This window comes from Streptococcus sp. SV2, assembly GCF_030440175.1.
GTDB lineage: Bacteria > Bacillota > Bacilli > Lactobacillales > Streptococcaceae > Streptococcus > Streptococcus raffinosi.
On record NZ_JAQFJQ010000003.1, the window covers coordinates 115,210 to 172,880 of the forward strand.

Consider the following 57,671-nt stretch of genomic DNA (forward strand, 5'->3'; position numbering starts at 1 on the left):
GCTTATATCGCAACAAACGTTATCTCAATCACAGATGGACAAATCTTCTTGCAAGAAAACTTGTTTAACTCAGGTATTCGTCCAGCCATTGATGCGGGTTCTTCCGTATCACGTGTAGGTGGATCAGCGCAAATTAAAGCGATGAAGAAGGTTGCTGGTACACTTCGTCTTGACTTGGCTTCATATCGTGAACTTGAAGCCTTTACGCAATTTGGTTCAGATTTGGATGCTGCGACTCAAGCGAAATTGAACCGTGGTCGTCGTACAATCGAAGTTTTGAAACAACCGCTTCATAAACCACTTCCAGTTGAGAAACAAGTTGTTATCCTTTACGCTTTGACACACGGTTTCTTGGATAGTGTTCCGGTTGATCAAATCTTGGATTTTGAAGAAGCACTCTATGACTACTTTGATAGTCACCATGAGGATATCTTTGAAACTATTCGTACAACTAAGGATCTTCCTGAGGAATCTGTACTTAATGAAGCTATCCAAGCTTTCAAAGATCAGTCAGAATATAAATAGAAATAGGGAGGACAGCATATGGCAGGCTCTCTAAGAGAAATCCAAGCAAAAATTGCTTCAACAAAGAAAACGAGTCAAATTACAGGGGCCATGCAAATGGTTTCTGCTTCAAAATTGACACGTTCTGAGCAAGCTGCTAAAGATTTCCAAATCTATGCCTCAAAAATTAGACAGATCACAACAGATCTTCTACATTCAGAATTGATTAATGGTTCGTCAAATCCAATGTTGGATGCACGCCCAGTCCGTAAGACAGGTTACATTGTCATTACTTCAGATAAAGGACTTGTTGGAGGTTATAACTCAACAATTCTTAAAGCTGTGTTGGACATGATTAAACGTGACCATGATTCTGAAGATGAATATGCTATCATTTCTATTGGTGGAACAGGTTCAGATTTCTTCAAGGCTCGTAATATGAATGTTGCTTTTGAACTTCGTGGCCTTGAAGATCAACCTAGTTTTGAACAAGTCGGAAAAATCATTTCTAAAGCAGTAGGAATGTATCAAAATGAACTTTTTGATGAACTTTATGTGTGCTACAACCACCATGTCAACAGTTTGTCTAGCGAAGTTCGTGTGGAACAAATGCTTCCTATCGCTGATTTGGATCCCAATGAATCAGAAGGTCATGTGTTGACCAAATTTGAGTTGGAACCAGATCGTGATACTATTTTGGATCAACTCTTACCACAGTATGCTGAGAGTCTTATCTACGGTGCTATCGTAGATGCCAAAACAGCTGAGCATGCAGCTGGTATGACTGCAATGCAGACTGCCACTGATAATGCTAAGAATGTGATTAACGATTTGACAATCCAATACAACCGTGCGCGTCAAGCTGCCATCACTCAGGAAATCACTGAAATTGTTGGTGGTGCTAGTGCACTTGAATAGCTAAAGATTTGTCTTATTTGACATACAAGAAAAAGGGATGATTGTCATCCAGAAAACTATCATAAGGAGAAAACAATGAGCTCAGGCAAAATTGCTCAGGTTGTTGGTCCTGTTGTAGACGTAGCGTTTGCAGCTGGTGAAAAGCTTCCTGAGATTAACAATGCATTGGTCGTTTACACTGATGAAGAAAAGTCTAAACGTATCGTGCTCGAAGTAGCTCTTGAACTTGGAGAAGGTGTGGTTCGTACCATTGCCATGGAATCTACTGATGGATTGACTCGTGGACTAGAAGTTCTGGACACAGGTCGTCCAATCAGTGTTCCAGTTGGTAAGGATACTCTTGGACGTGTCTTTAACGTCCTTGGTGATACGATTGACTTGGATGCACCTTTTGCAGATGATGCAGAGCGTGAACCAATTCATAAGAAAGCACCAACCTTTGATGAATTGTCAACATCTACTGAAATCCTTGAAACAGGGATTAAAGTTATCGACTTACTTGCCCCTTACCTTAAAGGTGGTAAAGTCGGACTTTTCGGTGGTGCCGGTGTTGGTAAAACCGTTCTTATTCAAGAGTTGATTCACAACATCGCACAAGAGCACGGTGGTATTTCCGTGTTTACAGGTGTTGGTGAACGTACACGTGAAGGTAATGACCTTTACTGGGAAATGAAAGAATCAGGCGTTATTGAGAAAACAGCCATGGTCTTTGGACAAATGAATGAACCACCTGGAGCACGTATGCGTGTTGCCCTTACTGGTTTAACAATTGCGGAATACTTCCGTGATGTCGAAGGTCAAGACGTGCTTCTCTTCATCGATAACATCTTCCGTTTCACTCAAGCAGGTTCTGAGGTTTCTGCCCTTCTTGGTCGTATGCCATCAGCCGTTGGTTATCAACCAACACTTGCTACTGAAATGGGTCAATTGCAAGAACGTATCACATCAACTAAAAAAGGTTCTGTTACATCAATCCAAGCCATTTATGTTCCAGCCGATGACTATACTGACCCAGCGCCAGCTACAGCATTTGCTCACTTGGATTCAACAACTAACCTTGAACGTAAGTTGACTCAAATGGGTATCTACCCAGCCGTTGACCCATTGGCATCAAGTTCACGTGCTCTTTCACCTGAAATTGTTGGTGAAGAACACTATGCTGTTGCGACTGAAGTTCAACGTGTGCTTCAACGTTACCGTGAATTGCAAGATATTATCGCTATCCTTGGTATGGATGAATTGTCAGACGAAGAAAAGACATTGGTTGGACGTGCACGTCGTATCCAATTCTTCTTGTCACAAAACTTCAACGTTGCTGAACAGTTCACAGGTCAACCAGGTTCTTATGTACCAGTTGCTGAAACTGTTCGTAGCTTTAAAGAAATTCTTGAAGGTAAGTATGACAATCTTCCTGAAGATGCCTTCCGTAGCGTAGGCCCAATTGAGGATGTAGTAGCCAAAGCTAAAGAAATGGGCTACTAATGAGGTGAAGATATGGCACAAATGACCGTACAAGTGGTAACTCCAGATGGTCTTAAATACGACCACCACGCCAACTTTATCCATGCGGTTACTAAAGATGGTCAAATTGGTATTTTGCCAGGCCATATTAACTTGATTGCACCACTTGAAGTGGATGAACTCAAGGTTCGTCGTGTGGATGATGAGAACCACGTTGACTGGATTGCCGTAAATGGTGGTATTATTGAAGTCAAAGATGACCTCATTACTATCGTTGCCGATTCAGCTGAACGTGAACGCGACATTGACGTTTCTCGTGCCGAACGTGCCAAGCAACGTGCCGAACGTGACTTGGAAGAAGCAACTAAATCTGATCGTGTTGACGAAGTTCAACGTGCTCAAGTTGCTCTTCGTAGAGCACTTAACCGTATCAGTGTCGGTACTAAATAAGAGTAAAGAAAACGAGACTTTGTTCTCGTTTTTTTATATGAGTTAAAAGAGTGCGGTGTTGATTGAAGACTATAGAGCTGTATTAGTAAGAGTTGCATCAAAAAGGATTTATTATAAGGTGATTTGAAAAAATTTAATGTTTGAAAACGGTTAATTAAGCTTTTGCTTTAGTTTAAGGTATCAAAGTGTTATAATATAAGCTGTTAGCTTTGTGTTTTTTGTAAACTATAGAGTGACGTAATAGAAAGTATGAGTTTTTTAAGATATGAAAATTGAAAAGAAGCATCTTTTGGACTATACCATCTTAATACCTTATTTAATCTTGTCCGTAGTCGGTTTGATTGTGGTATATTCAACGACGAGTGCTCGTTTAGTAAGTTTTGGTGCTAACCCATTTGCATCCGTCATCAACCAAGGATTATTTTGGCTAGTGTCCTTATTTTTTATCTTTTTCATCTATCGGTTGAAATTGAATTTCCTCAGAAAAGATAAAGTTTTAGGAACCGTTATTTTATTTGAAGTTTTTCTCCTGGTTGTTGCTAAGTTTTTTACCAAAGAAATTAACGGTGCTAATGGATGGATTGTACTTGGTCCCTTGTCATTCCAGCCAGCAGAGTACCTTAAGATTATTGTAGTTTGGTTTTTAGCACACACATTTTCAAAGAAACAGTCTGCGATAGAACGCTATGATTATCAGGCCTTAACTAAGAATAGATGGATTCCTAGAAAACGTAGTCAACTTAATGACTGGCGGTATTATTTATTGGTTATGATTGGCTTAGTTGCTATCCAACCTGACTTGGGGAATGCGGCCATTATTGTATTAACAACGGTCATTATGTTCTCAATTTCAGGGGTTGGGTATCGCTGGTTTACAGCTCTTTTTGCTAGTATTGTTGGTCTGTCATCTGCATTTCTGGGACTAATCGCTTTGGTTGGGGTAAAAACCATGTCCAAAGTACCAATCTTTGGTTATGTTGCCAAGCGTTTTGCAGCCTATTTCAATCCTTTTAAGGATTTAACAGGTTCAGGTCTTCAGTTATCCCATTCTTATTATGCTATGAGTAATGGGGGTTGGTTCGGTCTTGGCCTCGGAAATTCAATTGAGAAAACAGGTTATCTACCGGAAGCTACAACTGACTTTGTCTTTTCAATTGTTATCGAAGAATTAGGTCTTATTGGTGCAGGTTTAATCCTTGCTCTGCTTTTCTTCCTCATTCTTCGGATTATGATTGTAGGGGTTAAGGCTAGAAATCCATTTAACTCTATGATGGCTCTTGGCGTCGGATCCCTTTTGCTTATGCAGGTTTTTGTCAATATCGGAGGAATCTCAGGTTTGATTCCATCCACAGGGGTTACCTTCCCTTTCCTTTCACAAGGTGGTAACTCGCTTTTAGTGACATCAGTCGGGATTGCTTTTGTCTTGAATATTGCTGCTAACGAAAAGCGTGACAATATTGTTCAAGCCATTGAAGAAGAGTTGAGCCAGACACAGGAATTAGAAAAACAAGACGAAAAAATAGTACCTCTAAGAAGAAGCCGTTGAAGTTCGGCTTCTTTTTGCATGTAGGTAAAGAAGATAGATGATATATGGGTGTCAGTAATGTAATGGTACGAGAGTATCATCTCTTAATGAAAAATTCATGATGGCTTCTAAATAAAAAGAAAATCTGAAAACCATATAAAATACTTGCAATTCTATGACATTTTGATAGAATAGTAGAGTAAAGTTAGACTGTATTGCCTACTGTCTATCTATAAAATATATTTTATTGGAGGCTTTTCCTAAATGGCAAAAGAAAAATACGATCGTAGTAAACCACATGTTAACATTGGTACAATTGGACACGTTGACCACGGTAAAACTACTTTGACAGCTGCTATCACAACTGTTTTGGCACGTCGTCTTCCAAGCTCAGTCAACACACCAAAAGACTACGCTTCAATCGACGCTGCTCCAGAAGAACGCGAACGCGGTATCACAATCAACACTGCACACGTTGAGTACGAAACTGCTAAACGTCACTACGCTCACATCGATGCGCCAGGACACGCGGACTACGTTAAAAACATGATCACTGGTGCCGCTCAAATGGACGGTGCGATCCTTGTAGTAGCTTCTACTGATGGACCAATGCCACAAACACGTGAACACATCCTTCTTTCACGTCAGGTTGGTGTTAAACACTTGATCGTCTTCATGAACAAAGTTGACTTGGTTGACGATGAAGAATTGCTTGAATTGGTTGAAATGGAAATCCGTGACCTTCTTTCAGAATACGATTTCCCAGGTGATGAAATCCCAGTTATCCAAGGTTCAGCACTTAAAGCTCTTGAAGGTGATACTAAATACGAAGATATCATCATGGAATTGATGGATACTGTTGACGATTACATTCCAGAACCAGAACGTGACACTGATAAACCATTGTTGCTTCCAGTCGAAGATGTATTCTCAATCACTGGTCGTGGTACTGTTGCTTCAGGACGTATTGACCGTGGTGTTGTTCGTGTCAATGACGAAGTTGAAATCGTTGGTATCAAGGAAAAAATCCAAAAAGCAGTTGTTACTGGTGTTGAAATGTTCCGTAAACAACTTGACGAAGGTATTGCCGGTGATAACGTCGGTGTCCTTCTTCGTGGTATCCAACGTGATGAAATTGAACGTGGTCAAGTATTGGCTGCTCCTGGTTCAATCCACCCACACACTAAATTCAAAGGTGAAGTTTACATCCTTTCTAAAGAAGAAGGTGGACGTCACACTCCATTCTTCAACAACTACCGTCCACAGTTCTACTTCCGTACAACTGACGTAACAGGTTCTATCGAACTTCCTGCAGGTACTGAAATGGTTATGCCTGGTGATAACGTGACTATCGATGTTGAATTGATTCACCCAATCGCCGTTGAACAAGGTACAACATTCTCTATCCGTGAAGGTGGACGTACTGTTGGTTCAGGTATCGTATCTGAAATCGAAGCTTAATTAATATTAAGTTCCCAATACAATTATTCGTCAGACAATAATTGAGAGAGTCGAGTTTACTCGGCTCTTTTTGGTTTTTAATTACCTATTTGATCTTCTTTTTATGAAAGTATCTTAGAAGAGAAGCAGTTTTGTAGGTCATTAGTCGGTATGAAGTGGCTATAGTTTTCGGAATTTTCCTAAAATCCTAGTAATAGTAGGGGATTTGTGATAGAATAAACTTGTAAATAAATAGAAGAAGAGGTATGTGAAATGTCACGTAAACCATTTATCGCTGGTAACTGGAAAATGAACAAAAATCCAGAAGAAGCAAAAGCATTTGTTGAAGCTGTAGCATCAAAACTTCCTTCATCTGATCTTGTTGAAGCTGGTATTGCGGCTCCTGCCGTTGACTTGACAGCTGTTCTTGCTGCTGCTAAAGGTTCAAACCTTAAAGTTGCTGCGCAAAACACTTACTTTGAAAATGCTGGTGCCTTCACTGGTGAAACTAGCCCACAAGTTTTGAAAGAAATCGGTACTGACTATGTTGTTATCGGTCACTCAGAACGTCGTGACTACTTCCACGAAACTGATGAAGACATCAACAAAAAAGCAAAAGCAATCTTTGCTAATGGCATGCTTCCAATCATTTGTTGTGGTGAAACACTTGAAACTTATGAAGCTGGTAAAGCTGCAGAATTCGTAGGTGCTCAAGTTTCAGCTGCTTTGGCTGGTTTGACTGCTGAACAAGTAGCTTCAACAGTTATCGCTTACGAACCAATCTGGGCTATCGGTACTGGTAAATCAGCTTCACAAGACGATGCACAAAAAATGTGTAAAGTTGTTCGTGATGTTGTTGCTGCTGACTTCGGTCAAGAAGTTGCTGACAAAGTACGTGTTCAATACGGTGGTTCAGTTAAACCTGAAAACGTTGCAGAATACATGGCTTGTCCAGATGTAGACGGAGCTCTTGTAGGTGGTGCATCACTTCAAGCTGATAGCTTCTTGGCATTGCTTGACTTCGTTAAATAATCTTTTATAAAGTCGAGGTTTCCTCGGCTTTTTCTTATGTCTTGGAAAGTCACGCTGTTGCTATGGATTTCGTATCGGGTGGAGTATGATTGATAGCATTATGCTTTTAACTTGAAAATCAATTTATCTACTGATTTATCACTTAAAGGATCTTTGATTTTTTATAATCAGTTCAATCGTGTTTCCAAAACGTCATTCTATCCATATACAAAAACTGCCACTTTGTAAATCGGATAAATAAGGTCTAGTCATAAATGAACTTAAGCCTTTTCAAATAGAATTGAATTGCCCAAATAGTCAGATAATGTGCTATAATAAAGGCAGTATAACTAGAGCACAGACCCTAAGTGTTTATTTGCTCTGCATTGTCCAAGAAGAGGAGAATTAGAAATCATGACTTTTGATGCTATTGACCAAATGGCGGTCAGCACTATTCGTTCGCTTTCAATTGAGGCTATTCAAGCCGCAAATTCAGGACACCCTGGTCTTCCTATGGGTGCAGCGCCAATGGCCTACGTACTTTGGAACCATGTAATGAATGTTAATCCAAAGACTAGCCGTAATTGGACAAACCGTGACCGTTTTGTCCTTTCTGCAGGTCATGGTTCTGCTTTGCTTTATAGTTTATTGCACCTTTCTGGTTATAAGGTGACAATGGATGATTTGAAAAACTTCCGTCAATGGGAATCTAAGACTCCAGGACACCCTGAAGTTAATCATACTGATGGTGTTGAAGCTACTTCAGGACCTCTTGGTCAAGGGATTGCTAATGCTGTTGGTATGGCCATGGCTGAAGCGCATTTGGCTGCTAAATTCAACAAACCTGATTTTGATATTGTTGACCATTATACTTATGCCCTACATGGCGATGGCTGTTTGATGGAAGGTGTTTCTCAAGAAGCTGCCAGTCTTGCTGGTCACCTTAAACTTGGTAAATTGGTTCTTCTTTACGATTCAAACGATATTTCACTGGATGGTCCAACATCAATGGCTTTCACTGAAGACGTTAAGGCTAAATTTGAAGCTTATGGTTGGCAACACATTCTCGTTAAAGATGGAAATGATTTGGAAGCCATTGCCAAAGCTATTGAAGAAGCTAAAGCAGAAACAGATAAACCGTCTATCATCGAAGTAAAAACTATTATTGGTTATGGAGCTGAAGGACAAGGAACGTCAGCTGTTCACGGAGCACCGATTGGTCAAGAAGGTATTGATCATGCCAAAAGCGTGTACGGCTATGATGCACCTGCCTTCACTGTTCCTGACGAAGTAGCTCGTCGTTTTCAAGCTGGTATTAAGTTCCGTGGTGAAGCTGCTGAAAATGCTTGGCAAACTAAATTTGCTGAATATGAAGTTGCCTACCCAGAGTTAGCTGCTGAATACAAGGCTGCTTTTGCAAATGAGTCAGCAACTGTTGAATTGAACGCTCATGAACTTGGCACAGCTGTAGCTAGTCGTGTGTCAAGCCAACAAGCTATCCAACAAATTTCTGAACAAGTTCCTTCATTCTGGGGTGGTTCTGCAGACCTTTCAGCTTCAAACAATACCATGGTTAAGGCTGAGTCTGATTTCCAAGCAGACAACTATGCTGGACGTAATATCTGGTTTGGTGTGCGTGAATTTGCTATGGCTGCAGCGATGAATGGTATTGCTCTTCATGGTGGTACTCGTGTTTATGGTGGTACTTTCTTCGTCTTCTCAAACTACTTGCTTCCAGCGGTACGTATGGCAGCTCTTCAAAACCTGCCAGTAACTTATGTAATGACACACGACTCAGTAGCAGTTGGTGAAGATGGACCTACTCATGAACCAATCGAACAATTGGCAAGTGTGCGTTCAATGCCTAACCTTAACGTTATCCGTCCTGCAGATGGTAATGAAACTAATGCTGCATGGAAACGTGCTTTGGCTGAGACTGAACGTCCAACAATGCTTGTCTTGACACGTCAAAACTTGCCAGTCCTTGATGGTACAGCTGAAAATGCTGAAGCTGGTGTCAATAAAGGGGCTTATATCATATCAGAAGCTAAAGGTAATCTTGATGGTATCATCATTGCCACTGGTTCTGAGGTGAAATTGGCTCTTGATACACAAGCTGCTCTTGAAGCTGAAGGTATTCATGTTCGTGTCGTATCTATGCCATCACAAAATCTCTTTGATGAACAAGATGCTGCTTATAAAGAAGATGTCCTTCCAGCGGCTGTGACAAAACGTTTGGCTATTGAAGCTGGAACTAGCTTTGGTTGGGGAAAATACGTTGGTCTTGCAGGCAAAACACTTACTATCGATACTTGGGGTGCCTCAGCACCTGGTGACCGTATCTTTAAGGAGTATGGTTTCACTGTTGAAAATGCAAGTCAACTATATAAATCATTGTAAGAAACGAAAGAACTTGGCTAGTCCGAGTTCTTTTTCATGTCAATGTGATGTGATATTACATGGCGCTTGACATTTTGGGAGAGAGTGCTAAAATGACTGTGTTAGCCGATTTAGCTCAGTTGGTAGAGCAACGCACTCGTAACGCGTAGGTCACAGGTTCGATTCCTGCAATCGGCATGGTTTGAAGCATTCGAGATGTGTAATGGGAGTCTTTATAGACTTCTTTTTTAATATAGTTTTCAAAGCTCTATAATAATTTTGGGAATGTTCATTTAAGCTAAAATTTGATAAAATAGAAGATAATAAAAAATAAAGGAAGTATCATGTCAAAAGGGTTATTAATCTCAATAGAAGGGCCAGATGGGGCTGGGAAGAGCTCCGTTTTAGAGGCACTCTTACCTCGTTTAAAAGAAGTTTACCCTGGTCAGGTTATAACGACACGTGAGCCGGGTGGAGTGGCTATTGCAGAGCAAATCCGTGAGGTTATTTTGGATGTAGATAATACGGCTATGGATGCTAAGACAGAGCTCTTGCTCTATATAGCTGCCCGTCGTCAACATCTGGTCGAAAAGGTTCTTCCAGAGCTAGAAAAAGGTAATATGGTTATCATGGATCGTTTTATTGATTCATCGGTTGCCTATCAAGGTGCTGGTCGTGGCTTGGATCAGACTGAGATTGCTTGGTTAAATGCCTATGCGACGGATGGTCATAAGCCTGATGTCACTTTGTTGTTTGATGTGGATTCCGAAACTGGCTTGAAACGTATTGCAGCAAATGGTGAGCGTGAAGTTAATCGTTTGGATTTGGAAAAGCTTGATATGCATCAACGTGTTCGTAAAGGTTATTTAGACTTGGCTATGGTCGAACCAGAACGGATCAAGTTGATTGATTCTTCGCAACCCTTTGATAAAGTGATAGAGGATGCTTGGCAAATTATCAAGAGCTATTTGTAAGGAGCAAAATGAAATTAGCTGAAAGTCAGAGCAAGCTGTTCGAAGAATTTTCACAAATTATCAGAGAAAATCGTTTGAGTCATGCCTATCTATTCTCGGGTGATTTCGGAAGTTTCGATATGGCTATTTGGCTGGCACAGAGTCGTTTTTGTCTGACGCCTGAAGATGGTTTACCTTGTGGTAACTGTCGTCCCTGTCGCTTGATTGCACAAGGGGAGTTTTCGGATGTTAAATTGGTGGAACCTCAAGGGCAACTTATTAAGACAGATACGATTCGGCAGTTGACCAGAGAGTTTAGTCAATCAAGTTTTGAAGGACAGGCTCAGGTTTTTATCATTCGTGATGCAGATAAGATGCATGTCAATGCGGCCAATAGTCTTTTGAAGTTTATTGAGGAGCCCCAGAGTCAGATTTACATTTTTCTCTTGACGGCTGATGATAGTCGTATCTTACCGACGATTAAAAGTCGAGCGCAACTCTTTTATTTTCCTAAGAATCGGGCCTATTTGGAGGACTTGTTACAGAGGGAAGGCCTGTTACTTAGTCAAGCTAAGGTCTTGGCAGACTTTGCCAAGGATGAAGCTCAAGCTTTGCACTTGGCTAAGGATAATAAGGCTCTTGATTTGATTAATGCAGTGGAGCGTTTGACACAGTCCTTGCTGGCTAATCAAGATTTGCTTTATTTGGACCTTGCAAAATTGGCTGTTCAGTGTGGTGAAAAATCAGAGCAAGAAATGGTTTGGGATTTCTTAACTTATCAATTGGGGAAGGATATACAAAATCCAAAAGCAAGACGATGGCTTGAATTGGTTTATGAGGCCCGTAACATGTGGCTAGCCAATGTCAGCTTTCAAAATGCATTGGAGTATATGGTATTATCATGACAGAGGTCATTGGAATCAAATTTGAAGAAAATGGAATGGTAGAATACGTCATTCCAGATAGACACTACGCCAAAGATGACTTTGTGGTCGTTTTGGAAAAAAAGGATAAGCGTTTGGCTCAGGTGGTCGTGGAGAATACTGATTTTCCTGAGGTTAGTCTACCTAATGATCTGAATCGGGTTGAAAGACTAGCTGAGGAGGGGGACTTAGCTAGATATAATGACAACCTTTTGAAGGCTGAAAAGAGTATGGCTGTTGTGGCTGACTTAATTCTTCAAAATCAGCTGGAGATGAAGGTGGTTGATATCGTCTTTCCTTTAAATGGTTCTTATGTGCTGATTAATTTTGTGGCTGAAAAGCGAGTGGATTTCCGTCAGTTACTTAAGGATTTGGCAGCTTATTTTAAAACACGTATTGAGCTCCACCAAATTTCGAGTCGTGAGGAGTCGAAAATTTATGGTGGCTTAGGACCTTGTGGGCGTGCCCTGTGTTGCTCTAGTTTTTTGGGCGAATTCCCACCAGTATCTATTAAAATGGCTAAAAATCAGAGTTTGTCCTTAAATTCTGGTAAGTTGAACGGCCTTTGTGGGCGTCTCATGTGTTGTCTCAGTTATGAAGATGACTTTTACAGAGATAGTAAGGCGAGTTATCCTGATTTAGGTGATGAAATTGAAACCAAGGATGGCAAGGGGCATGTTGTTGCTATTGACGTGATTGCAAGGACTATTAAGGTTGCATTTGATAAGGGGCGTGCTCCCCTAACCTATGGAGTGGAGGAAGTTCAGCTAAATGGAAAAGCGTGAATTGTATGATAAATTTGAAGAATTATCACAAAATTTGATGTCTATGTTGGCAGAAGTTGAGGCAATTAAGGCGAACTTCTCAGGCATTCTTGATGAAAATACAGCTCTTAAGTTGGAAAACGACAAGTTGCGTGAGCACTTGAGTCAAGTGGTTCAAGAAGAAACGGGCACGAAAATGTCTCATGGTAAGGTTAATCTCGAGGCGATTTATGATGATGGCTTCCATATTTGCCCAGATTTTTATGGTCAACGTCGTGATAATAATGAAGCCTGTGGCTTCTGTGCGGAATTGTTGTACGGAGATTAAAGATGCAGGTTCAAAAGAGTTTTAAGGGGCAGTCTCATTATGGTACCCTCTATCTTGTCCCAACTCCTATTGGAAATTTACAGGATATGACCTTTCGCAGTGTTCAAACTCTCAAAGATGTCGATCTTATTTGTGCGGAGGACACGCGCAATACGGGGCTATTACTCAAACATTTTGAGATTGAGACCAAGCAGTATTCTTTTCACGAGCATAATGCTTATGAGAAAATTCCGGATTTATTGGAGCGCTTGAAGTCAGGGCTTTCCCTGGCTCAGGTCTCAGATGCTGGTATGCCTTCCATTTCTGATCCTGGACATGATTTGGTTAAAGCTGCTATTGCTGAGGATATTCCTGTGGTGGCCTTACCTGGTGCATCAGCTGGGATTACAGCCTTGATTGCCAGTGGTTTGGCACCTCAGCCTCATATTTTTTATGGCTTTCTTCCTCGTAAAAAGGGTCAGCAGCTTGATTTCTTCAAGGGAAAACGGTCTTATCCTGAGACGCAGATTTTCTATGAGTCACCTTATCGTGTAGCTGATACTCTTGAAAATATGCGTGAGGTTTATGGCAATCGTCAGCTGACTCTAGTTCGAGAACTGACCAAGCTTTACGAAGAATACCAGCGAGGTAGCATCTCCGAAATTTTGGATTATATTGCAACAAATCCTCTCAAGGGGGAATGTTTGCTGATTGTAGCTGGTGCATCGGATGAAGAAAGGGAAGAAAACCTGACATCAGATGTTACTCCAATTGAGGCTGTTGAAGCTTTAATTGCTTCCGGTATGAAGCCTAATCAAGCTATAAAAACGGTTGCCAAAGAGCGAAAACTAAATAGACAAGAGCTTTATAATCTCTTTCATGGGGTCTAAGAAGCTCTTTTTTTGTGGCGACATAAGATGTCAGAAAAGAAAGAATTATCAAAAAATTCCATAAATAAACTTGTAGACTCTTTATTTTTGTGTTATATTATCTAACATAAAAAATAATTCCTTTGGATTGGAGTGGTTTCATGGATACAGGTAGTAGTGCCTTTATATTGATATGTTCAGCCATGGTGTGCCTGATGACACCAGCTTTGGCCTTCTTCTATGGTGGCCTTGGGCGTCGAAAAAATGTCATTAATACCATGATGATGTCTGTTCTTCCCTTAGCAATTGCTTCCCTCTTGTGGGTTGTTGCTGGTTATTCACTTTCTTTTGGGGGGCATGGCTATTTCTTTGGGAATATTAGTCATCTCTTTTTACACGGTGTCTCTGAAACGGCTTCAAGTCGTGGTCTAGCCATTCCTGATCTCTTATTTGCAGCCTTTCAGATGATGTTTTCCATTATCTGTGTGGCGATTTTGACAGGTTCAGTAGTAGGGCGTATGCGCTTTACCCCTTTAGCTATTTTTGTAGTCTTTTGGCTACTTTTGGTCTATTATCCTTTTGCACATATGGTATGGGGAGACGGAATTCTTGCCAAGTGGGGGACAATTGACTTTGCGGGTGGTGATGTGGTCCACATTACTTCTGGTGTTTCAGCCTTGGTTTTGGCAATTGTTGTTGGGAAACGTCGTGACTATGGCATTCTAGAGCACCGTCCTCATAATGTTCCTTTTGTTCTGTTGGGAGCGGGTCTCCTGTGGTTTGGCTGGTTTGGTTTCAATGCAGGCTCAGCCCTAGCAGCCAATGGCTTAGCAGTTCATGCTCTTGTGACCACACATGTTTCTGCAGCAGCTGCCATGTTTTCATGGCTAGCTCTTGAAAAATATGTGACAGGTCATCCATCCTTGGTCGGTGGTTCGACTGGTTTAGTAGCCGGACTTGTTGCCATCACACCTGGAGCTGGTTTCGTTTCCATTTGGAGTGCCATTCTAATTGGAGCTATGGTTAGTCCGGTTTGTTTCTATGCCATTTCTGTCTTGAAAAAACGCTTTGCCTATGATGATGCTTTGGATGCTTTTGGTTGCCACGGTGTCGGAGGAATCTTTGGTGGTTTGGTTACAGCTATTTTTACAACACCAAATCTAGCCCTAGATAAGGCTAATGTTGGACTCATCTATGGGAATGCACGTTTGTTTTTGGTGACAGTTTTGGCCATTATTTTCACAGCTACTTGGTCGGGGCTGGTAACCTATGGTATCATAAAAGTAATTGCCCGTTATATGCCTTTACGTGTCAGTGACCGTGATGAAGCTATTGGTCTTGATGACTGTGAACACAAGGAAACAGCTTATCCAACCTTTATGGGTATGGATTCGTAGGAGGATACTGATGAAAAAAATAGAAGCGATTATTCGTTCGGACAAATTGGAAGATTTGAAAAATGCCTTGACTGGTAGTGGTTTAGCCAAGGGAATGACTGTAAGTCAGGTCTTGGGGTATGGAACCCAACGTGGCTTTGCGGAGTTCGTTCGTGGACAACGGATTGTTCCAACCTTATTGGCCAAGGTTAAGGTGGAAATAGTAGTCAAAGACCTGGCAGTTGATGAAGTTGTTGATGCTATCCGTGGTGCTGTGGCGACTGGTGAAGTCGGTGATGGGAAGATTTTTATTGTTCCTATTGATGATGTCATTCGTATTCGTACTGGCGAACGGGGTGGAGACGCTATTTAATGTCATATTGGATTAGGGCTTAAACCAGTTGGTTTGGGCCTTTTTTGTTGATTTTTGGTATACTAAAAGAGATTATTAAGGATGGAGGGGGTGACTGATTGGCAAAAGGAAAAAAGAAAAGCAGGTCGAAATCTAAATTTAAGAAGACTAAGAAGAAAAAGAAGTCTTTTCTGCTTTTTCCTAGAGTTTTACAGAAATGGAGCCTGATCATTATTGGCTTACTTGCTTTGCTGGGGCTTCTAGCTAGTTTGAATTTTCCAAAGTTGACAATGGAAAAGAATATGACGTCTACAGATGAGACGACAGTTGCTTTTATTGCTGAGATTGGAGAGACTTCACGCTATTTAGCAGCGAAAAACGATCTTTATGCCTCAGTCATGATTGCCCAGGCCATCCTAGAATCGGACTCGGGACAGTCACAATTAAGTCAAAAGCCTTCCTACAATTTCTTTGGAATTAAAGGAGAATACAATGGTCAAAGTGTAACGCTACCGACCTGGGAGGATGATGGTAAGGGAAATCCCTACCATATCGATGCTGCCTTTCGTTCCTATGGCTCCGTTGAGAATTCGCTACAGGACTATGTGGACTTTCTCGAGGGAAGCTACTATGTGGGAGTGCACCGCTCCAAAACGAGAAGCTATAAAGATGCAACAGCGGCCCTAACAGGCGTTTATGCCACTGACACGACTTATGGTGATAAGCTGAACAGCATCATTGAACAATATCAGTTAACTATTTATGACACTTATTAGAGTCAAAGGAGAATAAGAAAAATATGAATCAGAACCAAGTGAAACTCATTGCCATTGATATGGATGGTACACTCTTAGACAGTCAAAAAGAGATACCTGCAGAAAACATTCAGGCTATTCAGGAAGCCGCTGCGGCAGGTATTAAGATTGTCCTTTGTACGGGTCGTCCACGTTCAGGCATTGTTCCCCATTTTGAAAAATTGGGTCTTAGTGAAGAAGAGTACATTATCATGAACAACGGTTGTTCGACCTATGAAACTAAAAATTGGACCTTGATTCAACATGAAAGCTTATCTCATACGGAGTTGGAAGACCTTTTTCAAGTGAGTAAGGATTTCCCAGACGTAGCTCTGACCTTGACAGGTGAAAAAAGCTTCTATGTTGTCGGTAATGAAGTGCCTGATTTAGTTGCCTATGATGCTGGGACGGTCTTTATGGTGGCTGAGGCAAAATCATTGGAAGAAATTTTTGCGGAAGGTCAGGTTATTTTTGAAGCCATGTATATGGCGGATCCTGAACCGCTTGATGACTTTCAAAATGCCATGGAAGAAAGTCTTAGTCAGCGCTATAGTACGGTTCGAAGCCAGAACTATATCTTTGAAATTATGCCACAAGGAACAACCAAGGCCAGTGGACTGAAGCATTTAGCTGAAAAGTTGGAGATCAATCCCGAACAGATTATGGCTTTGGGAGATGCGGCCAATGATATTGAAATGCTTGAATTTGTTGGTCAGAGCGTTGCCATGGGAAATGCTAGTGATGACATCAAGTCTTTGAGTAAATATGTAACCTTGACGAATGACCAAGCAGGCGTAGCCCACGCTATTCGTACTTGGGCTTTATAAGAAAAAGACCTTTAGCTTTTATCTGCTAAAGGTTTTTCGATTTCGGATAATGGCAATGAGAGTGGTTAGCGTGATGGTGATGTCTGTGATGGCAGCGGGATAAGCCTTAATGGTCAAATCGTATATTAGCCAGAGTAACATATTCTCAATAATGACCCAGCGAAGCCACTGAAGGTTTCGTGTGATGGCAATGGCTAGACTATAAGAGACTGAAGAGATAATCGGCAAATAGCCAATAAGTCCAAGATGATTGAGATAGGATCCTACGATGATTTGAATAATGATGAGGATGGTCAAGATAGTCTTGGTCATCTTCTTTTTGACCATCAGGCTATTTCGAATGATGGAAATACTGATGGTTAAAGCTCCAGTATAGCCACCCAATAAGAGGTTGGCAGTGGCAGTGAAAATATAGTCGGTAATTTGCCAGACGAGCATCTTATTTTTTGATTTTGCAAAAGAGGATATGGCGACACAGAGAGCTCCGATGGCTGAGAATACTTGTGCTAGAAGGTAGATTGTCATGATGTCACTTCCAATTTTTGCCTTTATTATATCACAAGAAAGAAGGATTTATTTCAAGAATATTTATCGGTTATTTATAAGTTCCGAAAGATGTAGTGGTAACTGAAAAAACATCGCCAACGGATGATGGTACTGCTATGGTAGTTTTCGTTTATGGAATTCTCAAAACACTGCTAGTAATGTTTTTCGATTGCCTTTGCTTGAAACCTGATGACAAGTATCAAAGAAAAAACAGTATATTCGAGACGGGCGTTGATGGATTTCTGATATGAGTAATAGTGGTGTTAAACATCATGAACATGAGAGTTAAATGAGATATCTAAAAAGGTCAGATTTTCCTGGTTTCTTTCTATTATTTTTAGGAAAAGCCTTGTTTATTCCCTAATAAATAGATACAATAGAAAGGTCGGTTTTACCGAAAATTTTTGAATAATGAGGACAAAAATGTGTCAGTAAATTGGCAAGATATTGTGTTTTCTTTCCTCGGTGGTTTGGGACTCTTCCTTTTCAGTATTAAGTACATGGGGGATGGTCTTCAACAGGCAGCCGGTGATAAGTTACGCTATTACATTGATAAGTATACCAGTAATCCTTTTTTAGGGGTCTTGATTGGTATTGTCATGACGGCCTTGATTCAGTCAAGTTCAGGGGTAACCGTTATCGTCGTAGGTCTGGTTTCGGCAGGACTTTTGAGTCTTCGTCAGGCTATTGGAATTGTCATGGGGGCAAATATCGGGACAACCGTAACTTCCTTCATGATTGGTTTCAAGCTAGGTGATTATGCCCTTCCGGTGCTTTTCATTGGTGCGGCGCTTCTCTTCTTTACAAGTAATAAGAAGCTCAACAACCTAGGTCGTATCTTGTTTGGTGTGGGTGGAATCTTCTTTGCCCTTAACCTGATGGGAGATGCGGTAGAGCCTTTGAAGTCCGTCACAGCCTTTAAAGACTACTTGGCAACTTTAGGTGACCGCCCAATCATGGGAGTCATCATTGGTGCTGGTTTGACCATGTTGATTCAGTCTTCGGCAGCTACCATTGGTATTCTTCAGAGCCTTTATTCAGGTGGCTTGCTTGATTTGCAAGGTGCCCTTCCAATCCTCTTCGGGGACAATATCGGAACAACTATAACAGCGGTTCTTGCGGCTCTTGGTTCTAACATTGCGGCTAAACGTGTAGCAGGAGCTCACGTACTCTTTAATGTCATTGGAACGGTCTTGTGTTTGATTCTTTTGGTACCATTCACAGCTTTAATTCAATGGTTCAAGTCTATTCTTGGTTTGACACCAGAGATGACAATTGCCTTTGCCCACGGTACTTTCAACATTGCTAATACAATTGTTCAGTTCCCATTCATCGGAGTTTTAGCTTACTTGGTAACTAAGATCATCCCTGGTGAGGACGAAGTTAATAAGTACAAAGCACTTTATTTGGACCGTTTGCTTATCACGCAAGCACCAGCCATTGCCCTTGGTAATGCCAAGAAAGAATTGGTGCATTTGGCGTCATATGCTATCCAGTCTTTGGAAGCTTCATATGCTTTCTTTGATAAGGGAGATGAAAAATACTTTGACAAGGTTGAAAAATATGAAACAGCTGTTAATAGTATTGACGAAGAGTTGACAACTTACTTGATTGATATTTCTAACGAGTCACTTAGTGTTTCTGAAAATGAAATCTTGGCAAGTGTCCTGGATTCTGTTCGTGACTTGGAACGTATTGGTGACCTTGCAGTCGCTAGTGCTAGTCTTTCACAACACATTCATAGCAAGGGAATTGAATTCTCTGAAACAGCCAAGGCGGAACTTGCGGATGTCTATAACCGTACTCATCGTATTATACTTGACAGTATTCGTGTCGTTGTGGACGATGATAAGGTGCTTGCTGGTCAAGTTATCCTCCGTCATGAAGAGTTGGAAAAACTTGCAAAACAATTGCGTAAGATTCATACCAAACGCCTTAATAATGGTGAATGTACTGCGCAGGCAGGTATCAACTATGTTGATTACTTATCGCATTACACACGTATCGCAGACCATGCCATTAACCTTGTTGAAAAGGTTACAGAAGGTGTGATTTAATATGGAAAGTCGAGAACATTTCTCGGCTTTTTTTGATATAATGAAGGCGTATTGAGAACATAGAAAATTGATGAGAGGTAGTCCTATGACTTATTATATTGCAGCCAAACGATTTTATTTTGATCATAAGGTCAAAGAAGGTGGCTACTTAGCAGTCACAGATGGTCGTTTTGCTGAGTGGACAAAAAAGGCACCAGAAGGTGCAGAGGTGCTAGATTACAGTGACTATCAAATTGCTCCTGGTCTTGTGGACACCCACATTCACGGATTTGCGGGTTATGATGTTATGGACAATTCGGCGGAAAGTCTCTTAGGTATGAGTCAGGCCTTGCCTTCAGCAGGTGTGACCTCTTTCTTGCCGACAGCCTTGACCGCACCATTTGAGGAGTTGAAGGCTATTTGTCAAACGACAGCTGAGACGGCTGGTAAGGAAAGAGGCGCAAAAATTCAAGGACTCTTCTTTGAAGGGCCTTATTTCACTGAAACCTACAAGGGTGCTCAAAATCCAAAATACATGGGCAATCCAAGCCTTGAACAGTTGCAAGCCTGGCAAGAAGCGGCTCAAGGAAAGTTAATCAAATTGGCCTTGGCTCCTGAGCGTGAAGGAGTGGCTGATTTTATTAAAGAAGCGACTAAACAAGGTGTGACAATTGCCTTGGGACATTCCAATGCGACTTATGAAGAAGCCGTGGCAGCAGTGGAAGCTGGTGCTTCGGTCTGGGTTCACGTTTATAATGGGATGCGTGGCTTTAGTCACCGTGAGCCTGGTATGGTTGGTGCAGCCTTTGATAGTCCAGATACCATTGGTGAATTGATTGCGGATGGGCACCATGTTTTACCAGCTGCCTGTAGCGTCCTTATCAAGCAGAAGACGCCTCAAAATGTTGCCCTGATTACAGACTGTATGTCTGCAGGAGGACGTCCCGATGGCGACTATATGCTGGGTGAGCTTCCTGTTATTGTGGAAAATGGCACGGCTCGCCTTAAGGAAGGTGGTAACCTGGCTGGTTCTATCCTGCAACTTAAAGATGGTGTCAAGCACGTCGTTGATTGGGGTCTGGTGACGGTTGCTCAATCTTTACAAATGGCGAGTCATGTTCCAGCTAAATCTGTTGGTCTTGAAAATGTTTGTGGTAGTCTTAAAGCTGGTCTAGCAGCCGATTTCATCGTTTTAGATGACTCTTTGGAGTTACAAGCAACTTTTATCGATGGTCGTAAAGCTTGGGAAAAGTAATGGTCTAAGCAGTGCTTTTATATAAAGGTGCTGTTTTTTCTTATTTTTTACAGAATTGTAACAGTAAAGGTGTAAAATAGAAATACTTTTTTATTTTTACAGGAGGTAATATGTCAAAACGTATTTGGAGCATTGCTCTGGCCTATGTCGGTGTAATGATTGGCGCAGGAGTATCTTCAGGACAGGACCTCTTGCAGTATTTTGTCAGCTTTGGAGCCTGGGGTTCTGATAGGTGTTATTGTCTTAGGAGTTCTACATGTTGGTTTTGGCCGTTTGATGATTGCTCTGGGAAGCTATTATCAATCGGACGATCATTCGGTCGTTCTTGCTGAAATTAGTCATCCTGTTATATATCGCATTTTGGATATTGCGCTCATTATCACCTGCTTTATCTTTGGTTTTGTGATGACGGCTGGTGCAGGAGCCAATTTGAATCAACAATTTGGCATGCCATTTTGGGTAGGAGCTTTTCTCTGTACGGCCTTGACTATTGTGGTCAGCTTTTTAGATTTCAAAAAAATCATCGGAGTTATCGGAGTCTTTACCCCTATGATTTTGGTAATGATTGCTGTTATCTTTATGACCAATGTTTTAGGGCGCCACTGGGATTTTGAGGAGATGAATAGGATTTCACAAACTATTCAATCCCCCTTTTCAAGCGTTTGGATGTCTGTCGTCAATTATTTTGCTGTTTGTGTCATGTCTGCCATCGCTATGGCCTTCGTTATGGGGGGCTCCATTTTCAAAATTAATGAAGCTGAAAAGAGTGGTGCCTGGGGTGGCTTCATGGTTGGTGTGATTTTCTTTATCACGACCCTGATTCTTTTTGCTAATAGTGACAAGGTTGTCAAGTCAGATGTGCCTATGTTGGCTATTGCTAAGGAAGTTAATCCTGTCTTTGCAACCCTCTATGCTTTCGTGATTTTTGGTTTGATTTTCAATACTGTTTTTAGTCTCTATTATGCTCTAGGCAAACGCTTTGCAGCTGGTAGTGAAAAACGGTTCAAGTTTTTTGTGACTGCTTTTTCTCTCAGTGGTTTCCTTGTATCCTTTATGGGTTTTCGTCAATTGGTCGCAGTCATGTATCCCATTATCGGTTATATGGGATTACTGATGTTGGTTGTCTTGGTTGTCGCAAGTTATCGTAAAAAAGCAAAGATTCGCAAGGAAAAAGAAATCCGAAATCATCTTTTAGCTATTGTCGAGAAAGCTTATGATCCTGATCAAGATTTAACGCCTCAGGACAAGGAAAAGGCAGAACAACTTCGAGATGCTTCAATCATTGACAATCAAACACTCCGTGAGGATTCCCATGCTCATGTTCGTCAGGAATTGGGGATTGATGAGAAGTAGAATTAGAATTCTATTTTACAAGTTTATCTATTTCTGCTATAATACTGACAAGAAAGAAAGGCTTATGGCGTTTTTCTAGCGAGCTTGGGATAGTGAAAGCCAAGTAGGGCAAAGTAAGCAAGTGGCGCTTTCTCTTAGCGAAGAGCTGAGTAAAGTAAAATAAAATGAAGTAATAAATTAGGGTGGAACCGCGTTTCTGACGCCCCTAGGTCATATGACTTGGGAGCAGAGACACGGTTCTTTTTGTATTCCAAGTCACAAAGATAAAATTAAGGAGTATTCAATGTCTAAAAAACTAACCTTCCACTGCGTCAGTGGCAGATACCTCCTTACAGTCGGACTGCCCCACTCTCAGCGCTAGGGTGCCTGGGCTAGACGCAGTACTAACTCGTCTTGCCTCGTATAATCGACGAGGCAAACTCGTGTCGCAAGAATCATTTTTAATCAAGGAGTATTCAATGTCTAAGAAATTAACATTTCAAGAAATTATTTTGACTTTGCAACAATACTGGAATGACCAGGGTTGTATGCTCATGCAGGCTTATGATAATGAAAAAGGTGCGGGAACTATGAGTCCTTACACTTTCCTTCGTGCCATTGGTCCTGAGCCATGGAATGCGGCTTATGTGGAGCCATCTCGTCGTCCAGCTGATGGTCGTTATGGGGAAAACCCAAATCGTCTCTACCAACACCACCAATTCCAAGTAGTTATGAAGCCATCTCCATCAAACATCCAAGAGCTTTACCTTGAGTCTTTGGAAAAATTGGGGATTAATCCTTTGGAACACGATATCCGTTTCGTTGAAGATAACTGGGAAAACCCATCAACTGGTTCGGCTGGTCTTGGTTGGGAAGTTTGGCTTGACGGTATGGAAATCACTCAGTTCACCTACTTCCAACAAGTTGGTGGATTGGCAACTGGTCCGGTAACTTCTGAAGTTACGTACGGATTGGAACGTTTGGCTTCTTACATCCAAGAAGTAGATTCAGTTTATGATATTGAGTGGGCTCCAGGCGTTAAATACGGAGAAATCTTCCTTCAACCAGAATACGAACACTCAAAATACAGCTTTGAAGTTTCTGACCAAGATATGCTTCTTGAAAACTTCGAGAAATTTGAAAAAGAAGCAGGACGTGCTTTGGAATTGGGCCTTGTTCACCCTGCCTATGACTACGTTTTGAAATGTTCACATACCTTCAACTTGCTAGATGCTCGTGGAGCAGTATCTGTTACAGAACGTGCCGGTTACATTGCCCGCATTCGTAACTTGGCCCGTGTCGTAGCCAAAACCTTCGTTGCAGAACGTAAGAAACTCGGCTACCCACTTCTCGACGAAGCCACACGCGCCAAACTCCTAGCAGAAGAGGAAGAATAAAGCAATGATACAGGAATAAAATGGGCGAACAAAGTGAGCTCACATAGCTACCCAGAGGCAAGTCGAAGACTTGCTAAAGGGATAGGCACCGCCGTACTGGTATATGGGGATTTTTGAAACCTTAGGTTCAAAAATCAGTTGGCTAAATTCACTTTGATGAGACTGTTGGAAATCTATATCAAGGAGATAAAAGATTTCCCTACAGACTCACAAAGTTAGTTAGCGACGTCCCCAGTACTTAAGGTGCCTATCAAAAAGAAGATGCAAAGGAAGAAACATGACAAAAAACTTATTAGTAGAACTTGGACTTGAAGAGTTGCCAGCCTACGTTGTCACACCAAGTGAAAAACAACTCGGTGAAAAAATGGCAGCCTTCTTGGATGATAACCGTCTTTCATACGAAAGCATTCAAACCTTCTCAACACCACGCCGTTTGGCCGTCCGTGTCATTGGCTTGGCTGATCAACAATCTGATTTGACAGAAGATTTTAAAGGACCTTCTAAGAAAATCGCCTTGGATGCTGATGGAAACTTCTCAAAAGCGGCGCAAGGCTTTGTCCGTGGAAAAGGCTTGACTGTTGACGACATCGAATTCCGTGAAGTTAAGGGTGAAGAATACGTCTACGTGACGAAACATGAAGCTGGAAAACCTGCCAAAGAAGTCTTGGCTGGCGTTCCAGAAGTGCTTGCTTCATTGACCTTCCCTGTTAGCATGCATTGGGCGAACAACACCTTTGAATACATCCGCCCTGTCCACACTTTGGTTGTCCTTTTGGGCGACGAAGCGCTTGACCTTGATTTCTTGGATATCTATTCAGGTCGTGTGAGTCGCGGACACCGTTTCCTTGGGCATGAAGTGGAAATCACCAATGCAGATTCTTATGAAGAAGACCTTCGTACTGTTTACGTCATTGCCGACAGCAAAGAACGTGAAAACATGATTCGTGAGCAAATCAAAGCCATCGAAGCAGAACAAGGTGTTCAAGTACAAATCGAAGAAGGACTTTTGAACGAAGTCTTGAACTTGGTGGAATACCCAACTGCCTTCATGGGAAGTTTTGATACCAAATATTTGGACGTTCCAGAAGAAGTTTTGGTGACCTCAATGGAAACCCACCAACGTTACTTTGTTGTACGTGACCTTGATGGTAAGTTGAAACCAAACTTCATCTCAGTCCGTAATGGTAACGCTGAGCACTTGGAAAATGTTATCCGAGGAAATGAAAAAGTATTGGTGGCACGTCTTGAAGACGGTGAATTCTTCTGGCGTGAAGACCAAAAACTCAAGATTGAAGACCTCGTGGCTAAATTGGCCAACGTAACCTTCCATGAAAAAATTGGTTCCCTCTCAGAACACATGGCCCGTGCTGGTGTTATTGCAGCGTCACTAGCTGAGCAAGCTGGTTTGACTGCTGAAGAAACGACAGCCGTAGCGCGTGCAGCTGAAATTTATAAATTTGACCTCTTGACGGGTATGGTCGGAGAGTTCGATGAATTACAAGGAATTATGGGTGAAAAATATGCCCTTCTCGCTGGTGAAGATGCAGCCGTTGCGACAGCTATTCGTGAGCACTACCTTCCTGATTCAGCAGATGGAGCCCTTCCAGAGACTAAGGTTGGTGCTATCCTTGCCCTTGCAGATAAATTGGACACCCTCCTTTCCTTCTTCTCTGTTGGCTTGATTCCATCAGGTTCAAACGACCCTTATGCGCTTCGTCGTGCAACACAAGGGATTGTCCGTATCTTGGATGCCTTTGGTTGGCACATTCCTATGGATGAGTTAATCGACAGCCTTTACGGACTTTCATTTGATAGCCTTTCTTATGACAATCAAGCAGAAGTGCTTAACTTCATCAAGGCGCGCGTGGACAAGATGATGGGACGCACATCTAAAGACATCAAAGAAGCTGTACTTGCTGGTTCAAACTTCGTGGTTGCGGATATGCTGGAAGCAGCGAATGCCCTCTCAGAAGCTGCGAAGACGGACGGTTACAAAGCAGCTGTTGAGTCACTCTCTCGTGCCTTCAACTTGGCTGAAAAAGCAGATGATGCGGTAAATGTAGATGCTAGCCTCTTTGAAAATGACCAAGAAAAAGCTCTCGCTCAAGCAGCAGAAAATCTCGAATTGACAGGTTCAGCTAGTGATAAATTGGCTCAACTCTTTGCTCTTAGCCCAGTTATCGATGCCTTCTTTGACAATACCATGGTCATGGCAGAAGATGAAGCTTTGAAGAATAACCGTTTAGCTATTCTTGCCAGTCTAGTAGCAAAAGCCAATAAAGTCGCTGCCTTTAACCAATTAAATACAAAATAAGGTGAGTTTGTCCTAAGTTTTCTTGGGATGACTAGAAAGGACTTAACATGACACCAGAAAAAATTGCTCGTATCAATGAGCTTGCCAGAAAGAAAAAAGCGGAAGGTTTGACTCCAGAAGAAGAAGTGGAACAAGCCAAACTTCGTGAAGAATATATCGAAGGTTATCGTCGCTCCGTTCGTCACCACATCGAAGGGATCAAAATTGTTGACGAAGAAGGTAACGATGTGACACCTGAAAAACTACGCCAAGTGCAACGTGAAAAAGGCTTGCATGGTCGTAGCCTTGATGATCCTGAATCATAATAACGATGTACAAGGGTTTGGAATTTTTCCAAGCCCTTGTTTTGAAGTATAAAATTCTGAATATTCTGTATAAAAATTGACCAATTATTTCAAAAATGGTAAAATATAAGTTATGTTAAAAAATGGCATGATTCAATGAGTCGTGCTCAATAGAATTGGAGTGAAAAAAATGTCGCAAAAGCAACATCATAAAGACGACGACAACCAGACTGAAAATGGGATGGTACGTGGTCTTCAAAACCGTCACGTCCAGCTGATTGCCATCGCTGGTACAATCGGTACAGGTCTCTTCCTCGGGGCGGGGCGTTCCCTTTCCCTAACAGGACCTTCAATCATCTTAGTATATATACTAACTGGTATCTTCATGTATCTTATGATGCGAGCGATCGGTGAGATGCTCTATATGGATCCTGACCAGCACACCTTTATCAACTTTATTACCAAATACCTTGGTAAGGGCTGGGGATTCTTCTCGGGTTGGTCTTACTGGGTATCACTGATATTCCTCGGGATGGCAGAAATTACGGCCGTATCAACTTATGTGCAATATTGGTTCCCAAGTTGGCCTGCCTGGCAGATACAGATCATCTTCCTGATTATCTTGAGTTCGGTTAATCTGATTGCAGTTAAGATTTTCGGGGAAGTTGAGTTTTGGTTTGGGATGATCAAGATTATCACCATTCTTGCTCTTATCGCAACAGGTATCTTCATGGTAGCGACCAACTTTGAAACGCCTGCTGGACATGCTAGTCTTTCCAATATTACACAAGGCTTCCAGATGTTCCCTAAAGGTTGGGTAAGCTTTGTCATGACCTTCCAAATGGTCTTCTTTGCTTACCAAGCCATCGAATTTGTAGGGATTACAACTTCCGAGACAGCAAATCCACGTAAGGTCTTACCAAAGGCCATCAAGGAGATTCCGATTCGTATTGTCATCTTCTATGTGGGTGCCCTCATTGCCCTCATGGCTATCTTCCCATGGCAAAAACTTCCAGTTAATGAATCACCGTTCGTAACGGTCTTCCAAATGGCTGGTATCAAGTGGGCAGCAGCCTTCATTAACTTTGTTGTCTTGACAGCAGCGGCTTCATCATTGAACTCAACACTTTACTCTACAGGTCGTCACCTCTTCCAAATTGCTAAGGAAACACCAAATAGTAAAGTCATGAAAGCTTTGAAGCTAGATACTTTGTCACGTAATGGTATTCCTTCACGTGCCATCATTGTTTCAGCCATTGTGGTATGTGTTTCAGCCTTCATCAATGTCTTGCCTGGTGTATCTGATGCCTTTGCTTTGATTACCGCATCATCATCAGGGGTCTACATCGCTATCTATATCTTGACCATGCTTGCTCATCTCAAGTACCGTAAATCTCAAGAGTTTATGGCTGATGGTTTCCTTATGCCAGCCTACAAGATTCTTAATCCATTGACTATCCTTTTCTTTATCTTCGTCTTTGTTTGTCTCTTCTTGCAAAAGTCAACAGTTGTCGGAGCTATTGGAGCAGCCATCTGGATTGTCGTATTTAGTATCTATAGTAACTGGAAACACAGTAAATAAATCAATCTAGCTCACCTTTATGGTGAGTTTTTTGTTGCAAAAAAGGACACAAGGTGTCCCAGTTATTAGTTATGCAATACTTTCTTGATTTCCGTGGTGAAAGAAGCCACCTAAGAGGCCTTTGCTACGATGGAAAATAGCAGGCTTATGATCGTTATGTGAACGACCATTAACATCAAGTTTAGCCCATTCAAGAGCCTGGTGGGCGTTACGATCAGAGACTGTCGATGTGCCAATGTAGCTGTAAATTCCAGCCTTTCTGAGAATAAATCCCTGAAGCTGACGAATGTGTTCATCGTTGAGCGACTCTGAAAATTGGATCTTAACTGTTTTGTAGGTCAAGGCCTGAACTGATTCAACGACAGGGGATTCAGCCAAGAGGTGTAGTAGTTCTTGGTGTTGAGCAAAATATCTATCGTAGTCCATGGGAAGGATAATCGTATGGGCAATCCAATCTTCCAAATTAGCTTTAGCCTTTTGGCTAAGACCTCTCGCTTTAATAGTGAGGTTATCTATATGGAAAGGTAGCTGGTCGATGTGAGTCATTTTTGAACCATAAGCCTTTCTGAAAAGCGGTGTACTTGATAGAATATGTCCAGTAGGTGATATGATAGCCAAGGCCGTTTCCTTGGTTTGATAACCAAGATTGTGACATTCCATGCTAGCGTAAGTGTCTTTAAATTCAATAATTGCTCTTGTTTTCATCGTGTAACTCTCTTTCTGTTAGTTTATAAACTAACAATAGTTTATCACGAGTCCTTAACGAGGTCAAGAATTAACCTCCAAAAATAAAAAAATTTCAAGTCATCAAAAAACTTCGAGAATCAATTCCCGAAGTTTTTTTACTAGAATTTGTAGTCTTTCACAATTTTGATGGCGTTAACCGTTACCGTTTCTTTTGGTTTGTTGTTTTGATCGACTTCAAGATTGGCAATGGTATCAACGACATCCATCCCTTTGATGACTTGTCCAAAGACGGTATATTTGGTATCACCGGCTGGGTATCCACCTTTTTTGTAGGCGTCAATAATAGGTTTTGGATAACCAGCACTTGAAAGTTGTTTACTTTGGTCATCCTTGTTTTGAACGATGAAGAATTGGCTACCATTTGAATCCTTAGCACCAGTATTTGCCATGGCAAGCGCTCCTCGAATGTTGTAGAGGAATGGTGTTGGCTCAAGAGCGAAGCCTTTCTTCCAGATAGATTCGCCACCAGTACCGTCACCTTTAGGATCACCACTTTGAATCATAAAGTCTTGGATGACACGGTGGAAGGTAAGACCGTCGTAGTATTTATCCTTGGCATGCTTCAAGAAGTTTTCAGAAGCCTTAGGAGCCAGAGTAGGGAAAAGCTTAACAGTTATATCGCCCTTCGATGTCTGGAGGATAACTTCGGCCTCGTCCTTTCCAACCTTGTCTGACAATTGAGGAAAGGCGTCTTTACCAGATTTTTGAGCTTTTTCTAATTGTTTCGTGTATATCTTATTGTCAACGTAGGCATCTCCACGAATGGCACGTGCAATATTTTCACGGTAGACAAATCCTAAGCAAGCAATAACAAGTACAAGGACTAAAAGAATGTACTTTTTAATGTTTTTCATATATAACTCCTTTGATGCATTATACCTATTATTGTAGCAGAAAAAAACCTTTTGGGAAACGGTTAACAGAGGTTTGTAATTATGGTAAAATAGAAACATCAACAAGAAAATGAACAGGGACTAGATATAGGGAAAGGTTGTTTCACTCAAACAGCGAGCGAGGCATAACTTTTGAAAGACGTAGGATGCTCACGGATAAGCAAGCTGTGTGTCTATGTTTTACTTATGGAAAACGTCACTAAGCTGAGGGGTCCATTTGTTTTCATTTCTTGAAAAAAGGAGATTTTTATGTCAACTAAAGCAGAATGGGCTGAACTCTTTGAGTCGGTTCATGGGCGTAAACCTAGCCCCCAAGAATTTTTGGACGCTAAAGCAGCTGATTTTGATACTAGCGCTTTGATTGCTCAAGCGGCATCTGTAGATGCCCCAGCTAAGGAGCCTGCTACTGAAGAAGCACCTGCAGCACAAGTCGTTTCAGATACTGAGGAAGTCGCTCAAGAAGACGATATCGCTGATGTTGCTGAAACAGTTGAAGATGCTGTCGCTGAACAAGCAAGCAATGAATCACCATTTGGAACAGCAGCCTTCTCAGAAGCGCCTGCTCAACAACCAACACCACAATTTGATTCAAGCATGTTTGAAAAGGCTTCTATTCCGACAACTCAAGGATTTGGAGCAGTTCCTAATCCAGCACCTAGCTCAGCAGACAAACCTGTCTTCAACCTTATCTTGCCGATTGTTGCGATTGCCCTTTCAGTAATCTTTGCCATCTTGTCATGGTTTGTTAGTCCTGCTTGGCTCTTCATCATCTTGACAGTCCTTGCCCTAGCTTTGGCGGTGGTTTCACTTATCTTTAGCCTTAAATCAAGCAAGAAATTGCTCTCTATCATTGCAACGGCAGTAGCTGGAGTCATGCTCTTTGTCTCTATTGGTGGTTTGATTTTCCAAATTTCTCAAAACTCAAATGACAATGCAGGCTCAAGCAAAACATCAAAAGTTGCTGACAAAGATGATGAAGATGATGACAGCGATTCAAAATCTGATTCAAAATCTAATTCAAAATCTAATTCAAAAGGTGACTCAAAATCTGATTCAAAATCTGACTCAAAAGGTGATAGCACTGACGTCAACGATTACATTGACAAAAATGCTAAATTTGACTGGAATGAATCTAAGTTCAAGAAATTGAAAGCTGGAAAAGACTCTGCTAAGTCAATTATGAAGACTTATGGTAAAGCATCAGATGCCCAAATGTCAGGTGATGACTTGAGCATGACTTATTCTGGCAAAGACTATAGTGAACATGTTTACCTAACCTTTAAGAAACAGTATGATGGTACCTTTATCTTGTCACATGCTTCAGGAAACTTCCCTACAGATGCTGTACAAACTGATGACTCATACAAATCTGACTGGACGAAAGAACAGTTTGATGCTCTTAATAAGGGAGATTACAGTAATCCATCAAACGGAACAAAACTCGAAGATATCCTTAAGGATCACCCTAAAGCTTCAAACGCTGAGTACACCATCTCAACCGTTCGTGAAGGTGAGTTCAAGAAAGAATTGAGCGTTTCTTATAACGACTTTAAAGCTGAAGATGGTAAACTTAAGAGTGTTTACTTGTCATTTGACACTACAGAAGATGGTGATACATTCTACCTTACTTATAAATCAGGTCCAGATGGCGATTAATTAAGCTGATTAAGGAAACAGGAGGGGAGACCTTCCTGTTTTTTCGTAATAAAAGGAGAAAACTTTTGAAATTCTTGAATTACACATATGAGCAAAGTCAGTCTATTGTCACTAAGGAGACTGTAGAAAAACTCAATCAAAAAGGTAGCTGGAAACGTTTTATTGGTTTATTTATCACTTCAATCCTTCTTTACTTTTCTTCTATTGCCACACCGATGTTTATAAAGGGCTTGACCGTTGAACAAGATCCTACATTTTCTTGGATTCAGTGGCCCATGATTATCTTGTATGTAGTCATGTATCTGGTCTATCTGCTCTTTTCAATAAGGCACAGAAAAAGCCCGATGAAGCTGAAATTTTGCACCTACTTTTATATGGTGATTTTACTTGCTATCTTTACGGTATGTGCTGGTATAATGATGATGACACGACGAAATATTGTCAGTATATTATCGGGTGTCATGTTTCTTCTTTCCATTTATTATTTGATTCGAACGGTTCCCCGTAAACTGAAAGAAGCCGTTCAAAATCAGACAGAGTTTAGCCCCATGGTAGCACTTGTGACTGAAAAGATTTCGGATGGCTTGGTCTTTTTAGGTGGAACGGGGATTACAGCCGGACTTGTGCTGTTTGACCGCTCCACTGGGAGTAATTTAAGAGGGAGCATTGATGCGGTGTTGTTGCCTATCATGCCTGCCATATTTGTCTTTGCGACTTATGTCTTTTCCATTGATTTGCTACGAGGGTATTACCTCTTTAAATATTCTGAACAATATAGAGAGCAGTTTGGCTACTCAGCTAAGGACTGGTATGGAGAGAAGTCGAAGGAGTATAGGAGGATGCTGGGTTAGGGTGCTTCGAGAAGACCAACAGGTTTTGAAGTGAATTATAAGATTGATGGGGAAGAATTTTCTAAAAAATTACCTAATATAAATGGAGAATAAAAATGAAACAATTTGAAGATAAATTTATGGAAGTTCAGGCTAGTATGATTTCGCTTGCATCGGAATATGTTCGTGCTCAAGCTGAAAAGATATTTATCTATGCAATAGCTGATAGCTTATACAGTTTCAATGTGTTTTATAAAGTTAATGGACATGTTGTCCATAAACATGAAGTGAACGAATATTTACAAGAAGGTTTAAAAATAGATACCACCTTACAGACTTCATTGTTAAGGGAAGGAGTGAAAGATGTAAAAAACATGGTTAAAGTTTGCGGTGAATATCATCGTGAACATCCCACAGAAATGTGGCTCGTCTACGATGCTGAAACGAATAGTTTGAAATCGAAGTATAGTTATGAGGGACGATACGATAAGGATGAAGAGTTGTTGCCTCGAAAAGAATTTGAAAAATGGTTTGAGGAAGTTAAAGAGAGTCAAGAATAGGTAGTAGCATTAGAATTTAACCACCTCTGAGGTGGTTTTCTTGTGGCCTGGAGATGGTATAATTGAATAGTTGGCTATTGTCTAAAAGCTAGACGACTTTGCTCGTGGTTTGGCTCGTGTTGGGACTTGAGGTGCTGGTCTTAGCAAGGATATCGCTCTGAGTGTCAAGAACAAGTTGACTCACCTCGGTGCGAACGTTTCTGATGACCTTGCCCGTCTGTCAGGAAAGGTTGAGGATGCCTTTGCCTATGCGGATGGTGCTGTCTCAAAGAATATCGGTAAGCACAATGCTCGTGTCTATCAGTCAAATGGTGGCAACTGGGATGAAGTGGCGTCTGGAATCCTTGGTGGTTCAGGTGCAGGACGTAAAGCAGCCGCAGAGTTTAGCGACGATGCTAACCAGGCCCTTGCCAAACATGGTGATGAAGTCAGCCAAGCCCTCAAAGAAACTGGCGAACAATCAGGCAAACGTGCAAGTGCAGAATTTGGTGGCGAAGCAAGTCAAGCTCTTGCCAAACATGGCGATGAAGTCAGCCAAGCTCTCAAAGAAACTGGCGAACAAGCTGGTAAGCATGCAAGTGCTGAGTTTGGTGGTGAAGCTGTGGAGAACAGTATTGGGCACAACAATACTGTTTCAGACGCTTTTCAAAATAGTCCTGAGGTTCATTGGGATGGTACTAAGTGGGAAAGTCATACCGATGACATTCATCGAAAGATGCTTGAAGATAATGTGCCATTGACTTCTGAAGTGCACACTATTGATGAAATTGCCAAGCAACAGGCAGAAATCTTAAAAGTTCAGAATGGTGAAGAAGCCCTATCAACAAATCTTAAGAAGGGTAACTTCGGTGAAATGGTTCAGGATGAGTACTATCGTCAGTTTGGTTACGACCGTATAAGCAAAGATATGGTAACTGATCTTGGTGAGGGAGGTCACCAAGGAATTGACGGTGTTTATTACAATCCTAATGGTCATCCACCGTATATCATCGCTGAAGCGAAGTATAATACATCAAGATTGAGCAAAGGATTAGCAGACGGAACTGATCAGATGGATTATGAATGGATTGATAAACGCTTAGAACAAGCGGTTGGTGAGGAACATGTAGCAGCTATTCAAGATGCTGTGGAATTTGGTGATGTCCAAAGTCATCTGTTTAATCTTAAACAAGGCGGGCATATCATTATTAATCAGTTGGATGATATGGCTAAGAAAATAAAATGAGGAATATGATGTTTAGAGATAAATATAAAGATGTAGAGTATTTTGAAAAAAGACTAAATTTTAATTTGAAAACATTTGAGAGGAGAGAAGGAAAAGAACACAAAGAACGTGTCTTACCGCAATATATAAATAAATATTATTTAACTCAGTCGGGTTATGCTGAAAAATTATTACGAATAAATTATTCTCTAGGACATTCCCTAGATGAAGTATTTAAATGGTTTAAAATTAGTCTCAATTATTATCAGAAATACTATCAAACTAGAGGGAGTATTTACACATTAATTGATTACCTATCTCTTGCTGTTCTGTTCGAAGACCGCAAAGAAGAATTTATCGAAGATGTTGAGAAAATCTTTAGTAAGTATCTGTCTTTCGTAGATTCGAGCGAGCAGTATGAGGACGGCTTTATCGAAACACTTGCCCTCTACTTGTTAAAGGGCGATGTTGAGAATTTCCATTCTCATTTGGAATACCTGAATATGATTGGAGACGATGCGGATAGTGTCATCGAGGCGCAGAAGTTCTGGTATTATGCTCACTCTGAGGCATCGTGGTACGGTACACATAAGACAGAGGATGCTTACTACGGTTACTGGAGTTTTGATACAGCCGCACTCTGTAAAATCCGTGGCATCTATGACCAACGCTTCAAAGACTTGGATTTTTTCCCTTATGACTTGCTAGTTCAAGAAGAACAGTAACATTGACTAAACCACCCTCGAGGTGGTTTTCTTTCATCCATTTTCTATGAGATAGCTTGTCACTTAAGCACTTCAGGCAGTCTCAAAAAATTCTCTCTTATATCCGACCTTATTTTCATAAGACCAGATTAAAGTATGATAAAATAAAGAAAAAGAGATAAAGGAGTCAGCTATGGCAACTAGAGAAGAATGGGTGCGTCACTTTGAGGACGTAAATGGTCGTAAACCAAGTCCTGAGGAGTTTATGGAGGCCAAGAAAGAGGATTTTGTCATCGCTACTGAGGAGGAAGTTGCCCAAGTGTCTGAGCAAGTTGAAGTTCAGCAGGTGGATAGTTCTGCAGCTACTGAAGAGGTGTCTGCTGACTCAGAAGCGCAACCAGCTGAAGGTCCAGTGGTACTTGAGGAGGAAGCTCCTAATCACATGCCTGAGTTGAATCTGGAGAAAGAGCAAGAAATAGAGGCTCCAAAGGCAAGTCAGATACCTCTGGAAAACCCTTATTACAAATCTAAAGAAGTCAAAAATAATACTTTTGTCAACATCGTTCTTCCGATTATTATCCTAGTCTTGGGGCTTATATTTGCCGTTTTGGCTTGGACACTTCCAATCGGTTTCATCTTTACCTTCTTTGCTTTCTTCCTTATCATTTTGGCGATTGTGACTATGGCGCTGAGTGTGAAGTCAACACGCAAGACCTTATCTATCATCGCTCTGGTTATGTCAATCATCTTCTTTACGACGTCACTTAGTGGAACAGGCTATCAAGTGGTCAAGTATATCATTAAACATGCCGATCAGTTTGAGGCTGATAGTCGTTACAGAGCAAATGAATACATTGATAAAGATTATAAATTTGACTGGACAGAGGATCAGTTTAAGGAGTTGAAGGTTGATTCTTTGACTTTGGATGAGGTCCTAGATGCTCACGGTAAGGCTACGGATGCCGAGTGGGGCAATGATGGTGAGACACAGACACTAGATCTTACTTATGCAAAAGAGGGAAGGGGTAGTGATAACTTTGTCCGTTTGACCTTCAAGTCTAAAGATGGTACTTACATCCTAGAGCATGCTTCTGCAGACTTTGGCTATGATAAAGTTAAGGAAGTTAGTGACTATCAAAGCAACTGGACAAAAGAGGATTATGATAAGCTAACGGTGGGTACGCAAGCAGACTTGCTTAAGGGAACACGCCTCTCAGATGTTGTCTCAAACCACTCTGAGGCTAGCTTTAGTACGCATGAGCTGACTCAGACTGATGAGGGAGACCTCACTCAAAAAGTATCGCTTAGCTTCTACGATTATAGTCCCGACAGTGGTAAACTTAAGACAGTTCACTTAACGTTTGACTACGACAAACGTGAAAACGAGTACTTCTTAACAGATAAATCAGATGAATAAGGCTACTTTCTTAGCCACTCAAGCCCGGGGTCGCCTGGGCTTTTTTAGTCTCAACAAAAGAAGATAAAATTTGGTATAATAAAAATGATTGATTTTTCAAGAAAGAAGTGTCACACATGAACATACAACAACTACGTTATGTGGTAGCTATTGCCAACAGCGGTACCTTCCGTGAGGCTGCCAGCAAGCTCTTTGTGAGTCAACCTAGCCTTTCGGTAGCAATTAAGGATTTGGAGCAAGAGCTGAATTTTCAAATTTTCACCCGTACAACGACGGGGGCTGTCTTGACCAGTCAGGGAATGACTTTTTACGAGCGTGCGCTTGAAGTGGTGCGCAGTTTTGATAGTTTTGAAAATCGCTATCTCAATGCTTCTGAGAAGGGCAATCAGTTTTCGATTGCCAGCCAGCACTATGACTTTTTGCCGCCTTTGATTACGACTTTTTCAGAGCGTTATCCTGATTACAAGGATTTCCGTATCTTTGAGTCTACGACCATTCAGATTTTGGATGAGGTAGCCAAGGGACACAGTGAGATTGGGATTATCTATTTGAATCGTCAAAATAGCAAGGGAATCCAGCAAAATGTAGACAAGCTAGGTCTTGAAACTATTGATTTGATTCCATTTAAGACGCACATTTATCTCCGTAAGGGGCATCCGCTGGCTAAAAAAGACAGTCTGGTTATGGATGACCTGGTAACCTTGCCTACGGTGCGTTTCACTCAGGAGAAGGACGAGTACCTTTACTATTCTGAGAACTTTGTGGATACGACGGATTCGTCTCTCATGTTTAATGTGACGGACCGTGCGACTTTGAACGGTATCTTGGAGCGTACAGATGCTTATGCGACGGGGTCAGGTTTCCTAGATGCACAAAGTGTAAACGGCATTACGGTTATTCCGCTAGAGGACAATTTGGACAACAAGATGGTGTATGTCCGCCGTAAGGGAATTAGCTTGTCGTCTTGTGCCCTTAAGTTTGTCAATGTTATGTTTGACTACTTTGACACTTATAAACCATAGGAGGACTTATGCGTAAGGTTGTGATTCCTTTGGCTATTCTGGCCCTGATTGGTTTGGATCAGTGGGTCAAGCATTGGGTTGTGGCAAATATTGCTCTAAACCAAGTCATCAAGGCTATACCGGGACTTTTTAGTTTGACCTATCTACAGAACCGTGGTGCCGCCTTTTCGATTTTACAGGATCAGAAATTTTTCTTTGTGATTTTGACGGTTCTGGTGATTGGTGCGGCTCTGGTTTATCTGGTTAAGAATTATCAGAAGAGTCTTTGGCTGGTCCTATCTTTGGTTTTGATTATCTCAGGTGGTATTGGAAACTTTATTGACCGTGTGCATCTAGGGTATGTGGTTGATATGGTTCAGCTAGATTTTATTGATTTTGCAATATTTAACGTGGCAGACTCCTATCTAACGGTGGGCGTGTTGCTCTTGATTTTAATCTTATGGAAAGAGGAAAATGGAAGTCATCATAAAAGAGGCGGGTAATCGTCTGGATAAGGCCTTGGCAGATTTGACAGAATTGTCACGCAGTCAGGCCAATGAAGCGATTAAGGCTGGAACGGTCTTGGTTAATGGTAAGTCGGCAAAGGCCAAGTATGCGGTTAAAGAGGGTGATGTCATCACCTATGAATTGCCAGAAGAAGAGGTCTTGGAATACAAGGCTGAAGATATTCCTTTGGATATTATCTACGAAGATGCGGATGTGGCAGTGGTCAATAAACCTCAAGGCATGGTTGTCCATCCATCAGCTGGTCACACGTCTGGTACCTTGGTCAATGCCCTGATGTATCATGTCAAGGACCTCTCGTCTATTAATGGTGTGGTTCGTCCAGGGATTGTCCACCGTATCGATAAGGATACGTCTGGCCTCCTTATGATTGCTAAGAATGATAAGGCTCACAATGCTTTGGCGGCTGAGCTTAAGGATAAGAAGTCGCTTCGCAAATATGTGGCTATAGTGCATGGCAATCTGCCTAACGATCGAGGCGTGATTGAGGCTCCGATTGGGCGTTCGGACAAGGACCGCAAAAAGCAGGCAGTTACAGCTAAAGGAAAACCTGCAGTTACACGATTTACCGTTCTTGAACGTTTTGGCAACTATACCTTGGTAGAGTTGCAGCTGGAAACAGGTCGCACGCACCAGATTCGTGTCCATATGGCTTATATCGGTCATCCGGTGGCGGGAGATCCTCTTTATGGGCCACGTAAGACCCTCAAGGGCCATGGCCAATTTCTTCATGCCAAGACCCTTGGTTTCACGCATCCTACGACTGGAGAATTGGTCGAATTTACAGCGGAAGAACCTGCTATTTTCAAGGAAACCTTGGAGAAGTTGAGAGAAGCTTAACAGTTATTAAACGGATAGTCTTTCTTGGGAGGGGCGTCCGTTTTTTTCTTGTAAAAGAGTCTGAAATTTGCTATAATTTACCTAATTAAATAAGTCCTTTAATCACTGTCCAGAGAGGCAGGCAAGGAGCCATGAGAAGTGTACGGGTGAACTGTACTCATATTTTTGTGTATCTCCTTGTTTTCGAGGGGATTTTTTTGTATTTAGAAAGGTTCTTTTTATGAAGAAAAAAGAGATCGTCGATGACGTAACCATGAAACGTGCCATTACACGTATCACTTATGAGATTATTGAGCGTAACAAAAATCTCGACAAGATTGTCTTGGCTGGTATTAAGACACGTGGTGTTTATATTGCACAGCGTATCCAAGAGCGCTTGAAACAGTTGGAAAACCTTGATGTGCCATTGATTGAGCTTGACACTAAGGCTTTCCGTGATGATGTTAAGGCTGAGCAAGACACATCTGTTTTCCCTATTGAAATTGATGGTACAGATGTTATCCTTGTGGATGATGTGCTTTACACAGGTCGTACGATTCGTGCAGCTATTGATAATATCGTTAGCCATGGACGTCCGGCGCGTGTTGGTTTGGCTGTCTTGGTTGACCGTGGTCACCGTGAATTGCCAATCCGTGCGGACTATGTTGGTAAAAATATTCCAACTAGTGAGTCAGAAGAAATCGAAGTTTTGGTCGCAGAAGTTGATGGCAAAGATAGCGTCAACATTATCGATCCAAGCTAAGTTGGCTGATGGATAGGGTAATATGCCCTTTGTATCTTGTTAATTGAACACGCCCTAAGCCTTGTGCAAAAAAGATAAATATTCTTAGGAGCTGGCGCTCCGTCATCATATTTCCTATTTTTGCTTTAGGCTTTATACGGGCTTTGTATCTTGTTAATTGAACACGGGACTCATTTCTTAGGAAAAAAGATAAGTCTCCTAGCACTCTTGGGAGTGCGGTGTCGACTTCCTATTTTTCTACAGAAATGTTTGGCTAAGCCAAAACGTCCCTTTGTATCTTAATTTAAGGAGTCCTTTGATATCGTGAATAACGTAAAATATGATGTGAATGATATGCCGAAACCTGGTTTGTTGGTTGGTTTGTCATTCCAGCACTTGTTTGCCATGTTTGGTGCTACGGTGCTTGTGCCGATTTTGGTTGGGATTGATCCTGCCATTGCTCTTTTCTCATCTGGTTTGGGAACTTTGGCTCACTTGACGGTGACTAAGTATAAGATTCCAGCTTATATGGGGTCTAGTTTTGCCTACATTGCTGCTATGCAGATGCTTATGAAGTCTGATGGTATTGCGGCGGTGGCTCAAGGTGCCATGGCTGGTGGTTTGGTCTACTTGATTGTTGCCTTGATTGTTAAGTACGCAGGAAATAACTGGATTGATAAGGTCCTTCCGCCAATCGTGGTCGGTCCTATTATCATTGTTATCGGTTTAAGTCTTGCGGCTAATGCTGTTAAGGATGCGACAATGGTTAATGACACCTATAGTGTCTTCAGTCTTGTAATTTCTATGGTGACTCTCTTTGCGGTTATCCTCTTTAACATGTATGGCAAGAAAATTGTTGGTGTTATTCCAATTTTGTTGGGCTTGATAGTTGGTTATATTTTCTCAGTGGTTTTTGGTTGGTTAACGGGACATGAGTTTGTTCAATTTTCAAAAGTTGCGGCCGCTCATTGGTTCCAAGTTCCAAGCTTTGATATTCCGTTTGTAAATTACGACTTCAAGTTCTATCCAAGTGCGATTTTAACTATGGCTCCGATTGCCTTTGTGACAATGACGGAACATTTCGGCCATGTCATGGTTCTAAACAGTTTGACTGGTCGTGATTACTTCAAAGATCCAGGTCTTGACCATACCTTGTCTGGAGATGGTTTGGCACAAATCATTGCTGGTTTCTTTGGAGCTCCTCCGGTAACTTCTTATGGTGAAAATATTGGGGTTATGGCCCTCAGTAAGGTCTACTCAGTTTACGTTATTGCAGGTGCAGCAGTGATTGCGGTCTTGATGAGCTTTATCGGTAAGGTATCTGCTCTCTTGAGTTCCATCCCAACGGCTGTTTTGGGCGGTATTTCCATTGCCCTCTTTGGGGTTATCGCTGCCAGCGGTATGAAAATTTTAGTTGAACATAAGATTGATTTTGATAATAAAAAGAATCTCTTGATTGCTAGTGTTATCTTGGTATCAGGTATTGGTGGTTTGATGATTGACCTTGGTGGTCTTCAAATTACTGGTGTGGCAAGTTCGACTATTCTCGGTATCTTGCTTTACCAAATCTTGCCAGACCCTAATAAAGGTAGCAAGGATTAGTTAATCATTTTAAAAGGAAAAACTATGGCGATTGCAGATGGAAAAGTGTCACTCAAGCATTTGGTGACCATGGAAACCCTCACGAATGAAGAGGTCTTGGGCCTGATTCGTCGAGGTGGAGATTTTAAAAATGGCAGAGCTGATTTCCAGCTGGATCGACAGTATTTTGCTGCCAATCTCTTTTTTGAAAATTCAACTCGAACCCACAAGTCCTTCGAAGTGGCTGAGAAGAAACTTGGTTTGGATGTGATTGAGTTCGATGCTGGAACAAGCTCAGTGAATAAGGGTGAAACCCTATATGATACGATTTTGACCATGTCTGCTTTGGGTGTGGACATCTGTGTGGTTCGTCACTCGGAAGTTGATTACTATAAGCAGTTGATTGATAGTAGAACCATTCAGACCTCTATTGTCAATGGGGGTGATGGTTCTGGGCAACACCCAAGTCAGTGTTTGCTTGATTTGATGACCATTTACGAAGAGTTTGGAACCTTTGAAAATCTTAAGGTTTGTATTGCCGGTGACATCACTTATTCTCGTGTGGCTAAGTCAAATATGCAGATTCTCAAGCGTTTGGGTGCTCAGCTGTATTTTGCTGGTCCTGAAGTTTGGTACTCTAATGAATTTGATGTCTATGGTCAGCATGTCGCCATTGACGATGTGATTGAGGACCTGGATGTGCTCATGTTGCTTCGTGTTCAGCACGAGCGTCATGGGGATGACAAGGGATTTTCAAAAGAAGAATACCATGCTCTCTATGGTTTGACTGAAGAACGTTATGCCAAGTTAGCAGACCATGCTATCATCATGCACCCTGCTCCGGTTAATCGTGATGTGGAGATTGCTGATAGCTTGGTGGAAGCGCCTAAGGCTCGTATCGTTGCTCAGATGCAAAATGGGGTCTTTGTCCGTATGGCAATTATTGAAGCTATTTTAAATGGCAAAGCGTAAACAACGTTAACAGATTCCAGAGAGAATCAGACGAAAATGAACACGGGCTAAATCTTCGAAAAATAGCTAAATCTTTCTAGAAGCTAGAGCTTCTCTGTCAGATTTGCTTTTCATTCAGATTTTTAACGCCCTTTGTATCTTAGTGAAAGGAACAATTTACTATAATGGCAAAACGTTTACTTATTTTGGAAGACGGCACAATTTTTGAAGGTCAGGCCTTCGGTGCTGATGTGGATGTGACGGGTGAAATCGTCTTTAATACTGGTATGACAGGTTATCAAGAATCTATCACTGACCAGTCTTACAATGGTCAAATCTTGACCTTTACCTATCCACTTGTTGGTAATTATGGGGTTAACCGTGATGACTATGAATCAATCACACCTACAACTAAGGGTGTGGTGGTATCAGAGGCTAGCCGTCGTGCCAGCAACTGGCGTAACCAAATGACTTTGGATGAGTTTTTGAAGGCTAAAAACATCCCTGGTATTTCTGGTATTGATACACGTGCCTTGACTAAGATTATCCGTCAACACGGTACCATGAAGGCAACTATGGCTGATCCTGGTGACAGTATTGAGCACTTGCAAGATCAATTACGTGCCACTGTTTTGCCTACAAATAATATTGAACAGGTCTCTACTAAAACAGCTTACCCTGCACCTGGTGTTGGTAAAAACATTGTTTTGGTTGACTTTGGTCTTAAACACTCTATCTTGCGTGAATTTTCAAAACGTGACTGTAATGTGACGGTTGTCCCTCACAATATTACGGCTGAAGAAATTCTCCATCTTAATCCCGATGGTGTGATGTTGTCAAATGGTCCTGGTAACCCTGAAGATGTGCCATATGCACTTGATATGATTCGTGGCATCCAAGGTAAAATTCCAATTTTCGGGATTTGTATGGGTCACCAGTTGTTTAGTTTGGCGAATGGTGCCAAGGCTTACAAGATGAAGTTTGGTCACCGTGGCTTTAACCATGCGGTTCGTGAAATTGCGACTGGTCGTGTTGATTTTACCAGCCAAAACCATGGTTATGCTATTGACCGTGACACGCTTCCAGATTGCCTCATGGTAACACACGAAGAGATTAACGATAAGTCAGTTGAAGGTGTTCGTCACCGTGACTTCCCTGCCTTTTCAGTGCAATTCCACCCAGATGCAGCACCTGGTCCACACGATGCTAGCTATCTCTTTGATGAGTTCTTGGAATTGATTGATGCTTTCCAAGCTGAAAAAGCACGTCGTTAATTGCAACTGTCTAGTGACTATAATGGGGTGCGATTCTTGTTTGCCCCAGTCTACTACCTTATTTAATGACAACCAGAGAGTTGTCAAATAGAAAGGAGAAGATACAAGTTCACGAAAGTGAACACGCCCTAAGGACGGTGTGAAAAAGAGAAACGGTGACTAGACGCTTAGGCGTCGTCGTCACGTTTCCTATTTTCACTGGGTCCTTAACGGGCTTTGTATCATAAATTATGCCTAAACGTTCTGATATTAAAAAAATTATGGTTATCGGGTCTGGTCCTATCATCATTGGTCAGGCTGCTGAGTTTGACTATGCTGGTACGCAAGCCTGCTTGGCCTTGAAAGAAGAAGGCTACAGTGTTGTTCTTGTCAACTCTAACCCTGCGACTATCATGACTGATAAAGAAATCGCAGACAAGGTTTACATTGAACCTATCACACTGGAGTTTGTGACACGTATTCTTCGTAAAGAACGTCCTGATGCTCTCTTGCCAACACTTGGTGGACAAACTGGTTTGAATATGGCCATGGAATTGTCTAAAGCTGGTATTCTTGATGAGCTTGGCGTTGAATTATTGGGGACAAAATTGTCTGCCATTGACCAAGCCGAAGACCGTGATCTCTTTAAACAATTGATGGAAGATTTGCATCAGCCAATTCCTGAATCTGAAATTGTTAATACGGTGGAAGAAGCAGTGGCTTTTGCTTCAAAAATTGGTTATCCAGTTATTGTCCGTCCTGCCTTTACCCTTGGTGGTACCGGTGGTGGTATGTGTGCCAATGAAGAAGAACTTCGTGAAATCGCTGAAAATGGTTTGAAGTTGTCACCAGTAACCCAATGTTTGATTGAACGTTCTATCGCTGGTTTCAAAGAAATCGAATACGAAGTAATGCGTGATGCTGCTGACAACGCTCTTGTGGTTTGTAACATGGAAAACTTCGACCCAGTTGGTATTCACACAGGGGACTCAATCGTATTTGCCCCAACGCAAACCTTGTCAGATATTGAAAACCAAATGCTTCGTGATGCCAGCTTGAAGATTATCCGTGCCCTTAAGATTGAGGGTGGCTGTAACGTGCAGTTGGCGCTTGATCCTAATAGCTTCAAGTACTATGTTATCGAAGTAAACCCACGTGTGTCTCGTTCATCAGCTCTTGCTTCAAAAGCAACAGGTTACCCAATCGCTAAATTGGCGGCTAAAATCGCTGTTGGTTTGACACTTGATGAGATGATTAACCCAGTCACTGGTACAACCTACTCAATGTTTGAACCAGCCCTTGACTACGTGGTTGCCAAAATCCCACGTTTCCCATTTGATAAGTTTGAACATGGGGAACGTCGTCTTGGTACTCAGATGAAAGCGACTGGTGAAGTTATGGCCATTGGTCGTAACATTGAAGAGTCTCTTCTTAAAGCTTGTCGTTCGCTTGAAATCGGTGTTCACCACAATGAAATGCCTGAACTTGCCGAAGTAACAGATGATGCCTTGGTGGAAAAGGTTGTTAAAGCGCAAGACGACCGTCTCTTCTACCTTTCTGAAGCTATCCGTCGTGGTTATACTGTCGAAGAATTGTCAGAGTTGACTAAGATTGATATTTTCTTCCTTGACAAATTGCTCCATATCTTCGAATTGGAACAAGAATTGGCTACTCACGTAGGCGACATTGCTGTTTTGAAAGAAGCCAAACGCAATGGTTTCTCTGACCGTAAGATTGCGGAACTTTGGAACCAAACAGCTGACCAAGTCCGTGCCACTCGTTTGGAAAATCATATCGTTCCTGTTTACAAGATGGTTGATACTTGTGCAGCCGAGTTTGAATCTTCAACACCATATTTCTACTCAACTTACGAGTGGGAAAATGAATCTATCAAGTCTGATAAAGAATCTGTTATCGTTCTTGGTTCAGGTCCTATCCGTATCGGACAAGGGGTTGAGTTTGACTATGCAACGGTTCACTCTGTTAAAGCTATCCAAGCTGCAGGTTACGAAGCTATCATTATGAACTCTAACCCTGAAACAGTTTCAACAGACTTCTCAGTTTCAGATAAATTGTACTTTGAGCCATTGACCTTTGAAGACGTGATGAACGTCATCGAATTGGAACAACCTAAGGGTGTTGTGGTGCAGTTTGGTGGTCAAACAGCTATCAACTTGGCTGAGCCATTGTCTAAAGCAGGTGTGAAAATCTTGGGTACTCAGGTTGCTGATTTGGACCGTGCCGAAGACCGTGACCTCTTTGAACAAGCTCTTATTGACCTCAACATCCCACAACCACCAGGTCAAACAGCGACAAATGAAGAAGAAGCGGTTGAAGCAGCTCGTAAGATTGGCTTCCCAGTCCTTGTTCGTCCGTCATACGTTTTGGGTGGACGTGCCATGGAAATCGTGGAAAATGAAGACGACCTTCGCTCTTACATGCGTACAGCCGTTAAGGCGAGTCCTGACCACCCAGTCCTTGTCGATAGTTATATCATTGGACGTGAGTGTGAAGTAGATGCCATTTCTGATGGTAAGGATGTCTTGATTCCTGGTATCATGGAACACATCGAACGTGCAGGGGTTCACTCAGGGGATTCAATGGCAGTTTACCCACCACAAACCCTTTCTAAGAAAATCCAAGAAACGATTGCTGATTACACTAAACGTTTGGCTATCGGTCTTAACTGTATTGGTATGATGAATATTCAGTTCGTTATCAAGGGCGAAACGGTTTATGTAATCGAGGTGAATCCACGTGCCAGCCGTACCGTGCCATTCTTGTCTAAGGTAACGGATATTCCAATGGCTCAGGTGGCTACAAACTTGATTCTTGGTAAATCTTTGGCAGAGCAAGGTTACAAAGATGGCCTTTATCCTGAAAGCAAACACGTTCATGTCAAGGCTCCAGTCTTCTCATTCACAAAATTGGCTAAGGTAGATAGCCTCCTTGGACCTGAAATGAAATCAACTGGTGAAGTTATGGGTACAGATGCAACGCTTGAGAAGGCCCTCTACAAAGCCTTTGAAGCTTCTTACCTTCACTTGCCAACCTTTGGTAATGTTATCTTTACGATTCATGACGATACCAAAGAAGAAGCCCTTGGTTTGGCCCGTCGTTTCGATGCTATCGGTTACGGCATCTATGCTACTGCAGGCACAGCTAAGTTCTTGAATGAACATGGTGTTCAGGCAACACTTGTGCACAAGTTGGGTGAAAATGATGACAACGACATCCCAGCCCTTGTTCGTTCAGGTAAAGCGCAAGCTATTGTCAATACTGTTGGTAACAAACGTACTTATGACGAAGATGGTGCAGCTATCCGTAGCTCAGCTATTGAAGCAGGTATCCCACTCTTCACAGCGCTTGATACAGCAGATGCTATGGTGCGTGTGCTTGAAAGCCGTAGCTTTACAACAGAAGCTATCTAATTATGAAAGAGAGTCTCAGCTTTGCTGGGGCTTTTTTAGTGAAGATAAAACTTCCGAACGTCTGAGACTAATCGCTTCAGGCGTTTTAATCACTGCCAGAAGTCTCGGTTTAAGCTGATGAGGTTTGCAAAAAAACTCTTTCATATTCCCTACAGAGTTTTATCTTTCGTGTCATATTTAAACCTAGTTGATTGCTGTAATGAGTCTCAGCCTTGCTGGGGCTTTTTTCTTACACAAATGTAAGCTAGAAAGTTAAAAATGAAAGCTAAGACCATGGTTTAGGCTACTTAAATTCTGCTATACTAGAAACATGATTATTACGACATCTTTACGTGAAAATGAGGAATTGATTGCCCGTGCCCAAGCCTTAGCTCTCGACCTCGGAGCTGACTACCAGCCTCGGCGCAAGCTATCTTTGGCGAAATGTTTAGAGCGCTTTGGACCGTTCTATCTTCTATACAAAGACAGACTATCTTTTATCAATGCGGATGCTAGTGAATTGACCTTCCATCCAGATACGGCTGCCCTAAGGATTACGGCCCCCCATGACGCTTTAGTCAGTCTTTTAGGCAAGTCTCCCAAGACTATTCTTGACACGACCATGGGTTTGGCTTCTGATAGCTTAGTGATGGCAGCAGTGGGAAATCAGGTGATTGCCCTTGAGAGTCAAGATGTGATTTTTCAGGTGGTTTCTCGTGGTCTTGCCTCTTATCAGACGGATGATAAGCAGCTTGAAAAGGCCATGAGTTCTATTAAGGCTATTAAGAGCGATAGTTTGTCTTTTTTGAAGGCTCAAGCTGACAATTCTTTTGACATCATCTATGCTGATCCTATGTTTTCAGAGACCATTAAGGAATCGGAAAATCTTGAGGCTATCAAGCCTCTGGCCAATGGCAGTCGTCTGACAGAAGAATGGCTAAATGAGGCCAAGCGTGTTGCACGGGAAAAAATTATCATCAAGGCGCATTTTCGTGATACCGTTTTTGAAGAACTTGGGTTTGAACGTCAGGTTCGTCCCAATCAAAAGCTACACTATGGTGTACTGGAACTCATTGACAGGGAATCTTAAAAATATTACAATTGTTACATCTATACAATACAATTAGAAAGAGAGACGTATGCGAAAGAGAATCAGTCCAAAGCTATTTAAAAATAAGAAAAGAGTTTGGATCATTGGAGGCATAGGGATTCTTGTCCTATTGATCCTGATTTTTAACCTTTTGGGAGGAGGTGGCCAAGGGAACAAGGCTGCTGAAGGTCCTACAGCAAGTAAGGTCATCAAGGGACAGCTGGCCTCCTCGACCCTCCTAACGGGTATGGTCAAGGCTCAGTCAGAGCAGTACGTTTATTTTGACAATACCATTGGTCGTAACGCCACTGTAACTGTTTCTGCAGGTGAAGAAGTGAGTGCTGGTCAGCAGTTGGTTCAATATGATAGCACATCTGCCCAAGCAGCCTACGATATTGCAAGTCGTGCCTATAACAAGGCTGTTCGTGATCGTAATTATTTCCAACAGTATGGAACAGCTCCTGCAGCTTCAGCGCAAACTAGCGAGGATACAGACGAAGATGATTCGACAGCTGCAGTGACAGCTCAACAGCGTCAGCAAACCGAAGCCAGTAATTACCAAACCTTGCAAGATTATAATGATGCCGTTGCTAATGCAGCCTCAGAACTCGAAAAGGCTCAGGATGTACTTAATCAAACGGTCATTGTTTCCGATGTGAATGGAACAGTCGTAGAAGTGGCAGACTCTGTGGACCCTGCTTCCAAAGAGAGCCAGACCCTTGTTCACGTGACTAGTGAAGGTCAATTCGAAATTCAGGGAACCTTAACCGAGTATGATATGCCAAATATTTCAGTGGGGCAAAAGGTCAAGATTACGTCAAAAGTATACCCAGACCAAACCTGGACAGGTAAAGTCAATTATATCTCCAATTATCCGAAGCAAAATGCCAGCCAGTCAGCTAATGCTTCGGGAAATTCAGGTCAAACGGGTTCTCAATATGAATACAAGGTTCAATTGACCAGTCCTATCGGTAAGCTCAAACAAGGCTTCAATGTGTCTCTTGAGGTTACTAAGGACGAAGATGCTTTATTGGTTCCTGTAACTGCTGTGACTAAGAAAGGTTCTGACAACTATGTCTGGGTTTACGACGAAGACAGTCAGAAGATTAAGCAAGTCAAAGTCAAGCTTGGCAATGCGGATGCTAAACAACAAGAGATTGCATCAGGGCTTAAAGAAGGCCAAAAGGTTATCACCAAGGCCGATAAATCCTTTAAGGATGGTGAGACTCTAAAGGACGTGACAGATGCTAAGGGTAAAAAGTCCAAAGACACCAGTGGAGAAGAGGTGAGGTCTAGTGACTAAGCCAGCGCTTATGGTTTTAAAAGGCATTACCAAGTCCTTCAAAAATGGACCTGAAACTCTGCAAGTCCTTAAAGGCATTGATTTATCAGTTGAGGAAGGGGACTTTGTGGCTATCATGGGCCCTTCTGGTTCAGGAAAGTCAACCCTCATGAATATTATTGGACTCCTTGATCGACCGACATCTGGTTCCTATCAACTCGAGGATGAGGATGTGGCTGAACTCTCGGAAAACCGCTTGGCTAAGGTGCGAAATAATCAGATTGGCTTTATCTTTCAACAGTTTTTTCTCCTACCAAAGCTAAGCGCCCAAAAGAATGTGGAGCTTCCCTTAATTTATGCTGGAAAATCTCCGAGTGAACGTAAGCAAAAAGCGCAACAATTCTTGGAAAAAGTCGGTTTGTCTGACCGTAGCCATCACCTACCATCAGAGCTATCGGGTGGACAAAAGCAGAGAGTGGCTATTGCGCGTGCACTGTCTAATAATCCAGCAATCATTTTAGCAGATGAACCAACGGGTGCCCTAGATACCAAGACGGGAATGCAGATTATGGAGCTTTTAACCCAGCTGAATCGTGAGGGGAAAACCATTATTATGGTTACCCACGAGCCAGAGATTGCAGACTATGCCCGACGTAAGATTGTCATCCGTGATGGGGAAATTACCCAGGACACGACGGATAGCGTTCGAATTGACTAGGAGGTAAGTATGGAAAATTGGAAATTTGCTCTTAGTTCTATTCGGTCACACAAGATGCGGTCCTTTTTGACCATGTTGGGTATTATCATTGGTGTTGCTGCTGTCGTGCTCATCATGGGGCTAGGAAACGGAATGCGTCAGAGTGTAACTGATAGCGTGACAGGTGATAAGGATACTGTCCAAGTCTACTATGAGGCTAAAGGGGAAGAACTAGACCCTGCCTATGCTGATTTGGCAAAGCCAACCAAACCAGTCAAAGAAGTTTGGTTGGAGCAGGTGGTGAGACAGACGCCAGGTGTGGATAGCTATTTTGTGACCAACAACCTGACAACCTCTATATCTCTCCAGAAAAAGACCGTGAAGAATGTTAATATCACAGGTGCCAGTCAGGGCTACTTTAAAGCTAAAAAGTTAGAAATGTTGACAGGACGATCTCTGCAAGACAATGACTACAAAACCTTTTCACGAGTTGTTGTCATTGATCAGCTGGTAGCTAAAAAAATCTTTGAAACGACTGACGATGCCCTTAACCAAGTCATTACTATAGGAAATAATGATTATCGAGTGGTTGGTGTCTACAAAAATAAAGACACTGCAATCGGTGCCTATGGTGAAATTGGAACAGCTCTTGTGGCCAATACCCAGTTAGCGGCTGAAAATAACACTGATGCTATTGGTCAAATTTTTTTCCATGTGACCGATGTAAAGAATAGTAGTGCCATTGCCAAGGAGGCTGCCAAGCAATTGACGCAGTTATCTCAGGATGACAATGGGCAGTATAAGGCGGCAGATATGAGTGCGACCTTAAATCAGGTGAACACAATCTTTGGAACCATTACTACCGTTGTCGGAGCAATTGCTGGCATTTCACTCTTAGTCGGTGGCATAGGCGTTATGAATATCATGTTGGTTTCGGTAACTGAGCGGACTAGAGAGATTGGTCTGCGCAAGGCGCTTGGAGCTACCCGTCGTAAGATTCTGACCCAGTTTTTGATTGAATCAATGGTTCTGACAATCTTAGGAGGTCTGATTGGACTTGGTTTTGCAGCCCTAGTCGTTGGACCAATTGGAAGTGCTATGGATCTGAAAGCAGGGGTCTCTATCGGTGTGGCTATAGGAAGCATTGCCTTTTCAGCAGCTGTGGGGATTATCTTTGGTCTTCTCCCAGCCAATAAAGCTTCAAAACTCGATCCTATCGAAGCGCTTAGATATGATTAGAAATAACCTCTTGGAATCTTTGGATTTTAAGAGGTTTTATGTTCTTTAAACATAAAATATAAAAAAATGACATTTTTTTCTTGACGTCTGATTTAGGTCATGATATTATATATAAGGTTTGAAAAAACTGACCTAAGACAGTTGGGGAGTTAAACTCATAAACATCCAACCGAGGCACAAAACGTAACTATTTTTTTGTAACGTATTGTACTTTCGTGTCTAGGTTTAGGTGCGATTTTTTTGTACCTAGCCCAAAAATAAAAACGGAGGTAAAACTACTAATGAGTGAAGCTATTATTGCTAAAAAAGCTGAACAAGTTGCCATCGTCGCTGAGAAAATGAAAGCAGCATCATCTATCGTTGTTGTTGACTCTCGTGGACTTACAGTTGACCAAGATACAGTTCTTCGTCGTAATCTTCGTGAATCAGGCGTTGAATTTAAAGTTATCAAAAACTCAATCTTGACTCGTGCAGCTGAAGAAGCAGGTCTTGAAGACCTTAAAGAACTTTTCGTTGGACCATCTGCAGTAGCATTCTCAAACGAAGATGTTATCGCACCAGCAAAAGTTATTAGCGAATTTGCTAAAGACGCAGAAGCTCTTGAAATCAAAGGTGGTGTTGTTGACGGTGCGTTCACTTCAGTCGAAGAAATCAACGCTCTTGCATCACTTCCAAACAAAGAAGGTATGCTTTCTATGCTCCTTTCTGTACTTCAAGCGCCAGTGCGCAATGTTGCATACGCTGTCAAAGCGGTTGCAGAAAGCAAAGAAGACGGTGCTGCATAAGCCCATCTTCACAACTCGTAGCCTAAGCTACGTTTAAAACATTATATTTTAAAAACACATTTGGAGGAAATCACAATGGCATTGAACATTGAAAACATTATTGCTGAAATTAAAGAAGCTTCAATCCTTGAATTGAACGACCTTGTAAAAGCTATCGAAGAAGAATTTGGTGTAACAGCTGCTGCTCCTGTAGCTGCTGCTGCTGGTGGTGCTGCTGACGCTGGTGCTGCTAAAGATTCATTCGACGTTGAATTGACATCTGCAGGCGACAAGAAAGTTGCTGTTATCAAAGTTGTTCGTGAAATCACAGGTGAAGGTCTTAAAGAAGCTAAAGCTATCGTTGACGGTGCACCATCAGTTCTTAAAGAAGGTGTTGCTGCAGCTGAAGCTGAAGAACTTAAAGCTAAACTTGAAGAAGCTGGAGCTTCAGTTACTCTTAAATAATAAGGTAACGACTCAAGTCGCTTAATAAAGAAAACCAGGGCATAAGCTCTGGTTTTTCTGTTACTTTTAACTTATTTAGGATAAAAGTATCCTAATTTCTGACTTTATCTCAAAAAAATGCTAAGATAAGTCTGAGGAGGGTATTATGATGCAGATTAATCTTGAAAATTTAGTTCCTATTTCGGAAGCTAACCAAAATTTTTCTAAAGTTGCTCGTATGGTCGACAGCAAAGGAACTGCAGTTATTTTAAAAAATAATAAGCCTAAGTATGTATTGGTAGAGTATGATGCCTTAATTAAAAATGAGCAAGCTGGAACGGAAGTTGCAGAGCAGACTACTGTTGACGATGTGGCTAACTCTGTTTTGTCTCGTCATTTAGATACCTTCAAGGAATTAGCGAAATGAAGCGATAAAACAGATAATTTAGTGATAGCAAAATAGATAGAAAACTAGATAGAAAACTAGGGCATCAGCTCTGGTTTTTTCTATTGCTTTTAATATTTTCATTTGTTAGAATGTAGGTGATGTGCGTGCTTGTCACGCCCTTTTTCTGTGTCTTTTACGTTACGGCTTTAGTGGTTGTAAATAACTATAAAAATCCTAAAGGCATGGTAATTGATAAAAAAGAAAAGGAGAAATTTATGGCTTATATTTGGTCTTATCTCAGACGTTATCCTAAGTGGCTAGCAATGAATTTTACGGCGGCCATTTTGTTTGTTATTGCTAACCTGGGCTTGCCGACGGTTCTTGCCAGAATGATTGATGAGGGAATAAACCGTGGGGATGCTGACAAGCTTTATACCTATGCTTGGGTCATGTTTGCTGTGGTTTTAACGGGTATTGTTGGTCGTATACTTCTGTCCTATGCGGTTGGTAAGTTGACCACTACTATGGTGCAAGTCATGCGTAATGACATTTATGCTAAGCTTCAGGAGTATTCCCACCACGAGTATGAGCAGATTGGGGTATCCTCTTTGGTGACTCGTATCACATCAGATGCCTTTGTTCTCATGCAGTTTGCGGATCAAGTTCTTAAGCTAGGGGTTATCACTCCTTTGATGATGGTTTCCAGTGTCTTCTTGATTTTGACGACCAGTCCATCTTTGACTTGGATTGTGGCTATTTCCTTGCCTTTCCTAGCCGTAGTTGTCTGGTATGTGGCGGTAAAGACTCGTCCACTATCAGAAAAGCAACAGGCAACTCTCGACAAGATTAACCAGTATGCTCGTGAAAATCTGACTGGACTTCGTGTCATTCGAGCTTTCGCTAGAGAAGATTTCCAAGAGAAGAAGTTTGCCTCTGAAAATGCTGTCTATGCGGATAATTCAAATAAACTTTTCAAATTGACTGGTTTGACCGAGCCACTTTTTGTGCAAATCATCATCGCTATGATTGTGTCTATTGTTTGGTTTGCTCTTGAGCCATTAGGCTCTGGAAGTTTAGCTATCGGGGACTTGGTTGCCTTTATTGAGTACAGTTTCCATGCACTCTTGTCTTTCCTTTTCCTAGCCAATCTCTTTACCATGTATCCTCGTACGGCGGTATCTAGTGAACGTCTGCAGGAAATTATGGACATGCCTATTTCTATCAATCCAAATGAAGATGGCGTGACAGAGACTGAAACTAAGGGATATTTGGAATTTGACAATGTGACCTTTGCCTATCCTGGTGAAACGGAGAGTCCTGTCCTTCACAACATTTCTTTCAAGGCTAAACCTGGTGAAACCATTGCCTTTATTGGGTCTACAGGTTCAGGAAAATCATCACTTGTACAGTTGATTCCACGCTTTTATGATGTAACACTTGGACGCATTCTTGTGGATGGTGTGGATGTTCGTGACTACAATCTTAAGGCTCTTCGTCGTAAGATTGGCTTTATTCCACAAAAAGCCTTGCTCTTTACAGGGACTATCGGTGAAAATATCCGTTATGGTAAGGAAAATGCCAGTCATGAAGAATTGAATCAAGCTACTGATGTGGCTCAAGCCAAGGAATTTATCGAAAGTAAGGAAGAACGCTACGATTCTCACTTGGCTGAGGGTGGCAGCAATCTTTCTGGGGGACAGAAGCAGCGTTTGTCAATTGCACGTGCGGTGGTTAAACGTCCTGATCTTTATATCTTTGATGATTCCTTCTCTGCCTTGGACTACAAGACTGATGCGACCTTGCGCCGACGTCTAAAAGAAGTGACCCAGGATGCGACAGTCTTGATTGTGGCGCAACGTGTGGGGACTATCATGGATGCTGACCAAATCATTGTTTTGGATGAAGGTGAAATCGTTGGTCGTGGCCGTCACGAAGAGCTTATGGAAAGCAATGAGATTTATCGTGAAATTGCCAATTCTCAATTGAATCAAAAGAGTCTTGCAGAAGATTAGAAGGAGGTCAAAATGAAGAATAATAAAAAGAAAACAACTCATTCCTCAAGTTTTGGCCGTCTTTGGTCCTACTTGCAGGCTTATCGTTTGCCACTTTACTTAGCTATTTTCCTGAAAATTGTTAGTGTCATCATGAGTGTTCTCGAACCTGTGGTGATTGGATTAGCCATTACGGAACTGACTAAAAATACACTGGACATGTTCAAGGGTGTGGAAGGTGCCCATATCAACGTTTCCTATGTTGGTGTGGTTCTGGTCTTTTATCTCTTGCGTGGTCTCATCTATGAGTTGGCTTCTTACTATTCCAACTATTTTATGACCAATGCCGTGCAGGCAACAGTTCAGGATATGCGTAATGAGATGACTGAGAAAATCAATCGTACCTCAGTCTCATACTTTGACAAGCATCAATTTGGGGACCTCTTGGGACGCTTTACCAGTGACGTCGAGACAGTTTCGAATGCCTTGCAGCAGTCCTTTTTGCAGGTAGTTAATGCGGTCTTTACTTTGGCCTTGGTTATCGGGACAGTGCTTTACCTTAATCTTCAATTGGGAGCTATAGTTGTCATCACCATTCCCATTACTTTCTTTGGTGCTCGCTTTATCATGAGTAAGTCTCAGCCCTATTTTAAGCAGCAGGCTGATGCTCTAGGTGCCCTTAACGGTTTTGTTCAAGAAAATCTGACTGGTTTCAACGTGCTTAAGCTCTTTGGTCGTGAGGACAGATCCTTAGATGACTTTAAAGAAATCACGGAAGACCTTCAGAAGGTAGGGTTTAAGGCCAATTTCATTTCAGGACTCATGATGCCTGTCCTTAATGGTTTGTCTGATTTGACCTATCTGATTGTTGCTGTTCTTGGTGGTTTGCAAGTTTTAGCTGGTCGTCTGACGATTGGTAATATGCAGGCCTTTGTTCAGTATGTTTGGCAGATTAACCAACCCATTCAGAACTTGACTCAGTTGGCTGGACAATTGCAGAGTGCTAAATCTTCTTTGGACCGTATTTTCCAACTGATGGATGAACCAGACGAGGCCAATGATGCCACTGAGGTGCTTGAAGGAGATTTGACTGGCCAAGTTAGTTTTAAGCATGTGGACTTCCAGTATGTGGCCGATAAACCTCTGATTCGTGACTTTAATCTTGAAGTCAATCCTGGTGAAATGGTCGCCATTGTCGGCCCAACTGGTGCCGGAAAATCAACCATTATCAACCTCCTCATGCGTTTTTATGATGTGACGGCTGGTTCTATCTCGGTGGATGGTCATGATATTCGTCACTTGTCACGTCAAGACTATCGTAAACAATTTGGTATGGTGCTTCAGGATGCTTGGCTCTTTGAAGGAACTATCAAGGAAAATCTTCGCTTTGGTAATCTTGAGACGACTGACGAAGAAATCGTTGAAGCCGCTAAGGCTGCCAATGTGGACCATTTTATCCGTACCTTGCCTGGTGGTTACAACATGGAAATGAACCAGGAATCAAGCAATATTTCACTGGGACAAAAGCAGCTTTTGACCATTGCCCGTGCGCTTTTGGCTGATCCAAAAATCTTGATTTTGGACGAGGCAACTTCATCAGTTGATACCCGTCTGGAACTCTTGATTCAAAAGGCCATGAAGACCCTTATGCAAGGTCGAACAAGCTTTGTCATCGCTCACCGTTTATCAACTATTCAAGAAGCAGACAAGATTTTGGTCCTTAAAGATGGTCAAATCATCGAACAAGGGAACCATGAATCCCTCCTTGCAGATAAAGGTTTCTATTACGATTTGTATAATAGCCAGTTTGCGGAGAAATAAACAGAAAATGCCCCCAGTTTTAACTGGTGGGCATTTTGTTTACTTTTTATGTTTTAAACTTCTGATAAATTGGATTTCTTCTTCGGTAAGATCCTTCTTAACAAATGGATTACCAAAGTTTTTTCCAGTCATCATGAAAATGTCGTATTTAGTTTCATAAATATCAGTAATGTCTTCATAATTAAGAGTTAATGTCCCTCTCTTTGTGGTGACGGTAACATGGTCTTCTTCAAAGGTAAAAGTCGACTCAAGATCCTGCATTAGAGGATTCTTGTTATAGGTCCGATTCATTTTCATGTTAATCAAGTAATACATAGCAACCAAAAATAGAGATGCTAAGAAAATACCGTAAATTGGTAGACCATTTGCAACACAGTATATCAGAATCAGAATAGGCATAATAATCAGATAAGCCATTGCAAATTTATGTTGTCTAAAAATTTTCCAAGAAAATCTAAGGTAAAGGTCCCTAGTCATTGTGCTTTTAATTGTGAATGGTAACATTTTTCCCTCCTTACCAAGCATTATAACATAGGAAAAATGTAAATGAAAATAAGGTTAAGAATGCTGTTACATTTTTAACCTTATTCTTTTTAATATTTATTTCTCAGCACGTCGTGTGACGAACATGGCATCTCCGAAACTGAAGAAGCGGTAGCGTTCTTGGACGGCGTGTTTGTAGGCATCGAGGACAAATTCACGGCCAGCAAAGGCTGAAACCAACATGACCAGAGTTGATTTTGGAAGGTGGAAGTTGGTTGAAAAGGCGTCTACGACTGTGAATTGGTAGCCTGGTTTGATAAAGATATTGGTCCATCCTGAGTCGGCTTGGAGTTTGCCATCGTATTTATTGCCGATTGTTTCCAGTGTTCGGATAGAGGTTGTTCCAACAGCAACAATGCGACCTCCAGCGGCTTTGACACTATTGAGGGTATCGGCAGCGTCTTGGCTGAGGGTGTAAAACTCTGAGTGCATTTCATGTTCGTCAACATTCTCAACAGAAACAGGTCGGAAGGTTCCCAGCCCAACGTGGAGGGTGAGGTAGACCAATTTTACGCCTTTAGATTCAATCTTTTGAAGCAATTCAGGTGTGAAATGGAGACCAGCTGTTGGTGCAGCGGCAGAGCCATTTTCCTTGGCATAGACCGTTTGGTAACGGTCACGGTCTTCTAATTTTTCATGGATATAAGGTGGCAATGGCATCTCGCCCAAACTTTCCAAGACCTCAAGGAAGATACCGTCGTAGCTAAATTCTACGATTCGACCACCGTGATCTAGTTCCTCAGTGACAGTGGCAGTCAAACGGCCATCACCAAAACTGACCTTAGCACCTACTTTAAGGCGTTTGGCTGGTTTGGCCAAAACTTCCCATTGATCCCCTTGGGTATTTTTCAAAAGGAGAAATTCCACATGACCGTGTGTATCAGGCTTTTCACCATAGAGACGGGCTGGAAGCACGCGCGTATTGTTCATGACCAAGGCATCTCCAGGGTTAAGCTGGTCGATGATGTGGTCGAAGTGGGTGTCAGTCATTTCCTTGGTTACAGGGTCAATGACCAAGAGTTTAGAGGCATCACGTTGCTTCAAGGGTGTTTGGGCAATTAGTTCCTCTGGCAGTTCAAAATCAAAATCGTTTGTATTCATTTCTTTCCTCGTTTAAAAATGTTCAGCCTTTTTATTATAGCACGATATAGGGCGACCGTCATTAAAGGAGTCGAGTGAAAGCGCTTGACAAAAAGGTTAAAAAAAGAGATAATAAAGAAAATGGTATATACCAATATCGAGGTGAATAGAATGAAAAAGATTTTAGTTAAGAATCAAGTTGAGGGAGGCCAAGTTGCCTTTGAACTTCTTAAAGAGAGCCTTGCAGCGGGTGCTCAGACATTGGGCTTGGCGACAGGAAGTTCCCCTATCGCCCTTTACCAAGAGATGGTTGAAAGCAATGTGGATTTTTCAGAGCTTTACAGCGTCAATTTGGATGAGTACGTCGGACTAGCACCAGACCATGAGCAGAGCTATCATGCCTTTATGAAGGCTCAACTCTTTGATGCTAAGCCATTTAA

At 41.8% G+C, this 57,671-nt stretch carries 52 protein-coding genes, 1 tRNA gene, 1 pseudogene and 1 other annotated feature (2 of these 55 only partly in view); of the genes and pseudogenes, 49 read left to right on the top strand and 5 right to left on the bottom strand.

Annotated elements, in window-relative coordinates:
- The 18 genes from atpA to PCY14_RS02835 all read left to right on the top strand — a co-directional run.
- A protein-coding gene (gene atpA, locus PCY14_RS02750) for a F0F1 ATP synthase subunit alpha (protein WP_002885972.1) crosses the window boundary here: on the top strand, positions 1 to 525 show its end. The gene continues 981 nt to the left of window position 1, outside the view; only the last 525 of its 1,506 coding nucleotides appear in the window; its start codon lies beyond the left edge, outside the window; its stop codon occupies positions 523 to 525.
- An 18-nt stretch (positions 526 to 543) separates the two neighbouring features.
- Complete coding sequence (locus PCY14_RS02755; RefSeq protein ID WP_002886026.1) at positions 544 to 1,422, top strand: F0F1 ATP synthase subunit gamma; 879 nt, start codon at positions 544 to 546, stop codon at positions 1,420 to 1,422.
- A gap of 75 nt (positions 1,423 to 1,497) precedes the next feature.
- Positions 1,498 to 2,904, top strand: a complete 1,407-nt coding sequence (gene atpD, locus PCY14_RS02760; protein WP_002887574.1) for a F0F1 ATP synthase subunit beta — start codon at positions 1,498 to 1,500, stop codon at positions 2,902 to 2,904.
- A 12-nt stretch (positions 2,905 to 2,916) separates the two neighbouring features.
- Positions 2,917 to 3,333: a F0F1 ATP synthase subunit epsilon gene (locus PCY14_RS02765; protein WP_002887575.1), complete on the top strand. Its 417-nt coding sequence runs from the start codon at positions 2,917 to 2,919 to the stop codon at positions 3,331 to 3,333.
- 265 nt (positions 3,334 to 3,598) lie between these two features.
- Positions 3,599 to 4,879 (top strand): FtsW/RodA/SpoVE family cell cycle protein, encoded by a 1,281-nt coding sequence (locus tag PCY14_RS02770; RefSeq protein WP_021145888.1) that lies wholly within the window; start codon positions 3,599 to 3,601, stop codon positions 4,877 to 4,879.
- A 243-nt stretch (positions 4,880 to 5,122) separates the two neighbouring features.
- A complete protein-coding gene (gene tuf / locus PCY14_RS02775; RefSeq protein WP_002887576.1) occupies positions 5,123 to 6,319 on the top strand; it encodes an elongation factor Tu in 1,197 nt (398 codons plus the stop codon).
- 252 nt (positions 6,320 to 6,571) lie between these two features.
- The gene (tpiA, locus tag PCY14_RS02780; protein WP_002887577.1) at positions 6,572 to 7,330 is read left to right on the top strand and encodes a triose-phosphate isomerase; all 759 of its coding nucleotides are present in this window, start codon (positions 6,572 to 6,574) and stop codon (positions 7,328 to 7,330) included.
- Between the two features lie 393 nt (positions 7,331 to 7,723).
- On the top strand, positions 7,724 to 9,709 hold the full coding sequence (gene tkt, locus PCY14_RS02785; RefSeq protein ID WP_021145885.1) for a transketolase: 1,986 nt from the start codon (positions 7,724 to 7,726) through the stop codon (positions 9,707 to 9,709).
- 104 nt (positions 9,710 to 9,813) lie between these two features.
- Positions 9,814 to 9,886, top strand: a tRNA-Thr gene (locus PCY14_RS02790).
- A gap of 146 nt (positions 9,887 to 10,032) precedes the next feature.
- Positions 10,033 to 10,662 carry a dTMP kinase gene (gene tmk / locus PCY14_RS02795; RefSeq protein ID WP_293930366.1) on the top strand — a complete coding sequence of 210 codons (630 nt, stop codon included), beginning with the start codon at positions 10,033 to 10,035 and terminating at the stop codon, positions 10,660 to 10,662.
- Between the two features lie 8 nt (positions 10,663 to 10,670).
- Positions 10,671 to 11,546, top strand: coding sequence for a DNA polymerase III subunit delta' (locus PCY14_RS02800; protein ID WP_021145882.1), 876 nt, complete (start codon positions 10,671 to 10,673; stop codon positions 11,544 to 11,546).
- On the top strand, positions 11,543 to 12,349 hold the full coding sequence (gene ricT / locus PCY14_RS02805) for a regulatory iron-sulfur-containing complex subunit RicT (RefSeq protein WP_293930362.1): 807 nt from the start codon (positions 11,543 to 11,545) through the stop codon (positions 12,347 to 12,349). The genes PCY14_RS02800 and ricT overlap by 4 nt, the downstream gene beginning before the upstream one ends.
- Positions 12,336 to 12,656, top strand: coding sequence for a DNA replication initiation control protein YabA (gene yabA, locus PCY14_RS02810; protein ID WP_002887582.1), 321 nt, complete (start codon positions 12,336 to 12,338; stop codon positions 12,654 to 12,656). The genes ricT and yabA overlap by 14 nt, the downstream gene beginning before the upstream one ends.
- A gap of 2 nt (positions 12,657 to 12,658) precedes the next feature.
- Positions 12,659 to 13,525 (top strand): 16S rRNA (cytidine(1402)-2'-O)-methyltransferase, encoded by an 867-nt coding sequence (gene rsmI, locus PCY14_RS02815; protein WP_021145880.1) that lies wholly within the window; start codon positions 12,659 to 12,661, stop codon positions 13,523 to 13,525.
- Positions 13,526 to 13,665: 140 nt separating this feature from the next.
- Positions 13,666 to 14,901: an ammonium transporter gene (locus PCY14_RS02820; protein WP_021145879.1), complete on the top strand. Its 1,236-nt coding sequence runs from the start codon at positions 13,666 to 13,668 to the stop codon at positions 14,899 to 14,901.
- Between the two features lie 10 nt (positions 14,902 to 14,911).
- Positions 14,912 to 15,253: a P-II family nitrogen regulator gene (locus PCY14_RS02825; protein WP_021152223.1), complete on the top strand. Its 342-nt coding sequence runs from the start codon at positions 14,912 to 14,914 to the stop codon at positions 15,251 to 15,253.
- Positions 15,254 to 15,351: 98 nt separating this feature from the next.
- Positions 15,352 to 16,008: a glycoside hydrolase family 73 protein gene (locus PCY14_RS02830; protein WP_060933915.1), complete on the top strand. Its 657-nt coding sequence runs from the start codon at positions 15,352 to 15,354 to the stop codon at positions 16,006 to 16,008.
- 23 nt (positions 16,009 to 16,031) lie between these two features.
- On the top strand, positions 16,032 to 16,853 hold the full coding sequence (locus PCY14_RS02835; RefSeq protein WP_060933914.1) for a Cof-type HAD-IIB family hydrolase: 822 nt from the start codon (positions 16,032 to 16,034) through the stop codon (positions 16,851 to 16,853).
- Positions 16,854 to 16,871: 18 nt separating this feature from the next.
- On the opposite strand, the gene PCY14_RS02840 is transcribed toward PCY14_RS02835, so the two are convergent.
- Positions 16,872 to 17,378, bottom strand: coding sequence for a YgjV family protein (locus tag PCY14_RS02840; protein WP_021152221.1), 507 nt, complete (start codon positions 17,376 to 17,378; stop codon positions 16,872 to 16,874).
- 446 nt (positions 17,379 to 17,824) lie between these two features.
- On the opposite strand from PCY14_RS02840, the gene PCY14_RS02845 reads away from it, so the two are divergent.
- From PCY14_RS02845 to PCY14_RS02875, 7 genes and pseudogenes are all read left to right on the top strand, one after another.
- Complete coding sequence (locus tag PCY14_RS02845) at positions 17,825 to 19,456, top strand: Na/Pi cotransporter family protein (RefSeq protein ID WP_293930646.1); 1,632 nt, start codon at positions 17,825 to 17,827, stop codon at positions 19,454 to 19,456.
- An 85-nt stretch (positions 19,457 to 19,541) separates the two neighbouring features.
- The gene (gene nagA, locus PCY14_RS02850; protein WP_021152219.1) at positions 19,542 to 20,690 is read left to right on the top strand and encodes an N-acetylglucosamine-6-phosphate deacetylase; all 1,149 of its coding nucleotides are present in this window, start codon (positions 19,542 to 19,544) and stop codon (positions 20,688 to 20,690) included.
- A gap of 110 nt (positions 20,691 to 20,800) precedes the next feature.
- Positions 20,801 to 22,043 (top strand): annotated as a pseudogene (locus PCY14_RS02855) (hypothetical protein).
- A 458-nt stretch (positions 22,044 to 22,501) separates the two neighbouring features.
- Complete coding sequence (gene glyQ / locus PCY14_RS02860; protein ID WP_002886077.1) at positions 22,502 to 23,419, top strand: glycine--tRNA ligase subunit alpha; 918 nt, start codon at positions 22,502 to 22,504, stop codon at positions 23,417 to 23,419.
- A 277-nt stretch (positions 23,420 to 23,696) separates the two neighbouring features.
- Complete coding sequence (gene glyS / locus PCY14_RS02865; protein WP_301363135.1) at positions 23,697 to 25,733, top strand: glycine--tRNA ligase subunit beta; 2,037 nt, start codon at positions 23,697 to 23,699, stop codon at positions 25,731 to 25,733.
- 47 nt (positions 25,734 to 25,780) lie between these two features.
- On the top strand, positions 25,781 to 26,038 hold the full coding sequence (locus PCY14_RS02870) for a DUF896 family protein (protein ID WP_301363136.1): 258 nt from the start codon (positions 25,781 to 25,783) through the stop codon (positions 26,036 to 26,038).
- Between the two features lie 169 nt (positions 26,039 to 26,207).
- Entirely contained in the window at positions 26,208 to 27,599 is a 1,392-nt protein-coding gene (locus tag PCY14_RS02875) for an amino acid permease (RefSeq protein ID WP_021144564.1), read from the top strand.
- Positions 27,600 to 27,668: 69 nt separating this feature from the next.
- Here PCY14_RS02875 and PCY14_RS02880 read toward each other — a convergent pair whose 3' ends face one another.
- Positions 27,669 to 28,304 (bottom strand): nucleotidyltransferase, encoded by a 636-nt coding sequence (locus tag PCY14_RS02880; RefSeq protein WP_293930256.1) that lies wholly within the window; start codon positions 28,302 to 28,304, stop codon positions 27,669 to 27,671.
- A gap of 140 nt (positions 28,305 to 28,444) precedes the next feature.
- Positions 28,445 to 29,200, bottom strand: coding sequence for a peptidylprolyl isomerase (locus PCY14_RS02885; protein ID WP_002888747.1), 756 nt, complete (start codon positions 29,198 to 29,200; stop codon positions 28,445 to 28,447).
- Between the two features lie 288 nt (positions 29,201 to 29,488).
- Here PCY14_RS02885 and PCY14_RS02890 point away from each other — a divergent pair, with 288 nt between their 5' ends.
- From PCY14_RS02890 to PCY14_RS03000, 23 genes are all read left to right on the top strand, one after another.
- Positions 29,489 to 30,895 carry a hypothetical protein gene (locus tag PCY14_RS02890; RefSeq protein WP_204322906.1) on the top strand — a complete coding sequence of 469 codons (1,407 nt, stop codon included), beginning with the start codon at positions 29,489 to 29,491 and terminating at the stop codon, positions 30,893 to 30,895.
- 65 nt (positions 30,896 to 30,960) lie between these two features.
- A complete protein-coding gene (locus tag PCY14_RS02895; RefSeq protein ID WP_021145864.1) occupies positions 30,961 to 31,746 on the top strand; it encodes a hypothetical protein in 786 nt (261 codons plus the stop codon).
- Positions 31,747 to 31,841: 95 nt separating this feature from the next.
- On the top strand, positions 31,842 to 32,285 hold the full coding sequence (locus tag PCY14_RS02900; RefSeq protein WP_021145863.1) for a hypothetical protein: 444 nt from the start codon (positions 31,842 to 31,844) through the stop codon (positions 32,283 to 32,285).
- A 175-nt stretch (positions 32,286 to 32,460) separates the two neighbouring features.
- On the top strand, positions 32,461 to 33,510 hold the full coding sequence (locus tag PCY14_RS02905) for a hypothetical protein (protein WP_021145862.1): 1,050 nt from the start codon (positions 32,461 to 32,463) through the stop codon (positions 33,508 to 33,510).
- A gap of 8 nt (positions 33,511 to 33,518) precedes the next feature.
- Positions 33,519 to 34,214, top strand: a complete 696-nt coding sequence (locus PCY14_RS02910; RefSeq protein ID WP_021152210.1) for a PoNe immunity protein domain-containing protein — start codon at positions 33,519 to 33,521, stop codon at positions 34,212 to 34,214.
- Between the two features lie 172 nt (positions 34,215 to 34,386).
- On the top strand, positions 34,387 to 35,610 hold the full coding sequence (locus PCY14_RS02915) for an MFS transporter (RefSeq protein WP_293936362.1): 1,224 nt from the start codon (positions 34,387 to 34,389) through the stop codon (positions 35,608 to 35,610).
- Between the two features lie 116 nt (positions 35,611 to 35,726).
- Positions 35,727 to 36,632, top strand: coding sequence for a LysR family transcriptional regulator (locus PCY14_RS02920; RefSeq protein WP_021145859.1), 906 nt, complete (start codon positions 35,727 to 35,729; stop codon positions 36,630 to 36,632).
- A gap of 8 nt (positions 36,633 to 36,640) precedes the next feature.
- Positions 36,641 to 37,114, top strand: a complete 474-nt coding sequence (gene lspA, locus PCY14_RS02925) for a signal peptidase II (protein WP_021152209.1) — start codon at positions 36,641 to 36,643, stop codon at positions 37,112 to 37,114.
- Positions 37,086 to 37,976, top strand: a complete 891-nt coding sequence (locus tag PCY14_RS02930) for an RluA family pseudouridine synthase (protein WP_002886027.1) — start codon at positions 37,086 to 37,088, stop codon at positions 37,974 to 37,976. Before lspA ends, PCY14_RS02930 begins: the two co-directional genes overlap by 29 nt.
- Before the next feature lie 220 nt (positions 37,977 to 38,196).
- Positions 38,197 to 38,718, top strand: coding sequence for a bifunctional pyr operon transcriptional regulator/uracil phosphoribosyltransferase PyrR (gene pyrR / locus PCY14_RS02935; protein WP_002886175.1), 522 nt, complete (start codon positions 38,197 to 38,199; stop codon positions 38,716 to 38,718).
- A 303-nt stretch (positions 38,719 to 39,021) separates the two neighbouring features.
- Positions 39,022 to 40,299: a solute carrier family 23 protein gene (locus tag PCY14_RS02940; RefSeq protein WP_002889465.1), complete on the top strand. Its 1,278-nt coding sequence runs from the start codon at positions 39,022 to 39,024 to the stop codon at positions 40,297 to 40,299.
- A gap of 24 nt (positions 40,300 to 40,323) precedes the next feature.
- Entirely contained in the window at positions 40,324 to 41,250 is a 927-nt protein-coding gene (locus tag PCY14_RS02945) for an aspartate carbamoyltransferase catalytic subunit (RefSeq protein ID WP_008534002.1), read from the top strand.
- 164 nt (positions 41,251 to 41,414) lie between these two features.
- Positions 41,415 to 42,503 carry a carbamoyl phosphate synthase small subunit gene (locus tag PCY14_RS02950; protein ID WP_002889463.1) on the top strand — a complete coding sequence of 363 codons (1,089 nt, stop codon included), beginning with the start codon at positions 41,415 to 41,417 and terminating at the stop codon, positions 42,501 to 42,503.
- Between the two features lie 230 nt (positions 42,504 to 42,733).
- Positions 42,734 to 45,913, top strand: coding sequence for a carbamoyl-phosphate synthase large subunit (carB, locus tag PCY14_RS02955; protein ID WP_021152207.1), 3,180 nt, complete (start codon positions 42,734 to 42,736; stop codon positions 45,911 to 45,913).
- A gap of 310 nt (positions 45,914 to 46,223) precedes the next feature.
- Complete coding sequence (locus PCY14_RS02960; protein ID WP_021145854.1) at positions 46,224 to 46,982, top strand: class I SAM-dependent methyltransferase; 759 nt, start codon at positions 46,224 to 46,226, stop codon at positions 46,980 to 46,982.
- Positions 46,983 to 47,031: 49 nt separating this feature from the next.
- A complete protein-coding gene (locus PCY14_RS02965) occupies positions 47,032 to 48,285 on the top strand; it encodes an efflux RND transporter periplasmic adaptor subunit (RefSeq protein ID WP_021152206.1) in 1,254 nt (417 codons plus the stop codon).
- Positions 48,278 to 48,982: an ABC transporter ATP-binding protein gene (locus tag PCY14_RS02970; RefSeq protein ID WP_002889458.1), complete on the top strand. Its 705-nt coding sequence runs from the start codon at positions 48,278 to 48,280 to the stop codon at positions 48,980 to 48,982. The genes PCY14_RS02965 and PCY14_RS02970 overlap by 8 nt, the downstream gene beginning before the upstream one ends.
- 9 nt (positions 48,983 to 48,991) lie before the next feature.
- Positions 48,992 to 50,200, top strand: coding sequence for an ABC transporter permease (locus PCY14_RS02975; protein ID WP_060933902.1), 1,209 nt, complete (start codon positions 48,992 to 48,994; stop codon positions 50,198 to 50,200).
- A gap of 113 nt (positions 50,201 to 50,313) precedes the next feature.
- Positions 50,314 to 50,450, top strand: a sequence feature (ribosomal protein L10 leader region).
- Positions 50,451 to 50,481: 31 nt separating this feature from the next.
- A complete protein-coding gene (gene rplJ, locus PCY14_RS02980) occupies positions 50,482 to 50,985 on the top strand; it encodes a 50S ribosomal protein L10 (RefSeq protein WP_021152203.1) in 504 nt (167 codons plus the stop codon).
- Positions 50,986 to 51,060: 75 nt separating this feature from the next.
- Positions 51,061 to 51,429: a 50S ribosomal protein L7/L12 gene (gene rplL, locus PCY14_RS02985; protein WP_021145847.1), complete on the top strand. Its 369-nt coding sequence runs from the start codon at positions 51,061 to 51,063 to the stop codon at positions 51,427 to 51,429.
- A gap of 148 nt (positions 51,430 to 51,577) precedes the next feature.
- Positions 51,578 to 51,835, top strand: a complete 258-nt coding sequence (locus tag PCY14_RS02990) for a type II toxin-antitoxin system Phd/YefM family antitoxin (protein WP_301363155.1) — start codon at positions 51,578 to 51,580, stop codon at positions 51,833 to 51,835.
- A 236-nt stretch (positions 51,836 to 52,071) separates the two neighbouring features.
- On the top strand, positions 52,072 to 53,808 hold the full coding sequence (locus PCY14_RS02995) for an ABC transporter ATP-binding protein (protein ID WP_301363137.1): 1,737 nt from the start codon (positions 52,072 to 52,074) through the stop codon (positions 53,806 to 53,808).
- A 12-nt stretch (positions 53,809 to 53,820) separates the two neighbouring features.
- The gene (locus PCY14_RS03000; RefSeq protein WP_301363138.1) at positions 53,821 to 55,608 is read left to right on the top strand and encodes an ABC transporter ATP-binding protein; all 1,788 of its coding nucleotides are present in this window, start codon (positions 53,821 to 53,823) and stop codon (positions 55,606 to 55,608) included.
- A 39-nt stretch (positions 55,609 to 55,647) separates the two neighbouring features.
- On the opposite strand, the gene PCY14_RS03005 is transcribed toward PCY14_RS03000, so the two are convergent.
- Positions 55,648 to 56,025, bottom strand: coding sequence for a YcxB family protein (locus PCY14_RS03005; RefSeq protein WP_301363139.1), 378 nt, complete (start codon positions 56,023 to 56,025; stop codon positions 55,648 to 55,650).
- Positions 56,026 to 56,208: 183 nt separating this feature from the next.
- A complete protein-coding gene (gene queA, locus PCY14_RS03010; RefSeq protein WP_301363140.1) occupies positions 56,209 to 57,252 on the bottom strand; it encodes a tRNA preQ1(34) S-adenosylmethionine ribosyltransferase-isomerase QueA in 1,044 nt (347 codons plus the stop codon).
- 150 nt (positions 57,253 to 57,402) lie between these two features.
- On the opposite strand from queA, the gene PCY14_RS03015 reads away from it, so the two are divergent.
- A protein-coding gene (locus tag PCY14_RS03015; protein ID WP_301363141.1) for a glucosamine-6-phosphate deaminase crosses the window boundary here: on the top strand, positions 57,403 to 57,671 show its beginning. The gene runs 433 nt beyond the window's last position; only the first 269 of its 702 coding nucleotides appear in the window; the start codon lies at positions 57,403 to 57,405; the stop codon falls past the right edge of the window.

Coding starts and splice junctions, on each gene's coding strand:
- PCY14_RS02800 (WP_021145882.1), top strand. CDS start 10,671: ATGAAATTAGCTGAAAGTCAGAGCAAGCTGTTCGAAGAATTTTCACAA.
- PCY14_RS02945 (WP_008534002.1), top strand. CDS start 40,324: ATGGCGATTGCAGATGGAAAAGTGTCACTCAAGCATTTGGTGACCATG.
- tuf (WP_002887576.1), top strand. CDS start 5,123: ATGGCAAAAGAAAAATACGATCGTAGTAAACCACATGTTAACATTGGT.
- PCY14_RS02900 (WP_021145863.1), top strand. CDS start 31,842: ATGAAACAATTTGAAGATAAATTTATGGAAGTTCAGGCTAGTATGATT.
- PCY14_RS02820 (WP_021145879.1), top strand. CDS start 13,666: ATGGATACAGGTAGTAGTGCCTTTATATTGATATGTTCAGCCATGGTG.
- PCY14_RS02930 (WP_002886027.1), top strand. CDS start 37,086: ATGGAAGTCATCATAAAAGAGGCGGGTAATCGTCTGGATAAGGCCTTG.
- lspA (WP_021152209.1), top strand. CDS start 36,641: ATGCGTAAGGTTGTGATTCCTTTGGCTATTCTGGCCCTGATTGGTTTG.
- PCY14_RS02870 (WP_301363136.1), top strand. CDS start 25,781: ATGACACCAGAAAAAATTGCTCGTATCAATGAGCTTGCCAGAAAGAAA.
- PCY14_RS02755 (WP_002886026.1), top strand. CDS start 544: ATGGCAGGCTCTCTAAGAGAAATCCAAGCAAAAATTGCTTCAACAAAG.
- PCY14_RS02890 (WP_204322906.1), top strand. CDS start 29,489: ATGTCAACTAAAGCAGAATGGGCTGAACTCTTTGAGTCGGTTCATGGG.
- PCY14_RS02975 (WP_060933902.1), top strand. CDS start 48,992: ATGGAAAATTGGAAATTTGCTCTTAGTTCTATTCGGTCACACAAGATG.
- PCY14_RS02825 (WP_021152223.1), top strand. CDS start 14,912: ATGAAAAAAATAGAAGCGATTATTCGTTCGGACAAATTGGAAGATTTG.
- nagA (WP_021152219.1), top strand. CDS start 19,542: ATGACTTATTATATTGCAGCCAAACGATTTTATTTTGATCATAAGGTC.
- tmk (WP_293930366.1), top strand. CDS start 10,033: ATGTCAAAAGGGTTATTAATCTCAATAGAAGGGCCAGATGGGGCTGGG.
- rplJ (WP_021152203.1), top strand. CDS start 50,482: ATGAGTGAAGCTATTATTGCTAAAAAAGCTGAACAAGTTGCCATCGTC.
- PCY14_RS02915 (WP_293936362.1), top strand. CDS start 34,387: ATGGCAACTAGAGAAGAATGGGTGCGTCACTTTGAGGACGTAAATGGT.
- PCY14_RS02885 (WP_002888747.1), bottom strand. CDS start 29,200: ATGAAAAACATTAAAAAGTACATTCTTTTAGTCCTTGTACTTGTTATT.
- PCY14_RS02875 (WP_021144564.1), top strand. CDS start 26,208: ATGTCGCAAAAGCAACATCATAAAGACGACGACAACCAGACTGAAAAT.
- PCY14_RS02965 (WP_021152206.1), top strand. CDS start 47,032: ATGCGAAAGAGAATCAGTCCAAAGCTATTTAAAAATAAGAAAAGAGTT.
- tpiA (WP_002887577.1), top strand. CDS start 6,572: ATGTCACGTAAACCATTTATCGCTGGTAACTGGAAAATGAACAAAAAT.
- yabA (WP_002887582.1), top strand. CDS start 12,336: ATGGAAAAGCGTGAATTGTATGATAAATTTGAAGAATTATCACAAAAT.
- PCY14_RS02995 (WP_301363137.1), top strand. CDS start 52,072: ATGGCTTATATTTGGTCTTATCTCAGACGTTATCCTAAGTGGCTAGCA.
- PCY14_RS02840 (WP_021152221.1), bottom strand. CDS start 17,378: ATGACAATCTACCTTCTAGCACAAGTATTCTCAGCCATCGGAGCTCTC.
- PCY14_RS02765 (WP_002887575.1), top strand. CDS start 2,917: ATGGCACAAATGACCGTACAAGTGGTAACTCCAGATGGTCTTAAATAC.
- PCY14_RS02910 (WP_021152210.1), top strand. CDS start 33,519: ATGTTTAGAGATAAATATAAAGATGTAGAGTATTTTGAAAAAAGACTA.
- PCY14_RS02770 (WP_021145888.1), top strand. CDS start 3,599: ATGAAAATTGAAAAGAAGCATCTTTTGGACTATACCATCTTAATACCT.
- pyrR (WP_002886175.1), top strand. CDS start 38,197: ATGAAGAAAAAAGAGATCGTCGATGACGTAACCATGAAACGTGCCATT.
- ricT (WP_293930362.1), top strand. CDS start 11,543: ATGACAGAGGTCATTGGAATCAAATTTGAAGAAAATGGAATGGTAGAA.
- glyQ (WP_002886077.1), top strand. CDS start 22,502: ATGTCTAAGAAATTAACATTTCAAGAAATTATTTTGACTTTGCAACAA.
- PCY14_RS02990 (WP_301363155.1), top strand. CDS start 51,578: ATGCAGATTAATCTTGAAAATTTAGTTCCTATTTCGGAAGCTAACCAA.
- PCY14_RS02960 (WP_021145854.1), top strand. CDS start 46,224: ATGATTATTACGACATCTTTACGTGAAAATGAGGAATTGATTGCCCGT.
- queA (WP_301363140.1), bottom strand. CDS start 57,252: ATGAATACAAACGATTTTGATTTTGAACTGCCAGAGGAACTAATTGCC.
- PCY14_RS03000 (WP_301363138.1), top strand. CDS start 53,821: ATGAAGAATAATAAAAAGAAAACAACTCATTCCTCAAGTTTTGGCCGT.
- PCY14_RS02950 (WP_002889463.1), top strand. CDS start 41,415: ATGGCAAAACGTTTACTTATTTTGGAAGACGGCACAATTTTTGAAGGT.
- rplL (WP_021145847.1), top strand. CDS start 51,061: ATGGCATTGAACATTGAAAACATTATTGCTGAAATTAAAGAAGCTTCA.
- PCY14_RS02880 (WP_293930256.1), bottom strand. CDS start 28,304: ATGAAAACAAGAGCAATTATTGAATTTAAAGACACTTACGCTAGCATG.
- tkt (WP_021145885.1), top strand. CDS start 7,724: ATGACTTTTGATGCTATTGACCAAATGGCGGTCAGCACTATTCGTTCG.
- PCY14_RS03005 (WP_301363139.1), bottom strand. CDS start 56,025: ATGGCTTATCTGATTATTATGCCTATTCTGATTCTGATATACTGTGTT.
- rsmI (WP_021145880.1), top strand. CDS start 12,659: ATGCAGGTTCAAAAGAGTTTTAAGGGGCAGTCTCATTATGGTACCCTC.
- atpD (WP_002887574.1), top strand. CDS start 1,498: ATGAGCTCAGGCAAAATTGCTCAGGTTGTTGGTCCTGTTGTAGACGTA.
- PCY14_RS02920 (WP_021145859.1), top strand. CDS start 35,727: ATGAACATACAACAACTACGTTATGTGGTAGCTATTGCCAACAGCGGT.
- carB (WP_021152207.1), top strand. CDS start 42,734: ATGCCTAAACGTTCTGATATTAAAAAAATTATGGTTATCGGGTCTGGT.
- glyS (WP_301363135.1), top strand. CDS start 23,697: ATGACAAAAAACTTATTAGTAGAACTTGGACTTGAAGAGTTGCCAGCC.
- PCY14_RS02835 (WP_060933914.1), top strand. CDS start 16,032: ATGAATCAGAACCAAGTGAAACTCATTGCCATTGATATGGATGGTACA.